Source organism: Dactylosporangium sp. CA-092794 (assembly GCF_050948465.1).
Classification (GTDB): Bacteria; Actinomycetota; Actinomycetes; order Mycobacteriales; family Micromonosporaceae; genus Dactylosporangium.
In genome coordinates, this window is the sequence record NZ_CP192044.1 from 517,104 (window position 1) to 574,774 (window position 57,671).

Annotated in this window: 41 protein-coding genes and 1 riboswitch (1 of these 42 only partly in view); of the genes, 22 read left to right on the forward strand and 19 right to left on the reverse strand. The window is 71.5% G+C overall.

Going from position 1 to position 57,671, the window contains the following annotated elements; genetic code table 11:
- Positions 1 to 806, reverse strand: partial view of a lactonase family protein gene (locus ACQPXD_RS02205; protein WP_432834293.1) — the 5' portion only. It extends 148 nt beyond the left edge of the window; only the first 806 of its 954 coding nucleotides appear in the window; it begins with the start codon at positions 804 to 806; its stop codon lies off the left edge, out of view.
- A 102-nt stretch (positions 807 to 908) separates the two neighbouring features.
- Between ACQPXD_RS02205 and ACQPXD_RS02210 the strand changes: the two genes are divergently transcribed.
- Complete coding sequence (locus ACQPXD_RS02210) at positions 909 to 1,892, forward strand: fatty acid desaturase family protein (RefSeq protein ID WP_432834295.1); 984 nt, start codon at positions 909 to 911, stop codon at positions 1,890 to 1,892.
- Positions 1,893 to 1,901: 9 nt separating this feature from the next.
- Entirely contained in the window at positions 1,902 to 2,471 is a 570-nt protein-coding gene (locus ACQPXD_RS02215) for a DUF1684 domain-containing protein (RefSeq protein ID WP_432834297.1), read from the forward strand.
- Between the two features lie 381 nt (positions 2,472 to 2,852).
- Here the strand turns inward: ACQPXD_RS02215 and ACQPXD_RS02220 are convergent, their stop codons facing one another.
- The 3 genes from ACQPXD_RS02220 to ACQPXD_RS02230 form a co-directional block, all read right to left on the reverse strand.
- Positions 2,853 to 3,575 (reverse strand): phosphatase PAP2 family protein, encoded by a 723-nt coding sequence (locus tag ACQPXD_RS02220; protein ID WP_432843555.1) that lies wholly within the window; start codon positions 3,573 to 3,575, stop codon positions 2,853 to 2,855.
- A 72-nt stretch (positions 3,576 to 3,647) separates the two neighbouring features.
- A complete protein-coding gene (locus tag ACQPXD_RS02225) occupies positions 3,648 to 4,904 on the reverse strand; it encodes a trypsin-like serine peptidase (protein WP_432834299.1) in 1,257 nt (418 codons plus the stop codon).
- Positions 4,905 to 5,011: 107 nt separating this feature from the next.
- Positions 5,012 to 6,844, reverse strand: a complete 1,833-nt coding sequence (locus ACQPXD_RS02230; protein ID WP_432834301.1) for an NAD-binding protein — start codon at positions 6,842 to 6,844, stop codon at positions 5,012 to 5,014.
- A gap of 93 nt (positions 6,845 to 6,937) precedes the next feature.
- Here ACQPXD_RS02230 and ACQPXD_RS02235 point away from each other — a divergent pair, with 93 nt between their 5' ends.
- Positions 6,938 to 7,981 (forward strand): hypothetical protein, encoded by a 1,044-nt coding sequence (locus ACQPXD_RS02235; protein ID WP_432834303.1) that lies wholly within the window; start codon positions 6,938 to 6,940, stop codon positions 7,979 to 7,981.
- A gap of 616 nt (positions 7,982 to 8,597) precedes the next feature.
- Here ACQPXD_RS02235 and nagA read toward each other — a convergent pair.
- Both nagA and ACQPXD_RS02245 read right to left on the reverse strand, forming a co-directional pair.
- Complete coding sequence (gene nagA, locus ACQPXD_RS02240) at positions 8,598 to 9,716, reverse strand: N-acetylglucosamine-6-phosphate deacetylase (protein WP_432834305.1); 1,119 nt, start codon at positions 9,714 to 9,716, stop codon at positions 8,598 to 8,600.
- Entirely contained in the window at positions 9,713 to 10,654 is a 942-nt protein-coding gene (locus tag ACQPXD_RS02245) for an ROK family protein (protein WP_432834307.1), read from the reverse strand. The genes nagA and ACQPXD_RS02245 overlap by 4 nt, the downstream gene beginning before the upstream one ends.
- Before the next feature lie 187 nt (positions 10,655 to 10,841).
- On the opposite strand from ACQPXD_RS02245, the gene ACQPXD_RS02250 reads away from it, so the two are divergent.
- Together ACQPXD_RS02250 and ACQPXD_RS02255 are read left to right on the forward strand one after the other, a co-directional pair.
- Positions 10,842 to 11,627 carry a DeoR/GlpR family DNA-binding transcription regulator gene (locus ACQPXD_RS02250; RefSeq protein ID WP_432834309.1) on the forward strand — a complete coding sequence of 262 codons (786 nt, stop codon included), beginning with the start codon at positions 10,842 to 10,844 and terminating at the stop codon, positions 11,625 to 11,627.
- Positions 11,628 to 11,752: 125 nt separating this feature from the next.
- On the forward strand, positions 11,753 to 12,097 hold the full coding sequence (locus ACQPXD_RS02255) for a DUF3263 domain-containing protein (protein WP_432834311.1): 345 nt from the start codon (positions 11,753 to 11,755) through the stop codon (positions 12,095 to 12,097).
- A gap of 14 nt (positions 12,098 to 12,111) precedes the next feature.
- Here ACQPXD_RS02255 and ACQPXD_RS02260 read toward each other — a convergent pair whose 3' ends face one another.
- Positions 12,112 to 14,364: an AAA family ATPase gene (locus ACQPXD_RS02260; RefSeq protein WP_432834312.1), complete on the reverse strand. Its 2,253-nt coding sequence runs from the start codon at positions 14,362 to 14,364 to the stop codon at positions 12,112 to 12,114.
- A gap of 77 nt (positions 14,365 to 14,441) precedes the next feature.
- Between ACQPXD_RS02260 and ACQPXD_RS02265 the strand changes: the two genes are divergently transcribed.
- Both ACQPXD_RS02265 and ACQPXD_RS02270 read left to right on the forward strand, forming a co-directional pair.
- Positions 14,442 to 17,135, forward strand: a complete 2,694-nt coding sequence (locus ACQPXD_RS02265; protein WP_432834314.1) for an alpha/beta fold hydrolase — start codon at positions 14,442 to 14,444, stop codon at positions 17,133 to 17,135.
- Positions 17,132 to 18,004, forward strand: a complete 873-nt coding sequence (locus ACQPXD_RS02270) for an ABC transporter permease (RefSeq protein ID WP_432834316.1) — start codon at positions 17,132 to 17,134, stop codon at positions 18,002 to 18,004. The genes ACQPXD_RS02265 and ACQPXD_RS02270 overlap by 4 nt, the downstream gene beginning before the upstream one ends.
- Positions 18,005 to 18,006: 2 nt before the next feature.
- Here the strand turns inward: ACQPXD_RS02270 and ACQPXD_RS02275 are convergent, their stop codons facing one another.
- On the reverse strand, positions 18,007 to 18,855 hold the full coding sequence (locus ACQPXD_RS02275; protein WP_432843557.1) for a glucosyl-3-phosphoglycerate synthase: 849 nt from the start codon (positions 18,853 to 18,855) through the stop codon (positions 18,007 to 18,009).
- A 158-nt stretch (positions 18,856 to 19,013) separates the two neighbouring features.
- A riboswitch (SAM riboswitch) is annotated at positions 19,014 to 19,148 on the forward strand.
- Between the two features lie 15 nt (positions 19,149 to 19,163).
- Between ACQPXD_RS02275 and thrC the strand changes: the two genes are divergently transcribed.
- The 6 genes from thrC (at position 19,164) to ACQPXD_RS02305 (ending at position 27,447) form a co-directional block, all read left to right on the forward strand.
- Positions 19,164 to 20,432: a threonine synthase gene (gene thrC, locus ACQPXD_RS02280; RefSeq protein WP_432834318.1), complete on the forward strand. Its 1,269-nt coding sequence runs from the start codon at positions 19,164 to 19,166 to the stop codon at positions 20,430 to 20,432.
- A 326-nt stretch (positions 20,433 to 20,758) separates the two neighbouring features.
- Positions 20,759 to 21,760, forward strand: a complete 1,002-nt coding sequence (locus tag ACQPXD_RS02285; protein ID WP_432834320.1) for a GNAT family N-acetyltransferase — start codon at positions 20,759 to 20,761, stop codon at positions 21,758 to 21,760.
- Between the two features lie 36 nt (positions 21,761 to 21,796).
- Positions 21,797 to 23,470, forward strand: a complete 1,674-nt coding sequence (gene paaN / locus ACQPXD_RS02290; protein ID WP_432834322.1) for a phenylacetic acid degradation protein PaaN — start codon at positions 21,797 to 21,799, stop codon at positions 23,468 to 23,470.
- 282 nt (positions 23,471 to 23,752) lie between these two features.
- Positions 23,753 to 23,956, forward strand: coding sequence for a cold-shock protein (locus ACQPXD_RS02295; protein ID WP_432834324.1), 204 nt, complete (start codon positions 23,753 to 23,755; stop codon positions 23,954 to 23,956).
- 876 nt (positions 23,957 to 24,832) lie between these two features.
- Positions 24,833 to 26,455: a chaperonin GroEL gene (gene groL, locus ACQPXD_RS02300; protein WP_432834326.1), complete on the forward strand. Its 1,623-nt coding sequence runs from the start codon at positions 24,833 to 24,835 to the stop codon at positions 26,453 to 26,455.
- Positions 26,456 to 26,574: 119 nt separating this feature from the next.
- Entirely contained in the window at positions 26,575 to 27,447 is an 873-nt protein-coding gene (locus ACQPXD_RS02305; RefSeq protein ID WP_432834328.1) for a GNAT family N-acetyltransferase, read from the forward strand.
- A 345-nt stretch (positions 27,448 to 27,792) separates the two neighbouring features.
- Here the strand turns inward: ACQPXD_RS02305 and ACQPXD_RS02310 are convergent, their stop codons facing one another.
- Positions 27,793 to 28,017, reverse strand: coding sequence for a hypothetical protein (locus ACQPXD_RS02310; RefSeq protein ID WP_432834330.1), 225 nt, complete (start codon positions 28,015 to 28,017; stop codon positions 27,793 to 27,795).
- Positions 28,018 to 28,876: 859 nt separating this feature from the next.
- Positions 28,877 to 31,219 (reverse strand): S8 family serine peptidase, encoded by a 2,343-nt coding sequence (locus ACQPXD_RS02315; RefSeq protein ID WP_432834332.1) that lies wholly within the window; start codon positions 31,217 to 31,219, stop codon positions 28,877 to 28,879.
- A 62-nt stretch (positions 31,220 to 31,281) separates the two neighbouring features.
- Between ACQPXD_RS02315 and ACQPXD_RS02320 the strand changes: the two genes are divergently transcribed.
- Positions 31,282 to 32,853, forward strand: a complete 1,572-nt coding sequence (locus ACQPXD_RS02320; RefSeq protein WP_432834334.1) for a phytoene desaturase family protein — start codon at positions 31,282 to 31,284, stop codon at positions 32,851 to 32,853.
- On the opposite strand, the gene ACQPXD_RS02325 is transcribed toward ACQPXD_RS02320, so the two are convergent.
- On the reverse strand, positions 32,854 to 33,291 hold the full coding sequence (locus ACQPXD_RS02325) for an SRPBCC family protein (RefSeq protein ID WP_432834336.1): 438 nt from the start codon (positions 33,289 to 33,291) through the stop codon (positions 32,854 to 32,856). It abuts the gene before it with no gap.
- Positions 33,292 to 33,359: 68 nt separating this feature from the next.
- Between ACQPXD_RS02325 and ACQPXD_RS02330 the strand changes: the two genes are divergently transcribed.
- Entirely contained in the window at positions 33,360 to 35,204 is a 1,845-nt protein-coding gene (locus ACQPXD_RS02330) for a glycerol-3-phosphate dehydrogenase/oxidase (protein ID WP_432834338.1), read from the forward strand.
- A gap of 22 nt (positions 35,205 to 35,226) precedes the next feature.
- Here ACQPXD_RS02330 and ACQPXD_RS02335 read toward each other — a convergent pair whose 3' ends face one another.
- On the reverse strand, positions 35,227 to 36,027 hold the full coding sequence (locus ACQPXD_RS02335) for an SAM-dependent methyltransferase (protein WP_432834340.1): 801 nt from the start codon (positions 36,025 to 36,027) through the stop codon (positions 35,227 to 35,229).
- 130 nt (positions 36,028 to 36,157) lie between these two features.
- Positions 36,158 to 37,372, reverse strand: a complete 1,215-nt coding sequence (locus tag ACQPXD_RS02340) for a hypothetical protein (RefSeq protein ID WP_432834342.1) — start codon at positions 37,370 to 37,372, stop codon at positions 36,158 to 36,160.
- A gap of 452 nt (positions 37,373 to 37,824) precedes the next feature.
- On the opposite strand from ACQPXD_RS02340, the gene fxsT (ACQPXD_RS02345) reads away from it, so the two are divergent.
- Genes fxsT (ACQPXD_RS02345) through ACQPXD_RS02355 form a run of 3 tightly spaced genes read left to right on the forward strand, consistent with a single transcriptional unit; the run spans position 37,825 to position 43,300 of the window.
- Positions 37,825 to 40,719, forward strand: a complete 2,895-nt coding sequence (fxsT, locus tag ACQPXD_RS02345; RefSeq protein WP_432834344.1) for an FxSxx-COOH system tetratricopeptide repeat protein — start codon at positions 37,825 to 37,827, stop codon at positions 40,717 to 40,719.
- Positions 40,720 to 40,757: 38 nt separating this feature from the next.
- The gene (locus tag ACQPXD_RS02350; protein ID WP_432834346.1) at positions 40,758 to 41,999 is read left to right on the forward strand and encodes an FxsB family cyclophane-forming radical SAM/SPASM peptide maturase; all 1,242 of its coding nucleotides are present in this window, start codon (positions 40,758 to 40,760) and stop codon (positions 41,997 to 41,999) included.
- Positions 41,996 to 43,300 carry an HEXXH motif domain-containing protein gene (locus ACQPXD_RS02355; protein ID WP_432834348.1) on the forward strand — a complete coding sequence of 435 codons (1,305 nt, stop codon included), beginning with the start codon at positions 41,996 to 41,998 and terminating at the stop codon, positions 43,298 to 43,300. Before ACQPXD_RS02350 ends, ACQPXD_RS02355 begins: the two co-directional genes overlap by 4 nt.
- Positions 43,301 to 44,047: 747 nt before the next feature.
- Here ACQPXD_RS02355 and fxsT (ACQPXD_RS02360) read toward each other — a convergent pair.
- The 3 genes from fxsT (ACQPXD_RS02360) to ACQPXD_RS02370 form a co-directional block, all read right to left on the reverse strand.
- Positions 44,048 to 47,071: an FxSxx-COOH system tetratricopeptide repeat protein gene (fxsT, locus tag ACQPXD_RS02360; RefSeq protein ID WP_432834350.1), complete on the reverse strand. Its 3,024-nt coding sequence runs from the start codon at positions 47,069 to 47,071 to the stop codon at positions 44,048 to 44,050.
- A gap of 157 nt (positions 47,072 to 47,228) precedes the next feature.
- The gene (locus ACQPXD_RS02365) at positions 47,229 to 48,635 is read right to left on the reverse strand and encodes a pentapeptide repeat-containing protein (RefSeq protein ID WP_432834352.1); all 1,407 of its coding nucleotides are present in this window, start codon (positions 48,633 to 48,635) and stop codon (positions 47,229 to 47,231) included.
- Positions 48,636 to 48,710: 75 nt separating this feature from the next.
- Entirely contained in the window at positions 48,711 to 50,111 is a 1,401-nt protein-coding gene (locus ACQPXD_RS02370) for an FAD-binding oxidoreductase (protein WP_432834354.1), read from the reverse strand.
- A gap of 19 nt (positions 50,112 to 50,130) precedes the next feature.
- Between ACQPXD_RS02370 and ACQPXD_RS02375 the strand changes: the two genes are divergently transcribed.
- Genes ACQPXD_RS02375 through bfr form a run of 3 tightly spaced genes read left to right on the forward strand, consistent with a single transcriptional unit; the run spans position 50,131 to position 51,180 of the window.
- Positions 50,131 to 50,430 (forward strand): DUF4031 domain-containing protein, encoded by a 300-nt coding sequence (locus tag ACQPXD_RS02375; RefSeq protein WP_432834356.1) that lies wholly within the window; start codon positions 50,131 to 50,133, stop codon positions 50,428 to 50,430.
- Between the two features lie 51 nt (positions 50,431 to 50,481).
- Positions 50,482 to 50,667, forward strand: coding sequence for a (2Fe-2S)-binding protein (locus ACQPXD_RS02380; RefSeq protein ID WP_432834358.1), 186 nt, complete (start codon positions 50,482 to 50,484; stop codon positions 50,665 to 50,667).
- Positions 50,668 to 50,697: 30 nt separating this feature from the next.
- Entirely contained in the window at positions 50,698 to 51,180 is a 483-nt protein-coding gene (bfr, locus tag ACQPXD_RS02385; RefSeq protein WP_432834360.1) for a bacterioferritin, read from the forward strand.
- Here bfr and ACQPXD_RS02390 read toward each other — a convergent pair.
- Together ACQPXD_RS02390 and ACQPXD_RS02395 are read right to left on the reverse strand one after the other, a co-directional pair.
- A complete protein-coding gene (locus ACQPXD_RS02390; RefSeq protein ID WP_432834362.1) occupies positions 51,155 to 51,760 on the reverse strand; it encodes an HD domain-containing protein in 606 nt (201 codons plus the stop codon). The genes bfr and ACQPXD_RS02390 overlap by 26 nt on opposite strands.
- A 1-nt stretch (position 51,761) precedes the next feature.
- A complete protein-coding gene (locus tag ACQPXD_RS02395; protein ID WP_432834364.1) occupies positions 51,762 to 54,905 on the reverse strand; it encodes a diguanylate cyclase in 3,144 nt (1,047 codons plus the stop codon).
- 225 nt (positions 54,906 to 55,130) lie between these two features.
- On the opposite strand from ACQPXD_RS02395, the gene ACQPXD_RS02400 reads away from it, so the two are divergent.
- A complete protein-coding gene (locus ACQPXD_RS02400) occupies positions 55,131 to 56,621 on the forward strand; it encodes a S8 family serine peptidase (protein WP_432834367.1) in 1,491 nt (496 codons plus the stop codon).
- 75 nt (positions 56,622 to 56,696) lie between these two features.
- Here the strand turns inward: ACQPXD_RS02400 and ACQPXD_RS02405 are convergent, their stop codons facing one another.
- On the reverse strand, positions 56,697 to 57,641 hold the full coding sequence (locus tag ACQPXD_RS02405; protein WP_432834369.1) for an SEC-C metal-binding domain-containing protein: 945 nt from the start codon (positions 57,639 to 57,641) through the stop codon (positions 56,697 to 56,699).
- Positions 57,642 to 57,671 lie beyond the last annotated feature (30 nt).

Consider the following 57,671-nt stretch of genomic DNA (forward strand, 5'->3'; position numbering starts at 1 on the left):
AAGTGCCGCGGCCAGGTGCCGCCGGTGGAGACCTCGTCGATCGGCAACAGCCCATCCTCCTCGACGGAGAACGTCGTGATGGTGTCGTTGCCGCGGTTGGCCACGTAGAGCCGCCGCCCGTCCCGGGACAGCGCCAGCTCGCTGGGCAGGTTGTCGCCGACCGGCTGGACCAGGCACGAGGGCTTCTCGTCGAGCTGTTCGAAGCCGGAGGTGTACGTCGAAACGGTCGAGCTCAGCTCGTTGGCGACGAACACCCGCCCGCCCGGGTGGAACACCAGGTGCCGCGGGCCGGTGCCCAGCGGCTGTACCGTCGTGGTGCGCACGTGATCGAGCCGGCCCTCGGGCGTGAGCCGGTAGTGCACGATCGCGTCCATGCCGAGGTCGACCGCGTGCACCAGGTTGCCGCGGATCGTCACGTGATGGGCGTGCGGACCCTCCTGGCGGTCCGCGACCACGGAGGCGCCGGCGTGCTGGGCCAGGTCGGTGCGCCGGTCCAGGCCGCCGTCCGCACGCAGCGCGAAGACCGCCACGCTGCCGCCGCCGTAGTTGGCCACCACCACCCGGTCGCCGTCGACCGCGAGGTGGCACGGCCCGCCGCCGCCGGTCGGCAGGGTGTTGATGAGCTCGCCGGTCGGGGTGAACGCCGAGACCTGCCCGGCGTCGAGCTCGCCGACGGCATACCGGATCCCGGTCGGCCCGACGGCCAGGAAGCTGGGCGCGGGCGTGCGCACGGGCGCGGCGAGCGGCTTGAAGTCGTCGTCGTAGGTGGAGTACTGGTCTGCGTAGGAGCCGATGAGCACTGGCACCTGTCAAAGCCTAGACACCCTTAGGGGTAGGGGCAGCACCACCACGAACCGCGGGGGCTGACGGGTTCGAAGTTCGGCGGCCGGTTCGCGAAGCTCATCCGCATGACGGTTCTGGTTGACGCACGGTCCGACTTCGCGGCCCTGACCCGGCGGATCCGGGCGGCCGGGCTGCTCGAGCGGCGCCCCGGGTACTACACCCTCCGGCTCGCCCTCGTGGCCACCCTCTACGCCGGCGGGTGGGCGGGCCTGGCGCTGACGCACAGCCTGTGGTTCGCCGTGGTCCTCGCCGTCGCCTACGCCCAGGTCGCCCTCGTCGCCCACGACCTCGCCCACAAGCAGGTCTTCCGGGGCCGGCGCTGGTCGGCGGCGCTGGGCCTGCTGGCCGGCAACGCCGGCATCGGGATGAGCTACGGGTGGTGGATGAACAAGCACACGCGCCACCACGCGAACCCCAACCACGAGGATCACGACCCCGACGTGGCGCCCGACATCCTGGTCTGGTCGACCCGGCAGGCCGAACGGGCGCGGGGCGTGGCCCGGCTGATCGGCGGCCACCAGGCGCTGCTGTTCTTTCCGCTCCTGCTGTTGGAGGGCTTCAACCTCCACGTGCAGAGCGCCCGGGCGGTGCGCTCGCTGCGGCTTCGCGAGGCTTTCCTGCTGTACGCCCACTTCGCCGCATACCTGGCCGCCGTCTTCCTGCTGCTGCCGCCGGGCGCGGCGATCGCCTTCGTGCTGGTACACCAGGCGCTGTTCGGTTTGTATCTGGGCCTGACGTTCGCGCCCAACCACAAGGGCATGCCGGTCCTCACCGCCGCCGACGAGCTCGACTTCCTGCGCAAGCAGGTGCTCACCTCGCGCAACGTCCGCGGCGGGCGCTGGCTCGACGTCCTGCTGGGCGGCCTGAACTACCAGATCGAGCACCACCTGTTCCCGAGCATGCCGACGCCGAACCTGCGCCGCGCCCAGCCCATCGTCGAGCGCTTCTGCGCCGAGATCGGCGTGCCCTACCACGCTTCGAGCTTCGCCGGCTCCTACGCGCAGGCGCTGCGCCACCTGCATGCGGCCGGCGCGCCGCTGCGGCGGTAGCTTCGGTTCGTGGACGCTCTCTCCCTCGCCGACTACCGGGCCCGGGTCGCCGCGATGTACCTGTCCGATGCGGACCTTGCCGGCTTCCGGGCCCTGCGCGACGACCTGTTCGCCACCCACCCGCAGTCGGCGGCGCCGGGCCCGCTGCGCTACTTCCCCGCCACCGAGGATTTCATCGCATCGGTACCGCTGGAGCCGGCCGGCGGCACTCTGGAGATCGCCACGGGCGGGGAGGACGGCGTGCTGCGGTACGACCGCGTCGGCATCCTGCCCACACCGTGGGGCCGGCTGACCCTCTTCTGGCTGTCCACTTACGGCGGCGGCCTGTTCCTGCCGTTCCGGGACGGCACGAGCGGCAAGACCACCTACGGCGCGGGCCGCTACCTGACCGACACCATCAAGGGCACCCACGGCCGCGGCCTGCAACTGCTGCCCGACGGCCGGGTACGGCTCGACTTCAACTACGCCTACAACCCGTCGTGCGCTTACGACGACGCTTGGGCTTGTCCGCTCGCTCCGTACGAGAACCGCCTGACCGCGGAGATCCGCGCCGGCGAGCTGACCTACCACTCGGCGTAATCGCGCGGCGCCGCGATGGGTCACGAAAAGTCCAGACACTTCGTGTCCGGACTTTTCGGACTTATACCCTGACAGGAGATAAATCCGATAAGTCGTGGCGCGGAGCGCCCGACTTATCGGTTTGCAGCGGATTGCCCGACTTATTGGTTCGTGCGGAGCGCGACAATTGGGCTGATCTGGGCATCGCGACGTGCCGGCAGCGGCTGGCGCGAACGAATCTCTCCGCGATCATGCAGCTCCCGCTGGCGTGCGGCGCGTTTTTCATGATCGCGGAACCTTAAGGTACCTGTGGGTACATTGACCTTCCGCGATCATGAAAAACGCGTGGTGCGGGCGGCGGCTCCGGCATGATCGCGGAGACTTTCGGTCGCGGCGGGGTTGTCAGGAGATCCTGGCGGGTTCGGCGGGGGTTGGGGTGTAGAACGGGCCGGCCCAGCCGGCGGTGGTCAGGCGGCGGCCCAGTGGGATCGCGTCCCACGGCACGCGCTTGAGCAGGCGGTCCAGGAACAGGCCGAGCAGCAGCGCGGCCAGGCCGTCGGTGAGCCAGTGGAAGCTCAGGTACGTCGTGGTGAACAGCAGTACCAGCGGGATGGTGTAACGGATCGCGAGCACCAGGCGCTGGCTCAGCACGCCGGTCAGCAAGGTGGCGAGGACGCCGTACCAGACGATCGCGTTCACCACGTGGCCCGACGGGTACGACATGCCCTCGTGCGCGTAGAACAGGTACTCGGGGTGGGCGTGCTTGTGCTCGCTCGCGGCCAGCCGGTCGGTCCAGATCTTCAGCGGGCCGATCGTCACGTACGTGAGCACGTAGGCGCCCACGACCAGCAGGAACGGGCGCACCGTGTGGCGGGCGCGGCTCATGAAGAACGCGGTGATCACGGCCAGCGGGGTGAGCACCTGGCCGCCCTGGCCGAGCCGGTTGCACCAGCGCAGCAGAGTGTCGGCCCAGTCGGGGCGGTGCGCGTCGACGAAGTCGCGGACGGCCAGGTCGACGCGCAGCAGCGGGGTCTTCGCGGCGAGCAGCACGGTGATGAGTGCGAAGCCCGCCACCAGCAGCGCGTCGAGCCACCAGCCGGCGGGACGGACGGGTCGTAACTCGATGCGCACGAGGGGCAACGGTACCCGAATACGGAAAAGGGCCCGGTGCTCCCGGGCCCTTTCCACACACGATCTCTACATCAGGTTGCGCAGCTGGTCGGCGATGCGGTCGATGCGCACGCCGGAGTTCGGGCAGCCGCCGAAGTGGTGCAGGGCGATGACCTTGTTGGTACGCCGGGAGATCACCGGCGAGCCGGAGGAGCCGCCGTCGGTGTCGCAGTAGTACGACATGTCGGTCCCGGCGGCGTAGCCGTCGTAGGACGGGTCGCTGACCGCGCAGTTGCCGCTGCGCTCCGTGCTGTCCTCGGTGGTGATGACCGTCGGGGCGCCGCGCGGGTGCTGCGGGATGTAGAGCTCCTCGCCGCGGACCGGGGCGCGGTCGTCGATCTGCAGGTAGCCGAACTGCGTGATCTGGTTGAAGTTGCGCACGCTGAACAGCGTGTAGTCGAGGATGTCGTCGGTGGCCAGCACCTGGTCACCCATGACCTTGGTCGGGCGCAGCGTGGCGCCGCCCGAGCACTGGGCGCACTCGTAGTTGAACCAGACCTCGGTGGTGCGCGCCTCGCGGGTCGTGGTGAAGCAGTGGTGGTTGGTCAGCATGCGGTTCTGCGTGCCGACCCGCCAGGCCGTGCACAGCTCGACGCCGTTGATCAGGATTCGGGCGACGGGTTTGGAGTTGGCGTACGCCACCGGGTCCGACGACTTGTAACAGGCCGCGTTCTCCGTCTCGTTGGTCCGCCCGCAGATGCTCTCCTCGTGCGGCGCGGCGGCCAGCGCGGCCCGGCGGTCGGCGTCGGCCCGGGCACGCTCGGCGGTGGTCTGGCCGCGGGCGACCCGGTCGACGGTCACGCCCATGCCGGCCAGCCGCGAGCGGATGCCGAACACGTCGTCGCGAGCCTTGACCACGCGCACCACGGCGCGGTCACCGGAGACCGACATCGACCAGTTGTCCGCTTCGCCGAGTTCTTTCGAGGTGTACTCGTAGTGCTCCTCCCCGCGCGCATCGCTCACGACCACTCGGTCGCCGGCGTCGAGCGCGAGCCGCGAGAAGTGCACCTTGACGTAGTCCGCGCCGGAGTACGTGAACGTGCGGCTGGCGGCCCGCTCGATCGTCCCGGCGGTCACCGACTCGAGCACGCCAGTGGTCTCCCCGCCCGGCTCCTGCAGCCCCGAGACGTCGTGGTGCAGCCGCAGCTGCGGTGCGCTCGCCGGCGCCCGCTGCGGCTGGGCCGCAGTCTTGGCCGCCGGATCGGCCGCCGCCACGGCGACACCTGCCCCGGTGAGTGCGAGCAGGGCACACACCCCTGCTACCAGCAACGACCTACGCCGCATGAGCGCGTCCTCCAGATGGGTTCGCCGAATGGCACCGCCCGGGTGTTAGGGGTAAATCGGGCGATCCGCCCATTCAACGAGCGATCCCGGGGCCAGGGATCGGGAACTCAGCGGGATCCGTCGACCGTCCCGCCGGTCTGAGCCAACAGGTTGCCCAGGCCCAGCCGGGTCGCTACCACGGTGACCAGGTCGTCTGCCCGTAGTACATAAGCGGGGGGAGGAGCCCAGACGGTCTGCCGCTCGCCGTCGGTCGACACGGCGAGCACCCGGACCTCGCCGACGTCCTGCGCCGCGGCGACGGGGGCGCCGTCCAGGCTGGAGCCGGCCACCACCGGTACCTCGGCCAGCAACAGCACCCGCCGGTCGACCGGAATGGTGCCGATGACCTCGCGCTCCAGGAGGGCGGCGGCGAAGGCGGGCGCGGCGAGGTACGACACGGAGCGCGAAGCGGTGATGCCGAAGGCGCGCTGGACGCGATCGGCGAACCGGCCGTCGAAGAGCCGCAGGATGACCCGCACGTCGGGCTTGAGCGCCCGGCTCTCCAGGGCGGCCTCCAGGTTGGCCTGGTCGTCGGTGGACACCACGACCAGCGCCCGGCAGGTGTCCACGGACGCGGCCTTCAGGGTCTCGACGTTGCTCGCGTCGCCGACGATGAACGGCACCCCGCGGTCTCGGGCCGCCTGCGCGCCGCGGGCGTTCTGGTTGCGGTCGATGGCCACGACCGGCACGCCGAGGTCGACGAACGAGTGCATGACCCGGGTGCCCACGTTGCCCAGCCCGACGACGACCACGTGGTCGGACAGCGGCTCGCGCAGCCGGCCGAGCGCGATCGCCAGCCGCGCGTTGACCACGGCCTCGACGACCGCGGCCGTGATCACCGGGATCAGCGCCACGTTGACCAGGCCGAGCAGCGTGGTCACGAGCTTCTCCGGCCAGTGCGACTCGAGGTCGGGGCTCGCGCCGGTCAGCTCGGAGAGCAGCGTCACATAGGCGGCGTTCCACCAGCTGACGTGCTTGTAGTGGGCGATGACGGCCGTGCCGGCGGCGAGCATGCCGATCAGCACCAGAGCGGTGACCCACAGCCGGCGGCTGACCAGGCTGCGCAGCGTGTGCAGCGGGCTGTGCAGCTGGCGGCGCCACCAGCGGCGCAGCCGGTCGTCGGCGCCCGACCGCCGCCGCTCGGAGCGCTCGCCCCGGGCGACGACCGTGGCGGCCCGCTCGCCGTTGGCGACGGCGAGGACCAGGTCGGCATCGGCGTCGTGCTGCGGCAGGAGTTCGGGCTCGTCGCCGACGGTGCGGGCCAGCCCGCACACCACGTCGTCCGGGCGCACCTCGGACCGGCGGGCCACGAACAGCGTGCGCTGCGCGACCCGCACGTGGACCGGCGCGACCTCGCCCAGCGCCTCGGACACGAACGCGGGCGCGGCCATCTGCGCGTCGGAGAGCACGCGCAGGTCGGCGAAGTTGCGGCGGACGCTGTACCCCAGCCGGAGGTTGAACATCCGGATCACCAGGCGGATCTTGGGGTTGATCTCCTGCGCCTGCAGCGCCGCGTCGATGTTGCCGATGTCGTCCTGCTTGACCAGCGCGAGCGCGTCGGCGCCGGCCAGCTCGGCCCGCTCGAACGCCTCGGTGTCGGGCCGCTCGGCCTCGACGATCCGCCCGCCGCTCGCGGCCAGCAGGCGCGCGATCTCGGGACCGTATCGCCGCTTGGCGCTGGGCAGGATCGCGGTGACGTGGACGCCATACTGCCCGATGAGCTCCCGCACCAGCCGCAGCGCGAGCGGGTCGTCGCCGCAGATCACGATCCGCTTCGCCGGCCCGTGCACCACGTGCCGGGCCGGCTGCTCCGCCTGCTCCACCGCCCACGAACGGGTGATCGCCTGAACGCGTGGCAGGTTGCCGCGCAGCCGCCGCATCAGCCACGACTCGGACGTCACCGGGCGATCCTAGCGAAGATCACCAGTTTCCGATGACCGCCGATCTCGTTGGACCCGGCGAATCGCATTGTCGACCAGATGGGGTTTTCACCGATGAACACGTGGTTTCGCCGGGCGGTAGGCACCGTCGGAGTCGCCGGCGGCATGCTGCTGCTCGGTGCCGGCGCCGCACACGCCGATGACACCGCCCTGGCACCCGGCCAGCTGGACGATCTGTTCTCGCCGGCCGGCGGCCCCAACAACCAGTCGCTATCGCTGCACGCGCGCGGCGACCGGATCGACACCAGCGCCGCCTCCAGCGTCGAGGCCGGCAAGCGCACCACGTCGACGTCGCTGTCCACGAACAGCCTCAACAGCCGGAAGGTACCGAGCGTGCTGCGCGGCCTGCCGCTGACCAGCCTCGTGCCGACCGACAGCCTGGGCTTGCCCCGCACCACGTCGAGCCGGCTGCCGAACCTGCCGCCCCTGCCCACCGACGCCCTGGCCACGAACGCCCTGCCGGCCAACGGCCAGCCCCCGTCCCTGGCCGCCACCGAGGACTCCCTGGCCTCGCTCCCGCTGGTCGGCCGGCTCGCCAACCTCAACCAGGTGGGCCTGCCGGGCACGTCGATCGCCGACACCTCGACCGCCTTCCCGGCCATCCCCCGCCCCGGCACCGAGGCCCTCCCGGTCGTCGGCGGCCTCCCGCTGCTCGGCAACGGCCTGCCGGTCCGCGGCACGCTGAAGCCCGTCGACGACTACGCCATCCCGATCGGCGGCTCGTTCGCGGCCCTGCCGGCCACCGAGGCGGACGGCCTGCCCGTGGTCGGCGATCTGCCACTGGGCGGCAGCGACGTGCTGAGGAACGACTCGGTCACCGGCGTCCCGGTGATCGGCGGCATCGGCCCGACCCCGGGCGTGAGCACGACGGCGGTGGCGAACCGGCTGGTCCCGACGACGGGCGCCCTGCCTCAGGCGGCCAGCCAGCTGCCCCTGGTCACGGAGCAGGCGTACGCCCCGAAGCACGCGACCACCTACAGCCCCCGCCACGCTCAGACGGAGGCCCAGCCCGAAGCCCTGCCGGTCCTCACCGGCCTGCCCGCGGTGGGCGGCCTGGCGGCCGGCGCCCTGCCGTTGTTCAGCGGCATCGTCGGCTAACCACGGCGCACGTTCGGCCCTTTTCGCACGGAAATATCCGGCCACTCCGTGGCCGGATATTTCCGACATTTCGTATATGCGCAAAACCGAGCCCGATCCGATTCCAGGACCGCCCCCGCGCCATCTGCGGCGCCGCGCGGGCGGGCCATGGCCGGCCCTGCGGGCCATGGCGTGGCCGGGCCTGCGGGCAGGCCGTGGCGGGCAGGCCGTGGCCGGGCCTGCGGGCGGGCTCGCGCGAAGCGCGGGGCCGTGCGGGCGGGCCTGCGGGCGGGCCTGCGGGCGGGCCTGCGGGCGGGCGCGGGCGGGCCTGCGGGCGGGCGCGGGCGGGCCCTTTCACGACGAGCGCGGTCCGCGAACAGATCCCACACGGCCGGGCCGCGATCAGATCTACACGGCTGACGCTGCACGCCGCGGAGCACGACGCAGCGGCCACAAGTCTCCGTGATCACGCCGAACCCGCCACCGACACCAAGGGTTTTTCATGATCACGGAGTGTCCATGTACACCCGTGTACCGAAAGTCTCCGGGATCATGGCAAACCCGTGGTGCGGTCACGACGGGCATCATGATCACGGAGACTTACGCCCGCCCGGGCTGCACGGTGGGGCGGGAGAGGCTAGGCGACCCAGTCGCCGGCGCGCATCACGCGCTGGACGGTCAGGGCGTCGTCGAGCAGGACCAGGTCGGCGCGCAGGCCCGGGCGGAGCGCGCCGAGTTCCTCCGACAGGCCCAGGGCGGCGGCGGGAGTGGCCGAGGCCATCTGGGCGGCGGCGGGCAGGGACAGGCCCGCGCCGACGGCGCGGCGGAAGGCCTTGTCCATGGTCAACGTGCTGCCGGCGATCGAGCCGTCGCGGGTCAGGCGGGCCACGCCGGCGGCGACCTCCACGCTCTGGCCGCCCAGGTCGTAGGAGCCGTCGGGCATGCCGGCGGCGGCCATCGCGTCGGTGATCAGGGCCGCGCGGGACGGGCCGGTGACCGTGGTGGCGAAGGCCAGGGTGCCGTCGTGCAGGTGGACGCCGTCGGCGACGAACTCGCAGATCACCTCGCGGGCGCCGAGCAGCGCGAAGACCGGGCCGGGCTGGCGGTGGTGCGGCGGGCGCATGCCGTTGAAGACGTGGGTGCCGACCGTGGCGCCGGCCGCGACGCCGGCGAGGGTTTCCTCGTAGGTCGCATCGGTGTGGCCGATGGCGGCCACGACGCCGCGGGCGACGAGCAGCTTGATGGCCTCCAGCGCGCCGGGCAGCTCCGGGGCGATCGTCACCAGGCGTACCGCACCCTCGCCGGCATCGATCAGGGACTCGAGCTCGTCGAGGGACGGGCGGCGCAGGTGGGCCGGGTTCTGGGCGCCGCAGCGGGTCTGGGACAGGTACGGGCCCTCGAAGTGGATGCCGGCGATCACACCCTCCGCGGCGAGCGGGGCGAAGGCCTTGGTGGCGCTCATCATCAGCTCCGGCGGCGAGGTCACCAGGCTGGCCAGCATGGTCGTGGTGCCGTGACCGAGGTGGTACCGCGCGGCCGTGCGCGCCTCCTCGACGTCACCGGTGGTGAAGGTCGCCCCGCCGCCGCCGTGCACGTGGATGTCGACGAAGCCGGGTACGACAACGGCGGCCGACGCATCCACGGCACCGGAAGCTGAGGGACCGACCTCGGCGATGCGCGAGCCCTCGATCCGGACGAAGCCGTTGTCGATGACGCGGTCACCCGCGACCACCCGGACACCGGACACCACCGTCATTGCGTGTTCCCCTTCGTGATCAGGTTGTCCAAGGCGATGAGGGCCGCGCCCAGGCAGCCGGCCTCGTCGCCCAGCGCGGCGCGGGTGATGACCGGCTCGCGGTGGAACGTCACGCGCGCGTGCACGCCCTCGCGCAGCGGGGCGAGCAGCGCCTCGCCGGCTTCGGCCAGGCCGCCGCCGACCACGATTATCGCCGGGTCGAACAGCGCCATGCCGACCAGCAGCCCGTCGGCGAGCGCGTCGATCGTCTCCTGCCAGACGGCGACCGCGATCGGCTCGCCCTCGGCGGCCAGGCGGGCCACCTCCTCGGCGGTGGCGGCCCGGCCGGCCTGCTCGGAGTAGCGCCGGCCGACCGCCGACGCCGAGGCGATGGACTCCAGGCAGCCGCGCTGGCCGCAGCCGCACGGCGGGCCGCCCGGGCGCACGATGATGTGGCCGATCTCGCCGCCGGCGCCGTGCGCGCCCGAATACACCTGGCCGTGCACCACGTTGGCCGCCGCGATGCCGGTGCCGATGGGGACGACGAGGACGTAGTCGTGGCCGTGCCCGGCGCCTAATCGCGCCTCGGCCAGGCCGCCGGCCCGCACGTCGTGGCCGAGGGCGGCGGGCAGCCCGAGGCGTTCTTCCAGCAGAGCCTGCAACGGTACGTCCCGGAAGCCCACGTTCGCGGCCCACACGGCCACGCCGTTGACCTCGTCGATGACGCCCGGCACCACCAGCCCGGCCCCGACGGGCTCCAGCCCCTTGGCGCGGGCGGTGGCGGCGAGCCCCTCGGCGATGCCGAGAATGGTCTCGATCACGGCCGGTCCGCCCCGGTCCGCCCCGGTCGGGTGGCGCTCCGCATGCAGCACCTCGTGCAGCGCGTCACCGTCGGCGCCGACCAGGGCACATTTGATCGCGGTGCCCCCGACATCGAGGGCGATCACGGTCTGTGTCATGTGCGGTTCGTCCTCGACTGATCGTTCCGGCGCCAAACCTGGGCGGTTCGCGCATCATTGCGCACCGGTGGGCTGGCTGGCAACCGTACCCCGATGGTTAGTTCAAGCAGTTGCCTTTGCGTTTACCCGCTGTTTCGCGCATCATTGTGCACACATCTCGCACCGTACGCGCAAAGGAGGGGGTCGCGTGGACCGTTATGCGCGTTGGAACGCGCTCCTCGAGATCCTCACCGACAGCGGGCGGATCAGCGTGGAGGAGGCGGCCGAGCGACTGGACGTGTCGCAGGCGACGATCCGCCGCGACTTCGACCAGCTCGCCCAGCAGCAGATGATCACGCGCACCCGCGGCGGCGCCGTGGCCAACGGCGTGTCGTACGACCTGCCCCTGCGGTACAAAACCGCCAAACACGCCCCGGAGAAGCAGCGCATCGGCGCCGCGGCGGCCGCGCTGGTCTCGCCCGGCATGGTCGTCGCGCTCAATGGCGGCACGACCACGACCGAAGTGGCCCGCGCGCTCGCGGTGCGCCCCGAGCTCACCGGCGGGGTCGACGACGCCCAGCTCACCGTGGTCACCAACGCGCTGAACATCGCCAACGAGCTGCTGGTCCGCTCGCGGATGAAGATCGTCGTCACCGGCGGGGTGGTCCGGCCGCAGTCCTTCGAGCTCGTCGGCCCGCTCGGCGGCAACATCCTGCGCGACGTCACCCTCGACATCGCCCTGCTCGGCGTCGACGCGCTCGACGTGACCCTGGGCGCCGCCGCCCACCACGAGGGCGAGGCCGCGATGAACAGCCTGATGGTCGCCCGCGCCCGGCGCGTCGTGATCATCGCGGACAGCTCCAAGCTGGGCGGCCACGCCTTCGCCCGGATCTGCCCGATCGACCGCATCGACACGCTGGTCACCGACTCCAACGCGACCCAGTCGACCCTCGACGCCTTCCGCGAGGCCAGCGTCAAGATCGTCACCGCCTGACCCCGGCCCGGACGGATCCGGATTTTTCGTATTTGGTGCCGGCTGCGCCGGGTGTTGCGTGCTGGGTGCGACTGGGCGCGAAACGGTTAGGCTGGGCGCATCCCCCGAGCCGCCCAGGAGCGACGATGAAACGCGACGATCTCGCGACCCGCGTTCCCGCGCAACCCTCCACCGAGGACGTCGAGGACCTCGACGATCTCGACGGCGACGCCCCCCGCGGCGACATCGCGGTCGCCGAGGAGCCGCCGGAGCTCGACGAGCGGGGCAAGCGGATCCTCGCGTTCGAGAGGCAGTGGTGGCGCCAGGCGGGCGCGAAGGAGCAGGCGATCCGCGACGCGTTCGGGCTCAGCGCCACGCGGTATTACCAGCTGCTCAACGTCCTCCTCGACGACCCGCTGGCGCTGGCGCACGACCCGCTGGTGGTGCAGCGCCTGCGCCGCCTCCGCGCCTCGCGCACCCGCCGCCGCTAGCGCACCCGCCGCCGCTAGCGCACCCGCTGCTGCTCCGCGTAGTTCGCCAGCCAGGCCACCTGGACCGGGTCCAGCGACGGGCGGACCCGCTCGCGGGCCAGCTCGACGTGGGCGGCCGTCACCTCGGTGGCGTCCAGCGACTCGCGCATCGCGGCCAGCGCCGACTCGCGGACCAGGGCCGCGCAGTCCGCGGCCGAGAACCGGTCCAGCGACGCGGCCAGCGCGCCCAGGTCCACGTCGGCGGCGAGCGGCACCGACTTGGCGGCCGCGCGCAGGATCTCCGCGCGGGCGTCCGCGTCCGGCGGGGGCACGAAGACCAGGCGCTCCAGGCGCCCGGGGCGCAGCAGGGCCGGGTCGACCAGGTCCGGGCGGTTGGTGGCGCCGATGACCACGACGTTGCGCAGGGACTCGACGCCGTCGAGCTCGGTGAGCAGCGCGGCGACCACGCGGTCGGTGGTGCCGCCGTCGGTGGCCTGGCCGCGGGTCGGGGCCAGGGCGTCGACCTCGTCCAGGAAGACCAGCGTCGGCGCGGCCTCCCGGGCCCGGCGGAAGAGCTCGCGCACCGCCCGCTCGGACTCGCCGACCCACTTGGAGAGCAGCTCCGCGCCCTTGACGGAGAGCACGTTGGCCTTGCCGGTGCCGGCGATCGCCTTGACCAGGTAGGTCTTGCCGCAGCCGGGCGGGCCGTAGAGCAGCACGCCGCGCGGCGGTTCGACGCCCAGGCGGGAGAAGGCGTCCGGGTACGACAGCGGCCACAGCACCGACTCGGTGAGCGTCTGCTTGACCTCGACCATGTCGCCGACGTCGTCGAGGGTGACCTTGGCCAGCTCCAGCGAGCTCTCCGCCATCGAGGTCGGCCGGACGACCTCCAGCGCGGCGTCGAAGTCGGCCATGACGACCTGCGGGGTCTCGGACTCCCGGCGGTGGCGCAGCGCGGCCCGGACCCCGGCCTCGCGGGCCAGCGCGGCCAGGTCGGCGGCGACGAAGCCGGGCGTGCGGCCGGCGACGTCGTCGAGGCGCACGTCCTCGGCCAGCGGCATGCCCCGGGTGAGCACGGCGAGCTCCTCGCGGCGCAGGGCGGCGTCGGGCAGCGGTACCGAGATCTCGTGCGCCAGCAGCTCGGGGGAGTGCAGCGCCGGATCCACGGCCTCCGGGCGGCTGGTCGTGCACACCACCGCCTCGCCCTCGCGGATCAGCCCGGCCAGGAGCTGCCGGAAGACGGTGGCGAGCGGGCCGGGCTGGTCGCGCGGGGCCAGCGCGTCGACGTCGGAGATGAGCAGGATGGCGGGGCCGGGCGCACGCATCTCGTCGGCCGCCTTGCGCAGCCGGCCGGCGGCGTCGTTGTTGGTCAGCGCCGCGATCTCCGGCGCCCACAGGGCGATCACCTGGGCCTCGACCTCGCCGGCGACGGCGTGCACGAGCGCGGACTTGCCCGAGCCGGCCGGGCCGGTGACCAGCACGCCGAGCGACACGGAGGTGCCGAGCTTGGCCAGCACCTCGCCGTGGTGGAAGCCGAGGTCCAGCAGCTCGATCAGCTGCTCGGCCTGGGCCCGCAGGCCCGGCAGGTCCGCCAGGGCGACAACCGGGGCGGCGCGGCCGGCGGACGCGGGCGCCGCCGCCGGGGCCGCGGCGGCGGGGGCCATGACGGTGCCGGGGGCGTGCGTGGCCTGGCCGTGCTCCCAGCCGACCGCGGTGTCCATGGTGACCAGGGCGCCCGGGTCAGGCTCGGCGGCGACGACGGTCAGCAGGGCGCTGGTCCACGCGTAGCCGACGGTGTTGGACAGGCTCCGCCGGGCCGCCTCGACCAGGCCGCGGTCGACCATGTGTACGGCCGGCGTGGAAACCGACAGTGTGCCCAGCGACACGTCCTGGGGCAGCAGCGAGACGTTGTCGCCGACCGTGACCACCTTGCCCAGCAGGGCCAGGCGCAGCATCTCCGGGGAGACGACCGCCATGATCTCGGCCGGGCCGGACAGCGTGACGCTCTGCGCGGCCCGCAGCGGGGCGGCGGCCACCGCCACCTGGCCGCCGTCGCGCAGGCCCAGGTTGCCCAGCACCAGGTCGTCGGCGTAGAGCAGGGCGCGGCTGGCGCCCGGCTCGGCCACCGCGACGATCCCGGCCGAGACCCGCCGGCCGGTGAGCGAGATCGGGTCGCCGGGGCGCAGGCCGAGGGCGGTGAGCACCTCGGGGTGCAGGCGCACCACGCCGCGGCGGGCGTCGAGCGCGGCCGGGCGGAGGCTGGCAGTGAGCGTCAAGGTCGCCGACACGAAACCGAGCGTAGCCGTTGCTGAGAAGGGCCTGAGTCTTTCGGCGGGGCGCAACATCGGGTGCGTACGTTTGGTCAATGCGACTTCGCCTGCCGGGCCTCACCCGGCGCCAGGTCATCTCCGGCGCCGCCGTGATCGTGCTCGTGGCGGGGCTGGTCGGCTGGGCCGCGTGGCCGACGCCGAAGAGCTTCCGCGCCGTCGACCAGCTCATTTCGGTCCGGACCGGGCCGGACGACTCGGCCTCGGTGACCCTCGACACGACGCTGTACCTGCCCAAGTCCGCGAGCGCCGAGCACCCGGTCCCGGCGATCCTGCTCGCGCACGGCTTCGGCGGCACCAAGCAGAGCGTGCGCGCCGACGCCGAGCAATATGCCGACCTCGGCTACGCGGTGCTCGCCTGGACCGCGCAGGGCTTCGGCCGCTCGACCGGCGAGATCCACCTGGACAGCCCGGACTGGGAGGTCAAGGACGCGCAGCGGCTCATCGACTGGCTCGCGGCCCGGCCCGAGATCCGCAAGGACGGCGGCGATCCGCGGGTCGCCGCGGTCGGCGGCTCCTACGGCGGGGCGCTGTCGCTGCTGCTGGCCGCCCAGGACAGCCGGGTCGACGCGATCGTACCGATGATCACGTGGAACGACCTGGTCACGTCGTTCCTGCCGGGCGGGGTGTTCAAGAAGCAGTGGGCCGGGCAGTTCTTCGGCTCGTCGGAAAATCCGCAGAACGCCCAGTGCGGGCGCTTCGCCGAGGACATCTGCCAGGCGTACTTGTCCATCGCCACGACTGGCAAGGCCACGCCGGCCGCCGAGGCGCTGTTGCGCAAGTCGTCGCCGGCGCCGGTGCTGGACAAGATCAAGGCGCCGACGCTGCTCGTGCAGGGCCAGGTCGACACGCTGTTCCCGCTGAGCGAGGGCGACGCCAACGCGCGCGGCATCGCGGCCAACGGCACCCCGGTGCGGGTGGCCTGGTTCACCGGCGGGCACGACGGCGGCACCGGGCCGCAGTCCGAGGTCGACCGGCTGCGGTACCTCACCGGCCAATGGCTCGACCACTACCTCAAGGGCAACGGCAAGGCGCCCGAGAACAGCTTCACCTACTCGCGCGTGTCGGGGCTCAACGCGCAGGGCCGCGGCCTGGTGACCGCCGCGTCGTCGGTGCCGTCCTACCCCGGCCTCAACGATCCCGGCGCCGCCGTCGAGCTGCAGGGCCCGGCCCAGCAGATCGCCAGCCCGCCGGACGGCAACCCGGCGGGGATCTCCTCGCTGCCGCTCGCCGGCCTGTCCGGCCTGGCCGGGGGGAGCGGCGTCGCGGTGACCCAGGAGATCCCGGGCCAGCACGCCGACTTCGTCTCCGCCCCGCTCGCCGCCGCTTACGACGCGGCCGGCGCCCCGGTCGTGCACCTGCGCGCGGCGTCGCCGACCGGCGAGGCGACGCTGTTCGTCAAGCTCTACGACGTGCCGGCCAAGGGCGCGCCGTCGATCCCGGACGGGCTGATCGCGCCCGTTCACCTCACCGGGCTGCCGAAGTCGATCGCGGATGCGGTACCGGTGACCGTGACCCTGCCGGCCGTGGTGCACCGCTTCGAGGCGGGCAGCCGGGTGGGGGTCACGGTCGCCTCGGCCGACACCGCCTACTGGTCGCCGCCGGACCCGGTGGTCTACTCCGTCGCGGTCGACGGCGCGATCACGCTGCCCGCCATCGCCGGGACGCCGATCGCCAATCCCGACATCATTTGGCGGTACATCCTGGCCGGACTCGTCGCCGCGCTCGCGCTCGCGCTGCTCGTCGTGCTGCTCGTGGCCCGCGGCCGGGCCCGGCGCATCGACCGCAGCGTGGACACCGAGCTCGTGGACATGCCGCTGGTGGTGCGCGGGCTGCGCAAGGAGTACAAGAACTTCGTCGCGGTGTCCAAGGTGGACTTCACCGTGCGGCGCGGGCAGGTGGTCGGCCTGCTCGGCCCCAACGGCGCGGGCAAGACCACCTCGCTGCGGGTGCTCATGGGCCTCACCCGGCCGACCTCGGGCGAGATCCTGGTCTTCGGCCACCGGCTGCTGCCCGGCTCGCCGGTGCTGTCCCGGGTCGGCGCGCTGGTCGAGGGGCCGGGCTTCCTGCCGCACCTCACCGGCGCGCAGAACCTCGAGCTGTACTGGAAGGCCACCGGCCGCCCGGCCCAGGACGCGCACTTCGAGGAGGCCTACGACATCGCCGGCCTCGGCACTGCCGTCCACCGCAGGGTGCGCACCTACAGCCACGGCATGCGGCAGCGGCTGGCCATTGCCCAGGCCATGCTCGGCCTGCCCGAGCTGCTGGTCCTCGACGAGCCGACGGACGGGCTCGACCCTCCGCAGATCGCCGAGATGCGCAAAGTACTGCGCCGCTATGCCACAGGTGGGCGGGCCGTGCTGGTCTCCAGCCACCTGCTCGCGGAGGTGGAGCAGACCTGCACCGACGTCGTCGTCATGCACAAGGGCGAGGTGGTCGCGGCCGGGCCGGTCGAGGACATCGTCGGCGACTCGCCGTCGGTGCAGCTGGACGTGTCCGATGTGGACGCGGCCGAGAAGGTGCTGGAGGAGCTGACCGGGGTGAAGGCGGTGGCCTGGTCCGGCGGGCGCGGCCTGGTCGTCGACATCGACGGCACGCCGCGCGCCGAGGTGGTGGCGGCGCTGGTGCGGGCCGGGGTCGGCATCGACCGGGTCACGCCGCGGCGGCGGCTGGAGGACGCGTTCCTGTCCCTGGTGGGCGGGGACACCAAGGCGAGTGGGGAGCGATCGTGAGCACCGACGTCATCGGGGGTGCCGTGGGGTACCGCCCCGGCGCGACCCTCTCGCTGTGGACCGAGATCCGCCGGCAGGCCTCCCGCCGCCGGACCCAGCTGGCGCTGGGCTTCATGGTGCTGCTGCCGCTGATCATCCTGGTCGCGTTCCAGCTGGACACCGGCGGGGGCGGCGACGACGGCGGCGCGGGCGGGGAGTTCTCCCGCCTGTCCGACCTGGCCACCTCCGGCGGGCCGAACTTCACCCTGTTCACCCTGCTGGTGTCGGCGAGCTTCCTGCTGGTGGTGATCGTGGCGCTGTTCTGCGGCGACACGGTGGCCAGCGAGGCGAGTTGGGGGAGCCTGCGGTACCTGCTCGCGATGCCCGTCCCGCGGGCCCGCCTGCTCGGCATCAAGCTCGTCGTCGCGCTGCTCTACAGCCTGCTCGCGATCGTCACCCTGGTGGGCACCGCGCTGCTGGCCGGGACGCTGCGCTACGGCTGGGCGCCGTTGAGCGCCCCGATCGGCGGGGAGATCCCGGCCGGGACGGGCGTGGTGCGGCTGCTGGAGATCGTCGCCTACCTCTGCGTCACGCTGCTGGTGGTGGCCTCGCTCGCGTTCCTGCTGTCGGTGTCGACCGACGCCCCGCTCGGCGCGGTCGGCGGCGCCGTGCTGCTGCAGATCCTGTCCAACATCCTCGACCAGATCACCGCGCTGGGTAACCTGCGCACCGTGCTGCCGACGCACTACGCCGACGCCTGGCTGGGCCTGCTGTCCAGTCCGATGCAGACCGACGACCTGGTCAAGGGCTGCGTGGCGGCGCTCGCCTATGCCACCGTCTTCTTCGCCCTGGGCTGGTGGCGGTTCCTGCGCAAGGACGTGGTGAGCTGAGCTCAGGCCGGTGCGTAGCCCGGGACCGTCTCCATCGGGGGACGGTCCGGGTGGGCGACCGGAGTCACCCGCGGTACCACGGCGGAATCATGCCGCTCGAACTGCGTCAAGGTCGGCCAGAGCGGGTGGCTCGGGGCGACCCGGGCGTTGATCGTGTGCACGATCGTCGCGGCCATCCGGCCCAGGGCGGCCGTGTCCTGATGGCCGTGGGTGCGCTGGCCCAGGTCGACCTGGGCCACCGCGTCCAGCCCGTGGCGGGCGTAGGTGTCGATGAGCAGGCCCGTCTCCACGCCGTAGCCGGCCGCGAACGGCAGCGACTCCAGCAGGCTCCGGCGGGCCGCATACTCCCCGGCCAGCGGCTGCACCACCCCGGCCAGCTCCGGGAAGTGCGCGTTGAGCAGGGGCCGGGCGGCCAGCTCCGTGACCCGGCCGCCGCCGGCCGCGGAGACGTCCAGCAGCGGGCGGTCGTAGAAGGCCTTCACCATCAGCGTCGCCGGGTCGGCCAGCAGCGGGCCCAGCAGGCCCGTCACGAAGTGGGGGCGGAAGTCGGTGAGGTCGGCGTCGACGTACACCAAAATGTCGCCCTTGGTGACGGCGAGCGCCTTCCACAGCACCTCGCCCTTGCCCGGCCGGGAGCCGGTCGCCGGCAGGATGTTGTCGCGGTGGTGGACGGTCGCGCCGGCCGCCGCGGCCACCTCGGCGGTGCGGTCCACCGAGCCCGAGTCGACCACCACCAGCTCGTCGACGATCGGGCCGAGCATGCGCACGCCGGTTACGATCTCGCCGACCGTCGGCTCCTCGTCCAGCGCGGGCAGGACCACGCTCACTCGGGTCTCACCCTTCGCGGCCAGGACTTCCTCCGCCGGCCAGTCGCGCCAGCTCGAGGTGTGCCGGGAGAACCACTCGGCCGCGATCGGGTGCATGAATGAAACGCTAGCCCTGTCCACCTCGTGAGATGACTCATACCCAGAGGCCGGTGGCGCCCCTTACACTCGGCTTATAACTGAATACCTCATCCAGAGGGGCAGAGGGATACGGCCCGATGAAGCCCCGGCAACCCCTGCGGTGGCTCGATGTTGAGGCTCTCCGCGGTAGGTGCCAAATCCGTCCCGGCGCGCGCCCGTGCGCTTGGGAAAGATGAGAGGAAAGGCCTCCCGTCATGACCTCGACGCTCAGCGTCTTCACCGACTCCCCGGCCCGCAACCTGGTCTGCCGCGGCTGTGGAGCGACGTTCCCGCTCGCCGCGCAGCACGCCTGTTACGAGTGTTTCGGCCCCCTCGAGGTGGGCTACGACCCGGCGGCGCTGGCCAAGGTGACCCGGGAGCAGATCGAGGCCGGCCCCAAGAACATCTGGCGGTATGCGCCGCTGCTGCCGGTCGGCGTCGACCCGGAGTCCCGGGTCACGCTCGACCCCGGCCTCACGCCGCTGGTCAAGGCCGACGGGCTGGCCGCGGAGCTGGGCTTCACCGCACCGCTGTGGGTGAAGGACGACTCGGCCAACCCGACCCACTCGTTCAAGGACCGGGTCGTGTCGGTCGCGCTGACCGCGGCCAAGGCGCTGGGCTTCACGCGGTATTCCTGCGCCTCCACCGGCAACCTCGCCAACTCCGTCGCCGCGCACGCGGCCCGGGCGGGCGTCCCCTCGACCGTGTTCATCCCGGCCGACCTGGAGCCCGGCAAGATCGTCATGACCGCGGTGTACGGCGGCGAGGTCGTCGCCATCGAGGGCTCCTACGACGAGGTCAACCGGCTCTGCTCGGAGCTCACCGAGACCGACGAGTTCGAGCACACCGCGTTCGTCAACGTCAACGTCCGGCCGTTCTACGCCGAGGGCTCCAAGACGCTCGGCTACGAGGTGGCCGAGCAGCTCGGCTGGCGGCTCCCGGCGCAGGTGGTCATCCCGATGGCCAGCGGCGAGCTGCTGACGAAGATCGACAAGGCGTTCGCCGAGCTGGTCGAGATCGGCCTGGTGCCCAACACGCCCTGGAAGGTCTTCGGCGCGCAGTCGGCCGGCTGCAACCCGATCGCCAAGGCCCTGCACGACGGCGCCGACGAGATCATCCCGGTCAAGCCGACCGGCATCGCCAAGTCGCTCAACATCGGCGACCCGGCGGCCGGGCTCTACGCGCTCGAGTCGGTGCGCCGCTCCGGTGGCTGGATGGAGTACGCCGACGACGACGAGATCCGCGCCGGCATCCAGCTGCTGGCCCGCACCACCGGCGTGTTCGCCGAGACGGCCGGCGGGGTGACCGCGGCGGTGCTCAAGAAGCTCGTCGAGTCCGGCCGGCTCGACCCGAGCGCGGAGACGGTGGTGTTCAACACCGGCGACGGGCTCAAGACCCTCGATGCGGTGGCGGAGCTGGTGGGCCCCACCCATCGGGTGAAGCCGTCGCTGAAGTCGGCCCGGGAGGCCGGCCTGCTCGGATGATTTTTTCGGCTCCCACCGTTACGGTGGGTTCACAATCTGAGAGCGCTTTCTCGCTCGGATGAGGGGCGGGTCGTCCGATCGGCGGATGTGATCTATACGGTGCGTAATTGGTGGCGCGCCGAGCGTCCGTTTGAGGACTTGACGCCTTAAGACCCGAGCGCCAGGATGCTCGGTGCGGGAGGACGTGTCGCCGCGAGGCTTGAGCCGATTTTCTCGGTGGGAGCCCGCGACCACAACACCGGAGGTGTTGGCGAGCGTCCTCTCGACCAATTCTCCGGCATTTTAATGGTTTGCCGGGAAGTCTTCCGGCCGCCACGCTGAGGCGCATGGCCCTGCAAACCCTTGAGATCGTCGAGCTGCCCGTCGATGACCCGGCGGCGGTCGACGCGGCGCACCGGATCGCCGACGAAGCGATCCGCAGCGATGCCCCGGACCTCCCGCCCGAGTGCCGCTACGCCTTCGGCATGCAGCTGGTGCACCCGCGCCCGGGCGCCGATCGGCAGGTCTTCCTCGCCCACCGCGACGGCGAGCCGGTCGGCACGGTCGCCCTCGAATTGCCGACCCGCGACAACCTTGACAAGGCCCACATCGAGGTCTCCGTCCCCGTCGGCCTGCGCGGCCGGGGCATCGGCCGGGCTCTCTATGCCCACGCCGCCGGCCTCGCCCGCGACCGGGGCCGCACCTCGGCGCTCAGCTTCAGCCCGCTCGCCCCGGCGCCCAGCGGGTTCGCCGCCGCCATGGGCCTGCAGAACGGGCTCACCGACGCCCGCCGGAAGCTGCGCATCGCCGACCTCGACGAGCCGTCGATCCAGCGGTTGTACGACGAAAGCCTGGCCAAGTCGCCCGGCTACACCGCCGAGCAGTGGATCGGCATGCCGCCCGAGCGCCTGATCGCCGACCTGGCCGGGCTCGACAGCTCGTTCCTCGCCGAGGCGCCCATGGGCGAGCTGGACTACGAGCCGCAGAACATCGACGTCGAGCTCCTGCGCGCCCAGCACGAGGCATATGTGGTGTATGACTCCCGGCGGTACCAGAGCGTGGTGATTCACGAGGCGACCGGCCGGGTCGTGGCCTGGAGCGCGATCCGCGTCCGGCGGACCGTGCGCGAGCACGCCTGGCAGCTCATCACGCTGGTCCACCCGGCGCACCGCGGCCACCGCCTGGGCCTGCGGGTGAAGGTCGACAACCTGCGGTTCCTGCTCGCCCACGAGCCGGTGGCCACGATCCACACCTTCAACGCCGTCGAGAACTCCCACATGATCGCGATCAACGAGGCCATGGGCTTCCGCCTGGCCGAGCTCTGGGCCAACTGGCAGGGCGCGATCTAAAACCGCACCCGGCGTGCCGGTGGCAGGATGGCGCCCATGGAGAACTCGCACCCTATGTTCGCCAGCCACGCCGACACGCTGGAGCGGGCGCTGACCGCGATCGCCGAGCGTGCGTACTGGTCCAACTACCCGGAGTCGCCCAGCCCGCGGGTCTACGGCGAGCACGCCGCCGCCGAGGGCGAGGCCGCGTTCCGCGCCTACCTGGGCGCCGACTTCCCGCTCGCGGACCAGCCCGGCATCACCGACTGGGTGTCGACCGAGCGCTCACCGTTCGGCGTCGCGCTCGACGTGCGGTACCCGCACCTCGACCCTGACCAGGCGTTCCCGGCGCTGGCCGCGGGCATGCCGGCCTGGCGCGCGGCCGGCCCGCAGACCCGCGCTGGCGTGTGCGCCGAGATCCTCGCCCGGCTGCACCAGGCCGCGTTCGAGCTGGCCAACGCCGTGCACGCGACCACCGGCCAGGCCTTCGTCATGGCCTTCCAGGCCGGCGCGGCGCACGCGTTCGACCGCGCGCTGGAGGCGGTCGCCTACGCCTACCGGGAGATGACCCGCACTCCCGCCACGGCCGACTGGGAGAAGCCCGCCGGCAAGGGCCAGACGCTGCACATGTCCAAGACCTTCCATGTGGTACCGCGCGGTGCCGCCCTGGTCGTGGGCTGCAACACGTTCCCGACCTGGAACTCCTACCCCGGCCTCTTCGCGTCGCTGGTCACCGGCAACCCGGTGATCGTCAAGCCGCACCCCCGCGCCGTGCTGCCGCTGGCGATCTCCGTCAAGATCGCCCGGGAGACGCTCGCCGACGCGGGCTTCGACCCCGACCTCGTGCTGCTCGCCGCCGAGGCGCCCGGCGAGGGGCTGGCCAAGACCCTGGCCCTGCGCCCCGAGGTGCGCATCATCGACTTCACCGGCTCGACCGAGTTCGGCGACTGGCTGGAGGCCAACGCCCGGCAGGCCGCCGTCTACACCGAGAAGGCCGGCGTCAACACCGTCGTGGTCGACTCGACCGACGACTTCGCCGGCATGTGCCGCAACATCGGGTTCTCCCTGGTGCTGTACTCCGGGCAGATGTGCACGACGCCGCAGAACATCCTGGTGCCGGCGGCCGGCATCGACACCGACGAGGGGCACAAGAGCCTCGACGAGGTGGCCCAGGGCATCGCGGCCGCGGTCGGCGCGCTCACCCGCGACCCGGCGAAGGGCGTCGAACTCACCGGCGCCATCGTCAACGACGGCGTGCTCGAGCGCTTGGAGAAAGCCGCCGCCGCCGGCGCCCCGGTGCTGGAATCCTCAGACGTTTCCCACCCCGCCTACGCCGGCGCGACGGTCCGCACACCGCTCATCCGGAAACTCGGCGCGGCTGACGCAACAACGTATGGCACCGAGTGGTTCGGCCCCATTTCGTTCGTTGTCGAAACCGATTCCACGGAGCGCAGTTTGCGGATCTTCGCCGACACCGTGGGCAAGAAGGGCGCATTGACCGCTTCGGTGTATTCGACATCGGAGGGGGTGCTCGCGGCGATGGAAGAGGCCGCTCTGCTTGCTGGTGTGCATTTGTCAGTCAACCTTACCAGTGGCGTCTTCGTGAACCAGTCGGCCGCGTTTTCGGACTTCCACGCCACCGGCGCCAATCCGGCGGCCAATGCCTCGCTCACCGACGGTGCCTTCGTAGCCGGCCGGTTCCGCGTCGTGCAGTCCCGCCGTCACGTGTAGCTTCCGAGGTTACTAACACGTAGTCGCCGGGCGATGTTTGACGCTGCAAGGAATCGGGAGCGAGAAGGCATGCTCGGCGACCTTTTCGAGCTACATGATTCGTGACCTTGCTGTCCGATTTGGGCCTGTCGGGGCTCGGGTTATCTCGTGTACCGTGCGGTTCGGTCGTCGTTCCTTCGCCGGAGCCACCCCCGGACCCGGCGGCTGTGGGCCGAAGACCTGGGGGCTGGTCCCCACAGCCAGCCGAGTGATGCAGCAGGACCGAAGTAGAGGAAGTGCACCGTGGCACAGGGCACCGTCAAGTGGTTCAACAGCGAGAAGGGCTATGGCTTCATCGCGGTCGACGGGGGGCAGGACGTGTTCGTCCACTTCTCCGCGATTGAGATGGACGGCTACAAGTCGCTGGAAGACGGACAGCGCGTGGAGTTCGAGATCGCGCAGGGCCAGAAGGGCCCGCAGGCGGAGAAGGTTCGTCTACTCGCCTGACCGAAATCCGGAAAACCCCGCCGGGGCACCGTCCTCATTGCTGAGGAAGGTGCCCTGCGACCGTTTTGTCGGTGCGGGGATTGTTGCCCGATTTGAGTTGTTTTCTGTTTCTAGTCTTTAGCCCTTCGCTTCGCTCGGGCGTGGCTGGGGGGTTCCCACCCCAGGCCCCCCATGGCCGCTGCGCGGCCACTTTTTCTGCGCTGCGCGCCCCTGGCGTCTTGGTGCGGGCCCTTGTTGCGCCTCCGGCGCGGTGGTTGGGGTCTTCTGTCGCGCCTCTGGCGCAGTGGCTTGGGTGCCTTGTTGCGCCTTCGGCGCAGTGGCTTAGGTCCCCTATTGCGCCTTCGGCGCTGGGGTTGGGGTTTTTGTTGCGCCTTTGGCGCGTTTGGTTGGGGTCCGAAAGCTAGCCACGCGCGACTTCGTCGCGGCGCTGTGTCTGGGGGGTTCCCACCCCAGGCCTCCCATGGCCGCTGCGCGGCCACTTCTCCCGCGCTGCGCGCCCCTGACGTCCTGGTTGTGGCCCCCTATTGCGCCTTCGGCGCAGTGGTTGCTCGTCCTTGTCGGGCCTCAGGCGCAGGGCTTTGGCTGCTGTGAGCCTCGGGGCTAGCTCTCTGGGTTCACCTCGTGGGCTTTGGGGTTTGGTTGCACTCGGCACGCTTGAGTGCTAAACAGGGTGTTGGCACTCGTAACATGCGAGTGCCAACGGTCGGGACGGTGCAGCCTCGGGTGGGCAACCGCCGCGGGGCTGGTCGTCGCGGGCTCATCCGGCCCGACCGCCCGGGGATTCCGCTGGGTCCTCGTAGGTGCGAAAGCAGGCGGTGAGCCGCAGGCCCCACGTGGGTCGAGGCGAATCGTGGATGTCCAGGAGGACAACGCCGAATGGCCAAGATTATCGCGTTCGACGAAGAGGCGCGCCGCGGTCTTGAGCGGGGTATGAACACCCTCGCCGACGCCGTCAAGGTGACGCTTGGCCCGAAGGGCCGCAACGTCGTCCTCGAGAAGAAGTGGGGCGCGCCCACCATCACCAACGATGGTGTGAGCATCGCCAAGGAGATCGAGCTCGAGGACCCCTACGAGAAGATCGGCGCCGAGCTGGTCAAGGAGGTCGCGAAGAAGACCGACGACGTCGCCGGCGACGGCACGACGACGGCGACCGTGCTGGCGCAGGCGCTGGTCCGTGAGGGCCTGCGCAACGTCGCCGCCGGTGCGAACCCGATGGCGCTCAAGCGCGGCATCGAGGCGGCGGTCTCCTCCGTCGCCGACGAGCTGGCCAACCTGGCCAAGGACGTGGAGACCAAGGAGCAGATCGCCTCCACCGCCTCCATCTCCGCGGGTGACTCCACGGTCGGCGAGATCATCGCCGAGGCGATGGACAAGGTCGGCAAGGAAGGCGTCATCACCGTCGAGGAGAGCAACACCTTCGGCCTCGAGCTCGAGCTCACCGAGGGCATGCGCTTCGACAAGGGTTACATCTCGCCGTACTTCGTGACCGACACCGACCGGATGGAGGCCGTCCTCGACGACCCCTACATCCTCATCGTCGAGTCGAAGGTCTCCGCGGTGAAGGACCTCCTCCCGGTTCTGGAGAAGGTCATGCAGTCGGGCAAGTCGCTCGCGATCATCTCCGAGGACGTCGAGGCCGAGGCCCTGGCCACCCTCGTGGTGAACAAGATCCGTGGCACCTTCAAGTCGGTCGCTGTCAAGGCCCCCGGCTTCGGTGACCGCCGCAAGGCCATGCTGACCGACATCGCGATCCTGACCGGCGGTCAGGTCATCAGCGAGACCGTCGGCCTCAAGCTGGAGAACGCCGACCTGTCCCTGCTCGGCCGCGCTCGCAAGGTGGTCGTGACCAAGGACGAGACCACCATCGTCGACGGCTCCGGCGACGCCGAGTCGATCAACGGCCGGGTCGCGCAGATCCGCGCCGAGATCGAGAAGAGCGACTCGGACTACGACCGCGAGAAGCTGCAGGAGCGCCTGGCCAAGCTGGCCGGCGGCGTTGCGGTCATCAAGGTCGGCGCGGCCACCGAGGTCGAGCTCAAGGAGCGCAAGCACCGCATCGAGGACGCCGTGCGCAACGCGAAGGCGGCCGTCGAGGAGGGCATCGTGCCCGGCGGTGGTGTGGCCCTGGTGCAGGCCGGCAAGACCGCGTTCGACAAGCTCGACCTGGTCGGCGACGAGGCCACCGGTGCGCAGATCGTGCGCATCGCGCTCGACGCCCCGCTGCGGCAGATCGCCGTCAACGCCGGCCTCGAGGGCGGCGTCGTGGTCGAGCGCGTCCGCAACCTTGACGCCGGCCACGGCCTCAACGCGGCGACCGGCGAGTATGTCAACCTCCTGGCCGAGGGCATCATCGACCCGGCCAAGGTGACGCGCTCCGCGCTGCAGAACGCCGCCTCCATCGCGGCGCTGTTCCTCACCACGGAGGCCGTGGTGGCGGACAAGCCGGAGAAGGAGAAGGCCCCGGCCGGTGCGCCGGGCGGCGGCGACATGGACTTCTGAGTCCAGCGCTTCACGCGGCGGGCCGACCTCCGGGTCGGCCCGCCGTCTGCTTTTCGGTGCTATGTCACACCGACGCGGTACCGCCCACGGCCATCCTTTCAGTTAGGTATGTTTACTGAATGGTTGTGGATCTCGAGGACGTCGCCGCCGCGGGCGCTCTGCTCGCCCGGTCGCTGGACCTGCCCGAGGATGCCGCCGAGGCGAACGTCCTCGCGGCCCGGCTCGCCACGCCCCCGTCCGGCCGGACCGCCGTGCGCCTGGCCACCCCCGACGGCACGGGCGTCGCCTTCGCCTCGATCAACGACACCGACCCACAGCTCGGCCACGTCGAACTGCTCGCCGTACTGCCCGCCGCCCGCCGCCACGGCGCCGGCGCCGCCCTGCTGCGCGCCGCGGAGGAGCGCCTGGCCGCCCTGGGCGCGACCCAGGTCCGTCTGGGCGGCAACCCGCCGTGCTACGCGTGGCCCGGCATCGACGTGCGGTACACCCCGGCCGTCTGCCTGGCCCGCCGCGCCGGGTACAGACTCACGGACACCGCCTGGAACATGACCGCGGACCTGACGCGCGCCGACCCGGAGGCCGCGGCCGCGGACGAGGCCCGCCTGGAGGCCACCGGCGCGAAGGTCCTGCCCGCCGACGCCGATACCCCCGCCTGGGTCCGCTCAATCTGGGGCGAGGGCTGGGCATGGGAGGTCGAGCAATCCCTGGACCGCCCGGGCGCGGGCTGCTACGTCGCGGTGCGCGACGGCGAGATCCTCGGCTTCGCCGCATACGGCGCGAACCGCCCGAGCTGGTTCGGCCCGATGGGCACGGCCCCCTCCGCCGAGGGCCTGGGCGTAGGCCGAGTCCTGCTCCGCCGCTGCCTGGCCGACCAACACGCCGCGGGCCATACGACCGCGCAGATCGGCTGGGCAGGCCCCATCGGCTTCTACTCGAAGGCGGTCGCCGCTCGCCTGGAACGCATCTTCTGGATCTACACCAAGTCGCTGTAGCGGCCTCAGCACGACAAAAGCGGATAAGTCCTGACTCCTCCGGAGCCCCAACTTATCCGCTTTTATCACGAAATTTCATGATGCGAAGCGGCGAGCGACGCATGCTGGCCGTGTTCGCGCGAAGCGCGGGCGAAGGCAGCGGTGCGCCGCGCCCAGCCGGTCTTCGGCGCCGCATTGCGGTGCGTCTCGCGCGTATGCGGGGCAGGGCGCGGGTTCGCCGCGGTCCTGCCCCGCACACGTGCCGTGCCGCCCGTGATCCCCCGTCGTGCCACGGGCGGCGTCAAAGCCGGTACCGATCGCTCCACCGCCGAGAGCGGGATGGCGAGGTCGGCGCCGGCGTCGTTCTCACATGTCGGGCTGGTTGCCGCGCTTCTTCCGCGTCGACGTCTCCTGCTGCGCCTTGGTCTTCGCGCGCATCGTGGCCGTGTTCGGGTTGTTGGACTGGCCCGACATGGTCGAGTCGGCCGGCATCCCCATCTCGTCGGAGATGTCCGGGTCCAGGTACCCGAGGTCGTCCTCGCTGCGATGCATGCCGCGGTCGAAGAAGTCGTTCTGCCGTGACTTGCCCATGGCTCCCCCTCATGTCAGTCAGCCTCACCATATGAGGATGGTTCGCATGCTGGGGGCAAAACGCGCATTTCGGAACCGCCGCTCCGGAACCCGCACCCGTCCGGGCCCGCCGGCAACCGCGAGGCCCGGCGTGCCCGTCCAGTCCGCCCACGGCGAGCGCGATTCGCGATCAGATCCACACGGTGGCGCCGCGATCGGGCCCACTCGGCCGGCGCTACACGCTGCGGAGGCCAGCGCAGCGACCAGAAGTCTCCGCGATCATGCCGCACCCGCTGTCGACACCAACGGTTTTTCATGATCACGGAGTGATCATGTACACCCGTGTACTACAAGTCTCCGGGATCATGGCAAACCCGTGGTGCGGCCACGGCGGGCATCATGATCACGGAGAGATACGTCCGGGTCCGCCCCGGCCGCCCTCGGTGGGGCGGCCGGGCGCGGCAATGCCGCCAGGATGGCGCGGGCGGCGGGCGGTGAGGTCGGGCGGGGCGGTGGGTCAGGGGGAGGTCTTGAGAGTGACGGCCGCGCGGACCGCGGGCAAGGCGTCGACCAGGTCGGCGCCGACAGTGCCGCCAGGGCGTCGCGGGCGGGTGCTGTGGGGCGGTGCGGGCGGTGGCGTGGCGCGGGCGGCGTGGGCGGGTGGCGTGGTGGGCGGCGTGGTGGGCGGCGTGGTGGGCGGCGTGGGCGGTGGGGTCAGGGGGAGGGGGTGAGGGCGACGGCCGCGCGGACCGCGGGCAAGGCGTCGACCAGGCCGGCGCCGACGGTGCCGCCAGGGCGTCGCGGGCGGGTGGCGCGGGGTGGTGCGGGCGGGCGGCGGGGCGGGCGGGCGGGCGGTGGCGCGGGCGGCGTGGGCGGTGGGTCAGGGGGAGGGGTTGAGGGCGACGGCCGCGCGGACCGCGGCCAAGGCGTCGACCAGGCCGGCGCCGACGGTGTCGGTCGGGGTGCCGCAGATGGTGCCCGCGGCGCTGAGGGGGCGGGCGGTGGAGGCCAGCAGCTCGCGGGTGCGGGGGATGTCGCCGGTCAGGGACGGGTTGGCGGACCACATCAGGGCGACCACGCCGGCCACGTGCGGAGTGGCCATCGACGTGCCGCTCAGGTAGCCGTAGCCGCCGCCCGGCAGTGCGGACAGGACGTCGACGCCGGGGGCCATGACGTCGGGCTTCTGCAAGTGGTCGGGGGTCGGGCCGCGGCTGGAGAAGGACGCCACGCGCTGGGCGCGGTCGACGGCGCCGATCGTTTCGGTGGCGGCGTAGTTGGACGGCGGGTCGGTGATCGACTCGCAGCGGGGGCCCGTGTTGCCGGCGGCGGCGACGAAGAAGATGCCGGCCGCGGCGAAGGCGTCGATGGCGGGGCGCATGGAATACAGGTCGCAGCCCTCCACCGCTGGGCAGCCCCACGAGTTGGTGAGCACCTGGGGCGCGCGCTCCGGGCGGCCGGCGTGCCACGGGTCGGCGCCCGGCGAATACGGCGCCAGCATGAACTGCAGGCACGTCAGATAGTTGGCCATGCTGCCGAGGTTGCGGGGCAGGTTTTCGCAGGCCATCCACTGTGCGCCCGGGGCCACGCCGACGCCCGCCCCGACCGCGGTGGCCAGGGTGTGGGTGCCGTGGCCGTTGCTGTCGGTCGGGGTGGGCGACCCGCCGAACGGGTCGAGCCACGAGTCGTCGCCGCCCCGGAAGTTGCCGCGCAGCGCCGGGTGGGTGCCGTCGACGCCGGAGTCGGAGCTGCCGACGACGATGCCCTTGCCGGTGGTGTATCGCGACCACACCTGATCCGCCCCGATCAGCGTCAGGTTCCACTGGGGCGACGCCGGCGCCGCCACCGAGCCCCGCATCGGCGGCGCGGCGGCCGGCAGCGGCCGCAGGCGCGGGTTGAGTAGCACGTGGGCGACATCGGAGCGGCTGGCCAGCCACTGCCGGGCGACCGGACCGGCGTCCACCTCCACCCCGTTGACCAGGTAGAACGGCGTGAACGACAGGTGCCGGGAGCGCAGCGCCGCGCGCAGCGGGGCCTGGGTGCGCTCGGCCGTGGCGACCAGCCGCTCGTAGGTCTGCCGGACCCGCTCCGTGCGGTCGCCCACGGAGGAGATGCCGGACAGGTCGGCCTGCTCGCGCATGACCACGAAGAGCCGCTCGCCGGCGAGGCCGGGCTGCCCGAGCGTGGCGTAGACGGCGGCGGCGCCCGCGGCGACGGCGGCGGCCACTGCGGCGGCGAGCCACGGCCGCCAGCGCACCCGCCGGAACGCCACCAGCACCGCGATCGCGGCCAGCACCGCGAGGACACCGGCCGCCACGGCGCCGACCGCGCCCCAGAACAGCCCGTCGCGCAGGCCGAGGATGAGCGAGGTCTCGTCGGGGTCGATCAGCCCCAGCGGCCCGAACAGCACCGGCGTGAGCAGTGCGACCACCGACGGCTCGCCCTTGCTGCGCAGGGCGGCCAGGGCGAACGCCACCGGCGGCACGCACAGCAGGGCGAGCAGTTGCACGGCCGGCTCGCCGACCCCCGCGGCCAGCGGCACCAGCCCCACGCCCGCGAGCAGGCCGGCGAGCCCGGCCCGGCCCCACGGATTGCGGCCGGTGGCGGCCCGGCCGGTCAGGGCCAGCAGCGGGCGGGTCGCGAGCCAGCCCACGGCGAGTGCGGCGGCCAGGGCGAGCACGGACTCCACCGCGCCGCCGAGCGCGCCCACCCACAGCCACGGCAGCAGGAGCAGCAGGCCGGCGGCGAGCGACAGCCAGAACATCCAGCGGTCCGGCGGATCGCGCCGCTCCAGCCGCCCGGTGACGGTCGTGTGGATGGCCGCGGCGATCGCCGCGAGCGCGGCGAGGAGTGCCAGATAGACCTCGTGGTAGGTGAGCGGGACGAGCCGCGCCACGCCCAGCAGGCCGCCGAAGAGCGAGGTGAGCAGCCACTGCCGGCCCGCCGTGCGGGCGAACGGCACCGGCGACAGCTGGGCCAGCAGCAGGGCCGGCACTCCGGTCAGCAGCGTGGTGAGGATGGAGACGAACAGCCACACCACCGTCGGCACGGACCGGCCCTCGATGACCAGCGCGTCGCCGATCAGCCAGACCACGGCGTGCGGGACGACGACCACCAGCACGATCCACAGCCCGAGCAGGATGGTCAGCGCCAGCGACCAGCCGAACGCGCGCCGCGACGGCGTCGCGGACGGCGGAACCGGGTAGGCCGGCTGGGGCGGAACCATGGTCGGGACTTTACGTGGCGGGTATGACAAAACCAGGCGGCGCGGGAAGGAGAGTTGGGGGCATGACGGAGACGGTCGACGCGGTCGTCGTCGGGGCCGGGCACAACGGCCTGGTCGCGGCCAACCTGCTCGCCGACGCGGGCTGGGACGTGGTCGTGCTGGAGGCCACCGGCCACGCGGGCGGCGCCGTCCGGTCGGCCGAGCTCGCCGCGCCCGGGTTCATCAGCGACCTGTGCAGCGCGTTCTACCCGCTCGCCGCCGCCTCGCCCCCGCTGCTCGCGCTCGACCTGCAGGCACACGGGCTGCGCTGGACCCACGCACCCGAGGTGGTCGCGCACCTCTTCCCCGACGGGCGGTCCGCGGTGCTCAGCCGCGAGCTCGACCTGACCGCCGAGTCGCTGGAGCGCTTCGCGCCGGGCGATGGAAAGGCCTGGCGGCAGTGGTACTCCGAGTGGCGCCGCCTCGCCCCAGACCTCATCCCGTCGCTGCTGACCCCGTTCCCGCCGATCCGCGCCGGCGCCCGCCTCGCCGCGCGGGCCGGTCTCGGCGGTGCGCTGCGGCTGGGCCGCCGGTTCCTGGTCCCGGCCCGGGTCCTGGGGGAAGAGCTGTTCGCCGGCGACGGTGCCCGCATGCTGCTCACCGGGCTCGCCATGCACACCGACCTGGCGCCCGACGACGCCGCCGGCGGCGGGTTCGGCTGGCTGCTGGCCATGCTCGCCCAGCAGTACGGCTTCCCGGTCCCGGTCGGCGGCGCCCAGCAGCTCACCGAGGCGTTGCTGCGCCGGTTCCCCGGCGTCGTGCACCGGGACGCCCCCGTCGAGCGGATCGTCGTCGCCGGTGGCCGGGCGCTCGGCGTGCGGTGCGCGGACGGGCGGCTCTTCCGGGCCCGCCGAGCGGTCCTCGCGGATGTGCCGGCCCCCATGCTGTACCAAATCCTCATCAAACCGGAGCATCTGCCCGGCCGCCTGCTGGCCGACCTCGCCGGCTTCCGCTGGGACAACGCGACCCTCAAGATCGATTGGGCACTGGCCGGGAGGGTGCCGTGGATCTCGCCGGACGTGGCCGGGGCGGGCACGATCCACCTCGGCGCCGACCCGGTGCGCTCCGCGGCCGAGCTGTCCATGGGCCGTCCGCCGGAGGAGCCGTTCCTGCTCGTGGGCCAGATGACCACGGCCGACCCGACCCGCTCGCCGGCCGGCACCGAGTCGCTGTGGGCATACACCCACCTGCCGCGCGGCGCGACCGCGGCCGACGTCGCGGCGCAGGTCGACCGGGTCACCGACACCCTGCGCCGGCACGCGCCCGGCTTCGACGACCTGGTGCTGGGCCGCTACGTGGCCGGCCCGGCGGAGCTGCAGCGCAAGAATCCGTCCCTGGTCGAAGGGGCGATCAACGGGGGTACCGCCGGCGCGTACCAGCAGCTCATCTGGCGCCCGACGACCGGGCTGGGCCGGGCCGACACCCCGATCGACCGGCTCTACCTGGCCGGCTCCAGCGCGCACCCGGGCGGCGGCGTGCACGGCGCGGCCGGCGCCAACGCGGCCCGCGCGGCGCTGGCCCGGCACCGGCCCGTGCTCGGCGACGCCTACCGGGCCGCGATCGGCGCGGCGATGCGCCGTATCTACCCGCGATAGTCAGTCGCCGTGCTCGGCGATGTCGGCCAGGCGTTGCAGTACCTCCGTGTTGCGGAAGTGCAGAAAGGCGTCGCCGACCTTGTTGCGCACGCCCAGCAGCGGCCCCTCGGTGAACTGCTCCTGCAGCGTCACCCGGGTCGCCTGGTCGTCGAGCGGGTCGAGGGTGAACTTCGCCTGCCCCGCGCCCAGCGGCCACACGTGCACCTTGAGCAGCAGCATCCGGCCCGGGTCGCAGTCCAGCGACTCACTGCGGTCGTGGATCGCGACCGGCCACGGCCCGGCCTCGTGGTGCACCCGCGCGCCGGGCGCGGGCCAGCCCGCGTCGACGTCCCGGACGTGCGTTGTACCGACCACCCAGTCGGCGTATGACCAGCCGTCGGACAGCACGGAGTACACCCGGTCGGCCGGCGCGCGGACGATGCGTTCGGTGATGGACACGTCGAGTGTGATGCCCCTGGCAATGCATCTCACACCACCGGCGTGACGGGCGCGGCTACCGTGTAGTAGTGCGTCGTGAACCCTCCACGTCCCGCTTCGAGGCGGCCCGCCTGTCGCCCGCCCGCCGGGCCGCCGATGTCGCCCGGCTGCGCAGCGAGCGCTTCGACGTGCTCGTCATCGGCGGCGGCGTCACCGGCGCCGGCGCCGCGCTCGACGCCGCGTCCCGGGGCCTGTCGGTGGCCCTCATCGAGGCGCGCGACCTGGCCTCCGGCACGTCGAGCCGCTCGTCGAAGTTGATTCACGGCGGCCTGCGGTATCTCGAACAGCTCGAGTTCGGCCTGGTCGCGGAGGCCCTGCAGGAGCGCGGGCTGCTCGCGACCCGCCTGGCGCCGCACCTTGTCCGGCCGGTGCCGATCCTGGTGCCACTGCCGGCCCATGCGGGGTTCACCGGCCTCGCCCAGCGCGTGTGGCAGCGGGCCTACTACGGCACCGGCGTGGGCCTCTACGACGCCTTCGCCGCCTCGGCCCGCCTGCGCCGCTCCAGCCCGCCCGGCATGCCGCTGCACCGGCACCTGAGCCGCGCCGAGACCCACCGCCGCTTCCCGTCGCTGCGCGAGGACGCGATCAGCGGCGCCATCCAGTACTTCGACGGCCAGGTGGACGACGCCCGCCTGGTCGCCACCCTCGCCCGCACCGCGGCCAGCCTGGGCGCCGCCATCGTGCCCAGCGCCCGCGCCGTCGGCCTGCTGCGCGACGCCCGCGAGGTCACCGGCGTCCGCGTCCGCGATCTTGAGACGCGCGAGGAGTTCGAGGTCCAGGCCCGCACGGTCGTCGCCGCCACCGGCGTGTGGATGGACGACATCGCCGGCATGCTGTCCGCGCAGGGCCCGCGCGAGAGGGCCGGCCTGCAGGTGCGGGCCAGCAAGGGCGTTCATTTGGTGGTACCGCGCTCAGCCATCACCGGCGAGGCCGGGCTCATCCTGCGCACGCCGACGTCGGTCCTCTTCGTCATCCCGTGGGGCGGCCACTGGATCATCGGCACGACCGACACCGACTGGAACCTCGACCGCGGCCACCCGGCCGCCTCCGCGACCGACATCGCCTACCTGCTCGCCCAGGTCAACACCGTCCTCGATCGCCCACTCGGCACGGACGACATCGAGGGCGTCTACGCGGGCCTCCGGCCGTTGCTCTCGCGTGAGGCGAAGCAGCGCCAGCCGCACAGCCGCGACGAGCAGACGTCCGCGCTGTCGCGCACCCACGCCGTCGTCGAGCCGATGCTCGGCCTGATGCTGATCGCGGGCGGCAAGTACACGACGTACCGCGTCATGGCCGCCGACGTCATCGACCGCGTCGCCCACCGCCTGGGCGGCCTGCGCCGCCACGGCGGCCTGGTCCCCGCCTCCCGCACCGCCGACCTGCCCCTGCTCGGCGCCGACGGCTACCATCCACTGTGGACCAACCGAGCCGACCTGGCCCGCCGCCACGGCGTCCCGGTGGGCGTGCTGGAGCACCTGCTGGAGCGCTACGGCGCCCTGGCCTTCGAGGTCCTGGCCCTCGACCCGGACCTGCGCCGCCCGGTCGCCGGCGCGCCCGAGTATCTGGCGGCCGAGGTCGCCTACGCCGCCCTCGCCGAGGGCGCGCTGCACCTGGAGGACGTGCTCACCCGGCGGACCCGGATCTCGTTCGAGACCGACCACCGAGGCACGGCTTCGGCGATGGACGCGGCCGCCGTGATGGGTGAGGTCCTGGGCTGGGACGCGGCCACCCGCGCCCGCGAGGTGGACCATTACCTGGCCCGGGTCGCCGCCGAGCAGGAGTCCCAGCGCATGCTGGACGACCTGACCGCCGACGCCGCCCGCCTGGGCGCCCCGGACGTGCGCGGCTTCCAGGCCGACCGCGCCGCCGTCTGACGATCGGTGCCGGCCGCCCCCGTCAGGGTTTTCTTCCAACCGCGCCGAAGATCGACGCGTCCACCGGCAACGGATGCTCCTCGGCGGCGGGGTCGGCCCGCCACTCGCTGACCGCGACAACGCCGGGCTCCACGAGATCGAGCCCGGCGAAGAACTCGCTGAACCCGGCCCGGTCCCGCGGGTAGACGTCGGACTTACCGGTGCGCAACGCCTCGTCCCAGTTGGCGGCCAGTGCCGGCGTGAGGAACTCTGTCGTGGCACACGACATGGTCAGATAGCTGCCCGAGGGCAGCGCGTCCAGCAGCGTCCGCACGACGTCGCGCGCGGCCGCCTGGTCGGGCAGGAAGTGCACGATCGCGACGAGCATCAGCGCCACCGGCCGGTCGAGGTCGAGCGTCTCCGCCACCTCCGGGTCGGCGAGGATCCGCTCCGGGTTGCGCAGGTCTTCCTCGATGTATCGGGTGCGCCCTTCCGGCGTGCTGCTCAACAATGCCCTGGCGTGGGCCATGACCATGGGGTCGTTGTCGACGTACACGATGCGGGCGTCCGGGGCGACGCGCTGCGCCACCTCGTGGGTGTTGTCGGCGGTCGGCAGCCCGGTGCCGACGTCCAGGAACTGGCGGATGCCGGCTTCGCCGGCCAGATACCGCACGGCACGCTGCAGGAACGCGCGGTTGGCGCGGGCGGCGATCCGGGCGGCGGGATAGGACTTCGCCAGCAGGTCGCCGGACTCCCGGTCGGCGGCGAAGTTGTCCTTGCCGCCGAGCCAGTAGTTGTATCGCCTGGCGGGGTGCGGGACTCCGGTGTCGAGCTTGTCAATCATCACGGTCTCCCGGTCGGAAGACAGCATCGTAATCAATGAGGTCCGGCGGCGGCGGTACCGGGTTGTCCGCCCTCGCCGCGCTCGCCGCCCTCGCCGTGCGGCGAGGGCGGCGGGACCGGCTGCCGCTGGGTCAGGACGTCGGCGTGGTCATGTCCATGACGTGCGGGTGGCCGCTGCCGTCGAGGTACACGACATAGTCGGTGTAGCTGGTGCCGGCGGCGTCATCGGGCGCCGCGAACGCGGTGACGTCGTTGTTTGCCTGGACCGTGCCGTCGCCGGTGTCCTTCCAGGCGAACCACCGGCCGCCGCGGACCCGCACGTATTCCCAGATCGCGTTGGCCGCGTCCACGGTGAAGATGCGGTCGGACCCGTCGGACGCCAAGGACAGGCCGCCGCCGATGCCGGCACCCGTGAAGGCCGGGCCGCCGCTGGCCGCCGTGACGTCCGAGTCGCTCCAACCGGCGCTCGGAGTCCAGGTCAGCTCGTGCAGGTGCCGGGGTGTGGGGTTGACCGGCCCCACGTAGGTGATGGCCAGCCGCGAGCCGCCCGCGTCGAAGAAGATGCCCAGGCCGGCGTACACGTTGTTCGCGCCGACCGCCTGACGGATGGCCACGTCGGACCAGCCGCTGCCGGTGGTGGAGCTGAGCGCGTGGATGAACCCGTCCCGGGCCAGGTACGCGATCGTCTGGCCGTCGCCCCGGCTCACGCCGACCGGCAGGAGGGTGGTGTACGGCCCGCCGTCGGTGAACGTGGTCAGGTTCTGCGCCTGCCACCCGGTCCCCGGGGTGAACACCAGGTGGTAGAGCACGTGCGTGCTCGTCGTGGAGGCGACGATGTGCTGGGCACCGCCCTGCTCATAGCCGGTGGTCGGCCACAGCCCGCTGGGCGCGCCCGTGACCGCCGTCAGGTCGGCGTCGTGCCAGACCGGGCTGTCCTGCGTGTACCACAACTCGTGGACATGATTGTCGGAACCCAGATAGATGACGTGCGAGCTGCGGTCCCACGCGTAGGCATAGCCGGTCAGCACGAGGCCCACCGGCGACACGTTGGGCGCGGTGGCCGACGACCACGTCGAGGCGCCGGGCGCCAGCGAGGCGATCGTGATGACATTGCTGGTGTTGAAATAGGCGACATGCCGCACCCGGTCCCACGGCGTGTACCACCCGGTCGTCTTGCCGGAGGCGCCGACCGGCGCGCCCGAAGCGGTCAGATCCTGGCTCGTGAAGAAGCCGTTTCCGGCGTGCGCGGCGCTCGGCGCCGCCACCGCCAGCCCGGCGCTCACCGCTACCGCGGCGGCCAGCCGCCGCCATTTCCCCGGCCGGCCGGTCGCTTGTCTGTCCCGCACCAATACCTCCCGTTGTGTACCCATCGATGCCGCCGTGAGGCTACTCGAGGCACACAAACCGGACCGGCCTACCAGTGTCACGCAGACACCAGTCGCCCGGATCAAGGCCCGGCACCTGCCTACTTGCCGGTGCTTGACACCGTGGCGCGGTCTTTCGCACCTTCCGTCACGCCCCGGCAGGCTCCCGGAATGGTTCGGTCGAGTGGCCTTTCCAGTATCGCCTTTACGCCGACTTGCTGGCGGGGCCGGGCGATGGTAGCCAGCTAGGCAGATCAATTTCTACTCATTGCGGCGGTAGATTTACGGACTGTTGTTGGATGGCCTACCTATGGAATCCTGTCTTTACATAACTTGACAGTTCTTGGCACGACGGCAGGCCCGGCCCGGGTTGGTGCGATCCGGCACATTCGCCGACGCATCGATCGAGATCAGCGGGCGCAACTGGAGAGGGTGTGGCAGTGCCCGCAGAGGAGGGCGATTTCGTCGCTGAACTTCAGCTGCTGTGGCGCGCTGCCGGCCGCCCGTCGTATCGCCGGATCAGCAACGAGATTCGCGAGCGCGCGGACCTTCCGGAAAAGGTCAGCCATGAGACCGTCGGCAGCCTGCTGGCGGGCGAGGTGATCCCGCGTTGGAGCAAGGTCGAGCCCGTCGTTCGCCAAATGGCCGCGATGGCGGTGCATCATCCGGACGTGGAGGACGAGGTGCTGCGCTTCCACGAGCTGTGGGCGGCGCTCGGCGACTCTCCCGAGGACGGTGTGCCCGACGAGCGGGCGCCCGGCGACGTCGCCCCGGCTCGACCGCCGATGGTGCGGCGGGTGTCGCCGATGGCCACGGCGGAGCGTCCGCCGCCGCCAGACCCGACGTCCACGGGAGACCTCCAGTTCGGTGCGCTACCGCCGCGGAACCCGGAGTTCACGGGCCGCGAAGACGTGCTCGGCGCGATGCGGGCCAAGCTGACCGGCGAGCCATGGCGGCCGCTGGTGCTGCATGGTCTCAGTGGGGTCGGCAAGACCAGCATCGCCACCGAGTTCGTGTACCGCGAGCGGGACGGTTACGACCTGGTCTGGTGGATTACGGCCGAGCAGGTGTCCCAGGTCCGCTCGGCGTTGGTGACGCTGGGTGAGCGCCGGGAGTGGGAGGCCAGTCAGGACATGCGCCGCACGATCAGCGGCGTGCTGAGCCGGCTTGAGTCGGCCGACTTCCGGTGGCTGATCGTGTTCGACAACGCCACACGCCCGGAGGACATCGAGGACCTGGTCCCCGCGGCCGGGGGTGCCGGCGGCGCGGTGATCGTCACCACCCGCGACGCCGCCTGGCTGGATCGGGGCCGCGGCGTGACGGTGGCGGTGCTGTCCCGGGCGGAGAGCATCCGGCTGTTGCAGCGCCGGGGCGGCATCTCCTTCGACGAGGCCGACCAGCTCGCGGAGCGGCTCGGTGATCTCCCGCTGGCGCTGGAGCAGGCGGCCGCGATGCGGGCCGCCGCCGGGATCACCGTGCAGGAGTTCCTGGCCCGGCTCGACGTCCACGCCACCGCCGTGCTCGATCAGGGCCGGCCGGGCGACTATCCCAAGACGGTGGCCAACGCCTTCGGCGTCACCTTCAACCAGCTGCGGCGGGAGTCCGCTGTCGCCACTCAGCTGCTGGCGATGCTGTCTTGCCTGAGCGCGGAGCCGGTCTCGCTGACCTTGCTGCGGGCCGCGGACAACGGGGCGATCCCGCCGCCGTTGGGTCGGCTGCTGGGCCAGGACGAGCATCTGCAGGGCGCGATCCGAGTGCTCGGCCGGTACGGCCTGTTGACGGCGATCGATGAGGGGCAACGGGTGCTGGTGCACCGCCTGGTGCAGCTCATCGTGCGTGACTCGCTGAGCCGGGCGGAGCGGGAACTGGCCTATGACAACGCTCGCCGGTTGCTGGTCGCGGCCAATCCAGGCCAGCCCGACGAGACCCTGACCTGGGAGATGCACGCCCAGATTGGCCCGCACGTGGAGCCGGCGCGGCTGGTGGACAGCACAGACCCGGCCGCGCGCGGGGTGGTGCTGGACCAGGCCCGCTATCTGTACATGCGTGGCGACTTCGACGGCAGTCTGCGGCTGAGTCAGCGGGCCCGCCGCGCCTGGGCCGGACCGGAGGATGACTGGGCGGACGAGCAGATGTTCATCTGCGTCGACCGGGTCGCAAACGCGCTGCAGGGACTGGGCCGCTACCAGGAGGCAAGCGATCTGTACGAGCGGGCCTGGATACGGGTCAACCAGCGCTTCGGCGAGGATCACCGGCGCACCGCGCGCCTCGCCAACGGCGTGGCCGCGACCCGGAGACTGCTGGGCCGCTACGCCGAGGCGCTCAAACTGGAGCAGTACCGGGTGCGGTATTACGAGCAGGCGAACCCGGGCGTAGCGGAGGATCTGTTCCACGCACGGAACAACCTGGCCGTGAACCTGCGCGCGGTCGGTGACTTCAGGCAGGCCTACGACATCGACCGGCAGCTGGTGGACGACCGGACGCAGGCCAACGGCGCCGACCATTTCCGCACGCTGCTGTCGGTGTCGAACCTGGCCCGGGACCTGTACGGGCTGGGTGAGTTCGCCGAGGCGCTGCGGGTGCAGGCAGAAAGCCTGCCCGCGATGCTGGAGCGGCTCAACTCCCGCCACCCGCTCGTCATGCTCGCCACCCGCACGATCTGCCTCGGGCTGCGCAAGACCGGCCAGCTCGCCGAAGCCTTGGATGCCAGCCGTGAGCATTTCTACAAATGTCAGGGAGAATTCGGCTCCGACCACGCGAACACCCTCGCCGCAGCCATGACCTACGCCAACGCCGTGCGTGCCAGGATCGCCGCCGAGCCGACCGGCGGAGGCGAGAGCCTGAACCGTGCCTATAACCTCAGCGTGGACACCATGCGGCGCTATCGCCGGTTCGGGGAACGCAATCCCCTCGCCCTCGTCGCCGCGATCAACCACGCCGCCATTCTCCGAGCGATGGGCGAACGCAGGGGAGCCCGGTATGTCGGCGAGCCCGCCTACCAGGCGCTGTACCGGCAGCTCGGCGCCGGTCATCCCTACACCCAGGCCGCCGCCGTTGGCCTGGCCAACGACCTGTTCGCCGCGCACGAGGACGACGACGCCGTCCGGCTGTTGCGAGCCACCCTTGACAGCGCACGCGACGCCGGCCGCGCCGACCATCCCGATATGCTCGTTTGCGCCGTGAACCTCGCGCTCATCAGCCACGAGTCCGGCGCCGCGGGATCTTCGATCGCGTCCCTTCGCGACGCTGTCGGCGCGGGTCATCCGTTGGTGGAGGCGGCTCAGCGGGACGAACGTGGCGAATGTGACATCGAACCGCCGCCGCTTTAGCATCGGAACGCGCGCCGCCAGACGGGAGAGTAGGCCGGATGCCGACCCAGCGCATGCCTGTACTGCCGATCGTCAGCGAGCCGCCGGCTTGGCCGCACCGCGATCTCGATGTCGAGGCGCTGCTGGCGCAGGGCTGGCAACCCATACCGATTCGCGATGTGGTGCTGAAGGTCCACCAGCGCTGCAACCTGGCCTGCGACTACTGCTACGTGTACACCATGGCCGACCAGAGCTGGCGCGATCGACCGCTGGTGATGGAGCGCCGCACCTGGCGTACGGCCGCGAGGCGGATGGCCGAGCACGCCGCGCTGCACGCACTGCCGTCAATGCGGCTGGTGCTGCACGGCGGTGAGCCGCTGCTGCCCGGCGTCGACCGGCTCGCCGAACTGGTCGACGACTTCCGTGCGGCCTTCTCGGGTGGATGCCGGCTCGACGTCGTGATACAGACCAATGGCGTTCTGCTCGACGAGCGGACGCTCGCCGTGCTTCTGTCCCGCGACGTGCGCGTGGGCGTGAGCCTGGACGGCACGCCCGAGGCCAATGATCGGCGTCGCCGGCGGCCGGACGGGCGCGGCAGTCACGCTGCCGTCGCCCGGGCACTGCGACTGCTGACCGCGCCGGAACACCGGAACGCCTTTGCGGGCCTGCTCTGCACGATCGATCCGGGAACCGACCCCATAGCGTGCTACGAAGCGCTGCTCGAATACGCCCCGCCCACGCTCGACCTGTTGCTCCCGCATGCCAACTGGGCGACGCCACCCGACCGGTCCACGGGCCCGACGCCTTACGCCGATTGGTTGATCGCGGTGTTTGAGCGCTGGTATGCGGCGCCTCGGCAAGAGACAGGCGTGCGGCTGTTCGAGGACATCATGACGATCCTGCTGGGCGGCGCGAGCCGTTCGGAGCAGGTGGGGCTCAGCCCGGTCGCCGTCCTGGTGGTGGAGACCGACGGGGCGATCGAACAGGTTGACTCCCTGAAGTCGTCGTACCCGAATGCCTGCGCAACCGGTCGTTCCGTCTTCACCGACCCGCTGGATGCCGCGCTCGCGCATCCCGGCGTCGTTGCCCGGCAGATCGGTATAGCGGCGCTCTGTGAGACTTGCCTGGCATGCCCGGTGCACGCCGTTTGCGGCGGTGGTCACTACGCCCATCGGTACCGGCCAGGAACGGGATTCCGTAACCCGTCGATCTACTGCGCGGACATGCTGCGGCTCATCCGTCACATCAGCGGCCGGATGACGGCTGACCTGCACCGGCTCTCTGCGCTGCAGCCGTCATGATGCGTTATCACCAGCTCGCTGATGGAGCGTTTGCGGACCTGGCCGCCGGTCTCGGTGGGAGGGCCGCGATCCTGGAGCTCGACGCCAGCCGACTGAGTCGGCACCTACTTCTGCTGAGGTTCGTCAGCGATTGCTGGGTTGGCCGGCTGCAGGATCTGCATGTCGCGATCGAAGTTCTCGATCGGGCCCAGCGGCAAGCGCCGGACGCGTTCGGGCGACTGCTGAGCGATCCGATGGTGGGAGCCTGGCTCGGACACATCACGCGTCGGCTGCGAGATGCGAGCGACGGGGCCGAGTCGCTTGCGCCGGACCTGCTGCATCTCGGCGCCGTCGCGGCCAGCGCCGCGCTCAGCTGCGGGGTCGAGGGCAGGGTAACGGCCTACGCGAGGAACGGCCGGATCGCGTTACCGGCCCTCGGCGCCATCGTTCTTTCCGCCAACGTGAACGCTCCGGTTGCCATCATCGTGTCAGACAGCGGCGTAACGGTGTCAGGGCCGATGGGCGAAATGGCGGTCATGGCCCGAGAGGGTGGCGACCGCTGGAGCGCCCTGCGTGAACTCTCTGGATGCTGTGACGGCCGCGGCATCGCGGTCCGGCTGGACGACGGGGACCCCTACCGCGATCGCTATCATGCTCCGGCGGCCGACCGGCTGAGTCCCGGCGATTTCCGCCGTTGGCAGGCACTCTTCGCGCAGGCGTGGGAGTTGCTCGGTCGGCATCTGCCGGATCGTGCGGCGGAACTCGCGACCGGGCTGCGGGTGCTGGTGCCCCTGATCGACCAAGGCGACGGGGCGGCGCGTAGCGCCACCGCCAACGATTCGGTCGCCGCACTCGGTCTGACCCGTCCGGCCTCACCCCCGGACCTCGCCATCACGATGGTGCATGAGTTCCAGCACTCCAAGATGACCGCCGTCGAGCACCTGGTCAGGCTGTATGAGCCGGGCGGCACCGAACGCCACTTCGCCCCATGGCGATCCGATTCCCGTCCAACGGCCGGTCTCATCCAGGGCGTCTACGCATTTCTCGGAGTTGCGGACGTATGGCGGGCCCTGCGTGCTGCCCCCGGGCTCGCCGAGGTCGCGACGACACAATTCGCCACGGCGCGGGAACAGGTCCGGGTCGGGCTCGAGGCGCTTGAGTCGTCGGGGGAACTGACCAGCGACGGACGAAGCCTCACCGCGGGCATGCGGGCCACGGTCGACCGGCTACTCGCCGAGCCAGTACCGGATGCCGCAGTAGCAGGCGCGCGTGCTGCGTTGAAGCAACGCCGGGCTGTGTGGGAGAAGAACCTCGGGTCTTAGCGCGGCCTACCCGTCGGTTCATCCGCCGCGTCTGCGAGACTCTCGTGGGCGCGGTATCGGACAAGTGCGGCGCACGACTGCCCTTGCACCATATCGTGTGACTCGGTGAGGAATTCTCGGCTCGAAAGGAAGCTTTATGCTGGAGCCCGGCGACAGCGTCGTCGTTCGTGCGATCGACGAGAAGTCGCATACACCCGTCGACAAGTTACCTGACGTCGCTGGCCGATCAATTGCGGAGTTGCTGTCCCACGACGATTCCGCACTCGCGCATGCCGCACGGCGGGTAGCCGAGCAGGCCGGGCAATCCGTCTACGCCGCCCACGGAAGTAGCCCGACTCCCGTTTAGAACCTTACCGACCCGGGCTCCGCGCGGGTTGGGAAAGCGGTGTATGCCAACGTATCGTGGTAGTTGGAAACCGGGGAGGCCGAGGGTGCGCCCGGATCTCCACGGCGCCGGTCGCCCTGATCGTGTGGGCCGCCGTCGCAATCCACGGTCGCCGTCGCGGTCGATCGTCGGATCGGTCCGATTACTGCGGCCGTTGGAGGCCATTCATGATCGATGATCCTGCATCGTACTCGGATTCGCACGGCGCGCCGCCCGACGTTGCTGCCCTGTCGATTCGGCTGCTGATGCGGTCCGACGCTTTGGCCAACGCCGTCCGTCGAGCGGTGAAAGACCTGAAGGGGGAGAACTACTATGCTGCGTTCGGCAATGCTCCGGCTGAGCCGAGTCCCGGCGCGGACGAATCAGGTGGGCGGCGGCTCGATGTCACACTCGGCGCGCTTGCCCCGGCGGGCGTCGAGGGTCTCGGGGTGTCCGGGCCCGAGCACCCCGGAGAGCGCGTCGACGGCTGACGCCAGTTCGTTTCTGCCGCTGTCGGTGTCGCCCTTCGCCAAGAGATCGAAGGCGGCGTTGACGGCGCAAAGCAGGGTATAGGGATGCTGCGGGCCGCGAGAGCGCCGCGAGATATCCAGCGTTTCCGCGGAGAGCCGCCGGGCACCTGCCGCGTCACCGGCCAGTGCCAGATCGTTGGCCAGGTTGTTGGCGGCGCAGAGCGTGTATCCGTGCTCAAGGCCGAGCGTTCCCACCATGACGGAGTGTGTCGACTCATCAAGTTGGCGGGCGCCTTCCACGTCGTTCATGGCGCGCCGGAGAATCGCGAGGTTGATCGCCGCCGTCAGTGACAGCGGATGCTTGTCGCCGAAGATTGCCCGATACCGTTCCACCGCGTCGACAGCAAGCCCCCGGGCCTCCCCGAGATCGCCGACCACCCGCAACGTATTGGCGTAGGTCATGGTGGCCGCGAGGGAATGCTGGTGATCCTGTCCGTACCGGGCGGCGCAGTCCCGGTAATTCTCGCGCGCGATCTTGACCGCGTCGTCGTACCGGCCGTTCTTGCGCAAGGAAATGGCGAGAGTCCGGGAGGCCCACAGGATGTTGGGGTGCTTGGGATTCGGCATCACCTGGCGGTAGGTGGGCAGGATGCGCTCCTGGAGGTCGAGTGCCTCCGGATAGCGGCCGAGGCCGTACAGGTCACGGGCGAGATTGGCCTGCGCGAAAAGTAATTGCGGATGCTGCTCGGGGACGCTCTCCTCCAGCGTCCGGACGATCTCCGAGTCCAGGTCGAAGGCTTCGCTGAAGCGGCTCAGCATCCGGAGATTCACGGCCAGGTTTCCCTGGTTCTTCAGCGTCTCCGGGTCGCCGTCGCCGTAGACGCGGCCGTACCGCTCGATGGTGTCCGTATCGAGTTCGAGGGCTTGCTGGAATTCACCGGCCACCCGTTGGCAGGCGCCGACCGTGATCGCGGTCGCCAGGGAGTGCTCGTGATCGGGGCCGAACTGCCGGTTGGCCCGTAGCTTCGCGAGCGTCTGTTCGGCGAGCGTCCGGGCGCGTTCGTTGATGCCCAGCGAGAGCAAGGCGTTGGCGAGGTGCCGCGTAACCAGGAGCGTCAACTCGCCGTCGGGGCCGACGTCCGCGTGGCCGGTCATGCGGGACCATGCGCTCACTGCGGCTTCTCCGAGCCGGCGCGAGCCCTCGTGGTCGCCGACCACCCATAGGTAGCGGATCTGGTCGAGTACGACCCGGCGGGCCAGCTCGGACGCGGCGTTGACGAGCCCGGACGGCTCCACATGGGGACCGATCTCGGCGTGCAGGCGACGGTGCTCCTGTTCGTCGGGATAGCCCGGATTGGCCTCCGCGAGCAGCCGGTGGACGGTATGCCGGACGCGGGTCACCTGGTCCTCGCCGAGCTCGTCGCGCAGCACCAGCTGGAAAAGCCGGTGCACCTGGATCCGCTGCTCGCCATCGACCTTCGCCAGGCCGTACTTGCGTAGGTCCCGCACCATCCGCCCGAGCGGGATGGGATTGTTCAGGGCCGGGCCGAGGGGCGCCGGGATGTCGGCACGCTTGCCGCGGCGTAGGAGGTCAACCGTGATGGGCTCGGCGCCGAACACGGCGAACAGCTCCAGCAGCTGTGCCACCGCCGGCGCCGTCTGCTGCAGGCCGCGGTACGCCAGCGCCACGAGTGCCGCAATGGTGCTCGGATAGCCGACCGGCTTGCCCTCCGACAGCAGTTCCCGGTGATGCTGCTCGAACAGGTCCAGGTACTCCGCCGCCGACATACCGGTCGCGGCCTGCCAGGAGGCGGCCTGGTCCAGGGCCAGGGGCAGGTCGCCGAGCGTGCGCGCGAGGCGGTCGGCGTCGTCGAGGGAGATGGCGTCGCTGCGCTTGCGCAGCAGGGCGATGCTCTCGGCACGCTCAAAGACGTTGACCTCGATGGCGTCCCAGACGTTTGACCAGGTCTGGTTCCTAGAGGTCAAGATGACATGGCCACCGCTGGACGGAATGAGGTGGGCCAGGTCGTCCGGCTCCGTGGCGTTGTCGTAGATCAGCAGCCACCGGCGGCCTGTGGAGTTCAGGGCGTCGAGGACTAGCGAGGATGCCTGGACGCTGTCCTCCGTGTTGGGCACGCCGAGCACCCGGCCCAGGTCGACCAGGGATTGCAGGACCAGCGATTGCTGCTCTGCGGGGATCCACCAGACAAGATCGTAGCGATCCTGGAACTGGTACGCATACTCGACCGCGAGCTGTGTCTTGCCGACGCCGCCGAGGCCGTGCAGGGCGTGCGGCAGCACCGATGCCTTGGATCGCGTCTCGAGCGAGCGCTGCAGTGTCAGTAGGAGGGTCTCCCGGCCGGTGAAGTTCGGGTTCCGCAGCGGGATGCCGCCCCAGATCCGTGGCGCCTCCGAGCGCTCCAGCGTTTCTCGGACAAGGTCGGCGACGCCCTGGCCTGACACGATCACGTCCTTCTGACTCGCAGATATGTCCGGATTACTGGTTTTTGGATCGTAGCGTCCAGACGTTGGTGTCGCACCGTGTTCGGCTGATGACTTTGCGTGCTCCTGGGAATGCTCTATACGGGTGGGCTGTGACGAAACAAACAGCCGTCTCAGTCTCGCGTCGCTGAGTCCGCCGGCGTGGCCCGTCGCGTCGATCCACCGATTGATCTCGATAGATCGAAGGTCGTCTACCTCGTAAGCGAGCCGCGCCGCGTACAGCAATAGCGGCGAAATGCCTGGTTCGTGCTGCGGCAGCATGTCGATCTCGTCAACCACGGCGCCGCCGTCGTGCCAGGGGAACCGGGCGGGCAGCGGCAGGAACGTAAATGTGTCCTGTGCGACCGCAGCAAGCCTGCCTGCGGGAATGCCTTCCAACAGGCGCGCGAGAGCGTCGCGGCTCGCCTGCGTCGTGACGCGCGCCGGTTCGCTCACGGTGCCAGTATCTACCATGGTGAACGTATACAAAAGGGTGAGATAACCACCGAGATTGGCCAAAGGGTCGATCGAGTTCCGCCTACATTTTTGCTATCGGCGGTTAGGAACAGAAGCTACCCGTTCATCGGTGAGTAAACCTCCGAAGCAACCCATATCACCCGCGGTCCGGCTCACCCGTGAGGATTTCGCGTAGCGTCACCATCCCCGAGTCGTCCGACAGCACCCAGCCCTCGGGCAGCGACGTGGTCGCGGTCGCCAAGGCGCCTACCAGGTCGACCTCGTCGTCGAACCGCGCCTCGCGCAGCGTGGTCCGGCCGTGGAACTGTGCCTGGCCGAGCAGCGCGCGACGGTGGAACCGCGTGCCGCTCAGATAGGCGTTGCCGTGGAACTCCGCGCGCTCCAGGTAGGCGTCGCCGTCGAACTGCATCTCGGACAAGTCGGCATTACCGCGAAACCGCGCCCGGCCGAGATCGGCGACGCCCCCCGCCCGCGCGCCGTGCAGGTTGGCGAAGGCGTCGAACTGTGCCTCCCGCAGCGCCACGCCGTCGTAGAACTCGGCTCCGCGCAGCTCCGCCACGGCGTGGAAGTGCGCCTGCGCCAGTGAGGCGCGACCGTGGAACTCCGCCCCGCGCAGCTCCGCCCGGCCGTGGAACTCCGCCTCGGTCAGGTCGGCCCCGTCGTGGAATCGCGTCTCGCGCAGGTCGGCGGAGCCGTGGAAGTGAGCCCCGGACAGGCGGACGTTTCCGTGGAAATGCGCCGCGCCTAGATCGGTGTGCCCATGGAACCGCGCCCGGCTGAAGTCGCAACGCCCGGCATCGCAAGCGGCAAGACCGAAGTCGACGAGCACGGCACTGGCCAGATCGATGGTGAGGCGGTCGCCCTTCGCGTCGACCCAGTACGTGGCCTCACCGGCCTCGGCGAGCGCTCGGCTGACGTGCGCCGCAAGGAGCCGCTGGGCCGTCCGGCGGACTTGGAGCTCCTGCCGGCGCTCCGCGTCGACGGCTTCGTGGGGCTCCTCTCCGGCCGCACCCGGCGAAGAGCCGGTGAGCAGTAGCTCCGCCGGTGGCGTGTACGGCATCCGCAGATACGCGCACCACACGTCGACCACGGTCTGGCGCAGCTTCCGGTTGTCTTGGCCGAGCCGCTCCAGTGCATACAGGCCGGCCAGCCGAACCGCGGGCTTGTCGCTGCCCAGCTGCTCCGCCGCTGCGACGTACAAGGCGGTGGTGCGCTGCTCCAGCGCCTCCTGCTCGGCAAATCGCTGCGCCCGCTCGCTCACCATCTGCCGACGTAGTGTGACCAGCAGGGTCACGCCTGCCGCGAGGCCCGCCACAACGGTGAGGCCGGTTTTGATGCGATCCAGCCGCAGCCGGTCGGCGTCCGAGACCTTGGCCGTGGGCGACCACACCCCCAGCAACCACATCGCCAGCAGACCGCCGGCGACGACGGACACTACGACGACAATCGGCCACCACCATTGCATCACCTGCAACGGCGCGTCCGTCGCCGCTACGGGCCGACCGACCCGCCGCTCGGCCCACCAGCGCCTCGACCCTCGCATGACGGCAATTGTGACCTTCGGTCGCAACGGAATCACAGTGAGGAATGGATAGTCGGGACCGCCCGTTCGGCCAGGCTAGAAGACCTTGCCGGGGTTGAGGATGTTGTCGGGGTCCAGGGCGGCCTTGATGGAGCGGTGGGCCTTCAGGCCCGTCGGGCCGATCTCGCGGGCCAGCCAGTCGCGTTTCAGCAGGCCCACGCCGTGCTCGCCGGTTGAGGTGCCGCCCAGGGACAGGCACAGGGACATGATGGCGTCGAAGACCTTCTGGCCTTGGGCCATGCTAACCGGGTCGGAGCGGTCGATCACGATGATCGGGTGCAGGTTGCCGTCGCCGGCGTGGCCGACCGTGGCTACGACGATGCCGTGTTCGGTGGCGATGCGTTCGATGCCCTCGATCAGTTCTACCAATCGGGTCCGGGGGACGGCCACGTCGTCCACCATGACGCCGCCGCCCTGCGGGAACAGCTGGGCGGCGAAGCGCTCCAGGGCCGGGTGGGCCAGGCGGCGGGCGGTCAGCAGGGCATCGGCCTCCGCGGCGTCCGTGGCCACGAAGACGTCGGCGGCACCGGCGTCGTGGCACATCGTGGAGATCAGGGCCAGGTCGTCCGGGGCGCGGGTGCCCGAGTCGACCGAGGCGATGAGCAGGGCGGCGGAGGTCGTGGGGAGGTCCATCGGGCGGTACGCCTCGATCGCGCTCAACGCGACCCGGTCGATGACCTCCAGCAGGCTGGGCTGCAGGTCCGAGGTGGCGATGGCGGAGACCGCGGCGCCCGCGGCGGCGAACGTGTTGAAGACGGCGACCAGGGTCAGGGCCGGCTCGGGGGCCGGGCGGAGCTTGACGGTGATCTCCGTGATGACGCCGAGGGTACCTTCGGAGCCGACGAACAGGCTGGTCAGGTCGTAGCCGGCGACGCCCTTGGCGGTGCGCCGGCCGCAGTGCAGCACCTCGCCGGAGGCCAGGACGACCTCCAGGCCGATGACGTGGTCGCTGGTCACCCCATATTTCACACAGCACATGCCGCCGGCGTCGGTGGAGACGTTGCCGCCGATGGTCGACAGCTCCCAGGAGCCGGGGTCGGGCGGGTAGTACAGGCCCTGCTCGGCCACGGCGCGGCGCAGCTGGGCGTTGACCACGCCGGGCTGGACGACCGCGATGCGGTTCAGCGGGTCGATGTCGATGATCTCGTTCATCCCGATCAGGGACAGCACGATCGCGCCGTCGATGGCGTTGGCGCCGCCGGCCAGGCCGGAGCGGGCGCCCTGCGGGATGACCGGGACCTTGTAGCGGCTCGCCGCGCGCAGCACGGCCGCGACCTGGCCGGTCGTCTTGGGCCGCACGACCACGGCGGGCGTGCCGAACGGCACCAGATCGGCCTCGTCGTGCTCATACGAGCGCAGCAGGTCCGGATCGGTCAGCACACCCTCGTGAGGCAGGGCCGCCCGCAGCTCGTCCACCAGATCCAAGTTGAGATCCATACCTGGCACGCTAGTGATTGTGCTCTACATCGACACCCCCAGGTGGCCCGCGCACGGGCGACTCTTCGCCCATCTCATCAGCGACGTATCGGCGGCGGAGCTGCACGCGTTCGCGGAGCTGATCGGCGCGCCGCGGCGGGCGTTCGAGCGGGACCATTACGACATTCCGGCCGATCGGGCGCGGATCGCCGTCTGGCTGGGGGCCAGGGCGGTGCCGTCGCGGGAGATCGTGGCGCGGCTGGTTGCCGCCGGGCTGCGCCGTCCACGCCATTTGTCCGAATCGCGGGGCAAGAAAAAGACCAGCTCAAGGCTTGTTTAGCCGGAAAGATTAGGTAACCCTTGCTTAGGTAAGACTCAGCAAGGAGCGAGCGTGTACGTCTGCATCTGCCACCGCGTCCGCGAGTGTGAGATCCGCCGGATCATCCAGGCCGGCGCCCACACCGAGGACGCCGTCGGCGACGAGTGTGGCGCCGGCACCGGCTGCGGCACGTGCCTCGATCGGATCGCGGATCTGATCGACACCGAAAACGCCGACGCTCTGCCCGTTTTCACCTAGATTCGGGCAGATAGGGCGTAGCCTGCCAGCATGCAGGGGGATGCACGCGTCATCGAGTTTCTCAACGAACAGCTCACCGCCGAGCTTACGGCGATCAACCAGTACTTTCTGCACGCCAAGATGCAGGAGAACTGGGGATACACGATTCTGGCCAAGCACACCAAGCACGAGTCGATCGACGAGATGCGCCACGCCGAGGTGCTCACCGATCGGATCCTGTTCCTGGAGGGCCTGCCCAACTACCAGCGGCTCAACCCGCTGCGCATCGGCGAGACGGTGCCGGAGCAATTCCGCGCCGACCTGCAGATCGAGCTCGAGGCGGTCGACCGGCTGCGCCGGGGCATCGAGTACATGCGCTCGATCGGCGACGTGACCTCGGCGAACATCTTCGAGGACATCCTGGCCGACGAGGAGCACCACGTCGACTACCTCGAGACGCAGCTCGAGCTGGTGGAGAAGCTGGGCGAGCCGCTCTACCTGCAGAACGTCACGGAGCATCCAGAAGCGTCCTGATCTCCGCCTCGAGGTTCGCGCGCGCACGGGCGGTCCACTCCGCCCGTGCCGGTACCACTCGGAAAATATCCGGCAAATCCGCCAATTTCCGCAAAATCCCGGCACGAGCGGGCCGGAACACCTCGTCGGGCACCGCGGCGTATTCGTCCCGCACGGCCGCGGCATACCGGACATAGTCCGGCTTTTCCGAAGCGAGGATCGCCAGATCGGCGTCGGCGAGCAGCCCGCCGTTGCGATCGCCGGGCGCGACGGCATGCCCCGCGGTCAGGCGCACCAGCCGCGCGACCTCCTCGGCCCGCGCCTCGCAGAAACCAAGGCCGGACAGCGCCCGCACCGCCAGCAGCGCGCTCCGCTCCTCGTTGTCGGCGGCGAACACCGCGTAGACCGCGTCGTGGAACCACGCCGCCAGCCGCACCGCGTCGGCGTCGTCGGCCAGCCCGGCGTGCTCGTCGATCACCCGCAGCATGAGCGCCAGATGCTCCGGCGTGTGGTACCGCCGATGCGGCTCCGACCACCGCGCGAGCAGGTCGCGCCCCACCCGCTCCTCGCCCGGGAAGATTCGCTGCCACGCCTCGATCACGCTATGAGCCTAGATGCCGCACGCTCTCCACGATCTCGTCGAGGCTCGCCGCCCGGCCGGCCGCGCGGTCGCGCTGGTGCGCGGCGATGCGCGGCAGCGTCTCGGCGCGCAGCGTCTGCGCGTCCGGCGGCTCGGCCAGGCGGTGCCGGGCGCGCAGCCCGTCCGCGGCCCCGATCAGCCGGGCCGCGTGCGCCGGATCGGCGCCGGCGAGCATCGCCGCGACCACGTCGAGCGAGATCGCGAGGTCCAGCCGGTCGCCGACCTCGTGCCGGGTGAGCAGCGCCGCCACCAGCAGCCGCAGCGCCTCGACCCGGTCGCCCTCGGCCCGCGCGGCCAGCCCGAGCTGGTGCTGCGCCATCGCCGCGCCGAACGCGTCGCCGATCTGCCGGCTCAGCGCCAGGCTCTCGTCCAGCGCCGCCCGCGCGGCGGCCAGGTCGCCGCGGGCCAGCCGGGCCTGCCCGACGCACTCCAGGGCGAGCAGGATGCCGCGGGTGTTGGCGCCGGCCCGTTCGAGGTCGAGGCATTCTCGGGCGTACTCCTCCGCCGCGTCCGTGTCGCCCCGGCTCAGCGCGACCTTGCTGAGGTTGCCCAGCGAGGCGGCCACGCCCTGGGGCACGCCGAGCTCCCGCCACACCGCGAGGCTCTGCCCGAAGTGCCCGGTGGCGGCCGCGTGGTCGCCGCCGCCGATCGCCGCGATGCCCAGCGCGTTGTGCGCGTGGCCGATCGTCGCCCGGTCGCCGGCCGCGGTCGCCCGGCGCAGGCTCTCCTCGCCGAGCCGGTACGCCGCCTCGTGCTCGTCCTGCGTCGCGGCCAGGATCGCGGCGGCGTGCAGCAGCCGGGCCCGGGTGGCGTCGTCCGGCGCGTCGGCGGCGCCCAGCAGGCCCAGCACGCCCGCCAGCCAGTCGCGGCCCTCGCCGATGTGGGCGCCGTTTCGCCAGTACCGCCAAAGCCCTAGACAGATCCGGGTCTTGGTCGTCGCGTCGCCGTGGCCGAACGCCGCCCGGACGTTCTGGTAGTCCGCCTCGATCCTGGCGATCCACTCCACCTGCTCGGGCCCGCTCAGCCCGGCCGCGGAGGCCTCGGCGAACGCGGCGTAGAAGCCGGCGTGCCGATCCGCCGGGCCGGCGGGGTCCGCGAGGCGGAGGTGGGCATAGGCGTGAATCGTCGAGAGGAGGTGGTACCGCCCGTCGCCATCGTCGCGCACCACCAGGTGCTTGTCCACGAGCGCGACCAGCCGCTTCTCCAGCAGCGCCAGGTCCCCGCCGGGCGTGGTCACGGCGAGCGCGGCCGGGCCGGTCCAGCCCCCGGCGAACACCGACAGCTCGGCCATGAGCCGCTGCTCCTCGGCGTCGAGCAGCGCGAAGCTCCACTCGATCGCGCCGCGCAGGGTCCGCTGGCGGGCCGGCAGGTCGCGCGGGCCGGCGCCGCCGAGCGCGTCGAGGTCGCGGTCCAGGTGACCGGTCAGGTGGTCGAGCAGCTCGTCCGGCGTCCACCGGTCGACGCGGGCCGCGGCCAGCTCGATCGCCAGCGGCAGGCCGTCGAGCCGCCGGCACAGCGCGGCGATCGGCAGGGCGGTGTCGGCGGTGATCTCGAAGTCGGCGTCGACGGCCCGGGCCCGCTGCTCGAACAGGGTCACCGCCGGCGAGTCGGACAGCGGCGGCACCTGGTAGGTCTGCTCGCCGTACAACGCGAGCCGCTCCCGGCTGGTGACCACCGCGCGCACCCCGGGCGCGACCGCCAGCAGCTCGCCGACCAGCGTCGCGCCGTCGTCGACCACCTGCTCGAAGTTGTCCAGCACCAGCAGCTGCTCGGCCTCGGCCAGGTGGTCGAGCACGGTGTCGAAGAGGTGCTGGCCGGGCCGCTCGGTCACGTGCAGCGCGCGGGCCAGCGCGGCGGTGAGCAGGCCGGCGTTTGTCGTGTCGGCCAGGGGTACGAACACCGCTCCGTCGGCGAACTCGTCGGCCACCTGCGCCGCCGCGGCCAGCGACAGGCGGGTCTTGCCGATGCCGCCCGGCCCGACCAGCGTCACCAGGCGGCCGTCGCGGATCAGGCCGGCCACCCGGGCGGTCTCCCGATCGCGGCCGACGAGGCGGGTCATCGGCACCGGCAGCCGGCTGCGGCGTTTCGGCGGGGCCGGCTTCACGCCCCAGGTGCCGTTCCCGGCCGCCACCAGCTCGCCGTGCGCGCGCAGGCGCTGCAGCTCCGCCTCGGCCCGCGCCGGCAACCCGCCGGAGCGCTCCATCAGCCGGTCGATGAGCGCCTGATCCGGCTCGCCGGCCAGCGCGATGCGCAGCCAGATCCGCACCGTCGCCGGCGACCACGGGGTCAGCTCGACCGTCGACTCGACCAGCCCGGTCCGGCGCGGGTCATCGTCGTGCAGGCCGGTCGTGGCGTAGACGATCGCCACGGCTTCGCCCAGGTCGGGGATCGGATCGCCGATGTCCGCGATGAGGACGACGGCTTTGGTCCGCTTTCCCGGCGAAAGTTCCGGATAAAAGCCCCGAATCCGGGCGATCTGTGCGACCTCGCGCAGAAACCGGGTGTGGCCCGCACCCTTCGGGCCCGAAACCCGCAGCGCGCCGCGCAGGCCGGCCGACACCCGGGTCAGGAACTCCTGGGTGGCGCTGAGCGCCGCGTCCCGCTCCCACAGCCGCGACGCACCGGGCGCGGGCGCGGTCTCGGCGTCGTCGCCGACCGCCTGCCCCCGCCCGCGCCGCTTGGCCAGGTAGTTGCGCCGGTCCGCGGCGGCGATGAGGGCCGCGCCGTCGGCGCCGTCGGCCGGGCTGCTCGCCACGCCGAGGCTGATCGACAGGTGCAGCGGCGGCGTACCGGCGAACTCCCGGGCCCGGACCTCGTCGGTGAGCCGGATCGCCAGCCGCAGCGCCTCCTCCGGCCCCGTGCGCGGCAGCAGCAGCACGAACTCGTCGCCGCCGTAGCGGAACAGCACGTCGCCGGCCCGGATCAGGTCCTGGATGCGCTCGGCGAGCTGGCGCAGCAGGACGTCGCCGCGCAGGTGCCCGAACGCGTCGTTGACGGTCTTGAAGTGGTCGACGTCGAACAGCAGCAGGCTGCTGCCGGTGACCTCCGCCAGCGCCGCGTCGAGGGCGGCGCGCGAATGGGCACCGGTGACTGGATCCAGTGTCACCGGGTTCATTGCCAGCCTGATCGGCCTCGGCGGGGGCGCGCTGAAGGGGTTCGGCGGCATTTGGCGCTTCGGGGGACAGGGCGTCGGGCCGTCGGTGTCCGGCGGCCGGACCGTCCTCGGCCGCCGATCGTCCCTTTGCGTCCGCGAGGCGTGACTATCCGTAAGGCCGGGCCGCATGTTGGGTGAGCCGGTACCGATCGGGCCGGACCCCAGGAAGGAGCACTGGTGGCAGCTCACAGGACTGTCCTCGCAGGTGCGGCGGCCCTCGGCCTGACCCTCGGCGCGCTCGTCGCGGTCACTCCGGCGGCGGCGGCCGGTTCCGCGCCGGTACCGGCACACGACGCCGGTTCGGCGCTGTGGCACGCCGACGCGTGGTCGAACGCCGGCGGCAGCGGCCTCACCGCGACGGACATCGGCACCGCGTACTCGGCACAGGCCGGCGGCGCGGACGGCACCGGCGTCGGCATCGCGCTCATCGACACGGGCGTGGTCAACGTGCCGGGCCTGCCGGCGGCGCAGATCGTCAACGGCCCGGACCTCTCGTTCGAGTCGCAGTCGAACAATCTGCGGTACCTCGACACCTTCGGCCACGGCACGCACCTGGCCGGCATCATGGTCGGCAGCGACCCCGCCACCGGATTCCGCGGCATCGCGCCGAAGGCGAAGCTGACCTCGATCAAGGTCGGCGCCTCCGGCGGCGCGGTCGACGTGTCCCAGGTCATCGCCGCGATCGACTGGGCCGTCGAGCACCGGGGCGATGACCCGGCGAACCCGATCCGGGTCATCAACCTCGCGTACGGCACCGACGGGACGCAGATCACGCTGTACGACCCGCTGAACTACGCCGTGGAGAACGCGTGGCGCAACGGGATCGTGGTCGTCGCCGCCGGCGGCAACGCCGGAGCCACCGCGTCGCTGACCAACCCGGCCTACGACCCGTTCGTCCTCGCGGTCGGCTCGAACTCGGTGAACAACACCGTGGCCGCCACCGACGACACGGCATCGAGCTTCAACTCCCGCTCGACGTCGCGCAACATCGACCTCACCGCCCCCGGCGAGCAGATCGTCTCGCTGCGCGACCCCGGCTCGTACCTCGACACGACGTACCCCGGCGCCCGCGTCGGCGACGCCTACTTCCGCGGCAGCGGCACCTCGCAGGCCTCCGCCGTGGCCACCGGCGCCGTCGCGCTGCTGCTGCAGAAGCGCCCGACCCTCACCCCCGACCAGGTCAAGGCCGTGCTGAAGGCGACCGCGACACCGATCGCGGGCGGCGCCGGCGAGCTCAACCTGGCCGCCGCGGTGAAGGCCGCCACCCCGTCCACCGCGCAGACCGGCACCCCGTCGGCCGGCGTGGGCTCGCTGGAGACGGCCCGCGGCACGAACCACGTGGTGCACGACAACCAGCCGCTGATCGGGGAGTACGACATCTTCGGCCCCTTCAACCCGGCCGTCTGGGCCCAGACCACCCGCGGCGGCAACGCCTGGGTCGGCGGCGTGTGGATGGGCCGCCGCATGGCCGGCGACGGCTGGACCGGCACGAGCTGGGCGTCGAAGACCTGGGCCGCGGCCACCTGGTCGGGCCAGAGCTGGGCGGCCGAGGCGTGGTACGACGACACGTGGTCCGGCCACTACTGGTCCGGCGGCAGCTGGACGGGGCACTACTGGAGCGGGCACTACTGGAGCTCCAGCAGCTGGTCCGCGCAGCGCTGGACGTAGGTACCCCCGGACGGAGCCTGGTCGCCTAGGCCGGGCTCCGCACCGCCGCACTTCAGACGCAGTTCACCGGCGGGTTCAGGCGCTGTTCTGAGGGACGCCGCAGCATTTCTTGTACTTGCGCGCGGAGCCGCACCAGCATGGCTCGTTCCGGCCCGGCGGCCACGACATGTGCCGGCCCTCCGCGCGTGCCCGCTCGCCATAGGCCAGGCGAACCTGCTCCTCGTCCGGATCCCCGCCGGTCTCGTCGAGGTAGGCCGCGAACCCGTCGACCGAGCCGAGAATCAGCGTGATCTTCGAAAGCCCTGACTCTCGGGTCAGCTGGTGCAGCCGCTGCTCCAACCCCGGGTGATTGCCGATGGTGTCGGGTGTGAACACCGACGGCCACCGGCGCGCGGCCCGCTGTTGCTCGTCCCGCTGCCAGACCAGCATCGTGCCCTCCGCCGGTCCTCGGCGGCCGTGAGCGCCGGCCGCTCGTTCCAGCAGCCGGACGAACTCGAGACGGTTCCGCTCGGCCACGTCCGCGACGCGGTCCCAGTCGTCGGCGGGCAGCCCCAACGCGCGCCGGCAGCGTTGCCGGCCGAAGAACAACGGCGCGTGTATCGACGGGCTGCCGCCGGGCTCGCCGATCGCCGCCACGTCGTCCTCGCCGAGGGTGGCGATGGCCCGGTCGAACCAGCGCAGCGCGGCCTCGTCGTCGCCCCGTTCCGCCAGCAGCTCGGCCACCAGGCCCGCCGGGCCGCCGGCCACCGGACCGGCCTCCAGCGCCTTCAGGTGCTCGTGCGCCTCGGGGTCGCGGCCCTGCTCGAAGTACAGCTCGACCAGGCCGTAGCGGGCGTAGCCGGCGTCCTCGCCCCCGGCGTCGATCAGTTCATGCCACAGCGCGACGGCGCGGTCCGGTTCGCCGGCCTGCTTCCACTGGTCGGCGGCTTCCAGCAGGATCTCGCCCCGCTCCTCGGGATACCGCACCGCATCCTGTTCCAGCGCAACGGCCCGGTCCCGGGCGGTCAATGTCTCCGGCACGACCCGTCACCCTACCGTGCGACCGGGTAG

What these genes read in the sequence shown, in the direction of transcription:
- ACQPXD_RS02210 (WP_432834295.1), top strand. Translation starts at nt 909, where the DNA reads ATGACGGTTCTGGTTGACGCACGGTCCGACTTCGCGGCCCTGACCCGG.
- ACQPXD_RS02225 (WP_432834299.1), bottom strand. Translation starts at nt 4,904, where the DNA reads ATGCGGCGTAGGTCGTTGCTGGTAGCAGGGGTGTGTGCCCTGCTCGCA.
- ACQPXD_RS02235 (WP_432834303.1), top strand. Translation starts at nt 6,938, where the DNA reads ATGAACACGTGGTTTCGCCGGGCGGTAGGCACCGTCGGAGTCGCCGGC.
- nagA (WP_432834305.1), bottom strand. Translation starts at nt 9,716, where the DNA reads ATGACGGTGGTGTCCGGTGTCCGGGTGGTCGCGGGTGACCGCGTCATC.
- ACQPXD_RS02245 (WP_432834307.1), bottom strand. Translation starts at nt 10,654, where the DNA reads ATGACACAGACCGTGATCGCCCTCGATGTCGGGGGCACCGCGATCAAA.
- ACQPXD_RS02255 (WP_432834311.1), top strand. Translation starts at nt 11,753, where the DNA reads ATGAAACGCGACGATCTCGCGACCCGCGTTCCCGCGCAACCCTCCACC.
- ACQPXD_RS02265 (WP_432834314.1), top strand. Translation starts at nt 14,442, where the DNA reads ATGCGACTTCGCCTGCCGGGCCTCACCCGGCGCCAGGTCATCTCCGGC.
- thrC (WP_432834318.1), top strand. Translation starts at nt 19,164, where the DNA reads ATGACCTCGACGCTCAGCGTCTTCACCGACTCCCCGGCCCGCAACCTG.
- ACQPXD_RS02285 (WP_432834320.1), top strand. Translation starts at nt 20,759, where the DNA reads ATGGCCCTGCAAACCCTTGAGATCGTCGAGCTGCCCGTCGATGACCCG.
- paaN (WP_432834322.1), top strand. Translation starts at nt 21,797, where the DNA reads ATGGAGAACTCGCACCCTATGTTCGCCAGCCACGCCGACACGCTGGAG.
- groL (WP_432834326.1), top strand. Translation starts at nt 24,833, where the DNA reads ATGGCCAAGATTATCGCGTTCGACGAAGAGGCGCGCCGCGGTCTTGAG.
- ACQPXD_RS02305 (WP_432834328.1), top strand. Translation starts at nt 26,575, where the DNA reads ATGGTTGTGGATCTCGAGGACGTCGCCGCCGCGGGCGCTCTGCTCGCC.
- ACQPXD_RS02310 (WP_432834330.1), bottom strand. Translation starts at nt 28,017, where the DNA reads ATGGGCAAGTCACGGCAGAACGACTTCTTCGACCGCGGCATGCATCGC.
- ACQPXD_RS02315 (WP_432834332.1), bottom strand. Translation starts at nt 31,219, where the DNA reads ATGGTTCCGCCCCAGCCGGCCTACCCGGTTCCGCCGTCCGCGACGCCG.
- ACQPXD_RS02320 (WP_432834334.1), top strand. Translation starts at nt 31,282, where the DNA reads ATGACGGAGACGGTCGACGCGGTCGTCGTCGGGGCCGGGCACAACGGC.
- ACQPXD_RS02335 (WP_432834340.1), bottom strand. Translation starts at nt 36,027, where the DNA reads ATGATTGACAAGCTCGACACCGGAGTCCCGCACCCCGCCAGGCGATAC.
- ACQPXD_RS02350 (WP_432834346.1), top strand. Translation starts at nt 40,758, where the DNA reads ATGCCGACCCAGCGCATGCCTGTACTGCCGATCGTCAGCGAGCCGCCG.
- ACQPXD_RS02355 (WP_432834348.1), top strand. Translation starts at nt 41,996, where the DNA reads ATGATGCGTTATCACCAGCTCGCTGATGGAGCGTTTGCGGACCTGGCC.
- ACQPXD_RS02365 (WP_432834352.1), bottom strand. Translation starts at nt 48,635, where the DNA reads ATGCGAGGGTCGAGGCGCTGGTGGGCCGAGCGGCGGGTCGGTCGGCCC.
- ACQPXD_RS02370 (WP_432834354.1), bottom strand. Translation starts at nt 50,111, where the DNA reads ATGGATCTCAACTTGGATCTGGTGGACGAGCTGCGGGCGGCCCTGCCT.
- bfr (WP_432834360.1), top strand. Translation starts at nt 50,698, where the DNA reads ATGCAGGGGGATGCACGCGTCATCGAGTTTCTCAACGAACAGCTCACC.